The following is a 55,557-nucleotide window of genomic DNA, read 5'->3' on the forward strand; positions in this document are numbered from 1 at the left end:
CCGAAATGCGCGAGGCTATTGGCGAGCAGATGGGATTGGTGCTTGAAGGCATTGAACCCGACGACTACCTGAGCGAGTAAGGCGGAGGTGGACCATCTGGCCCCATTGATCACCAGAGCCGCCAGACGCCCAGTGAGCGTGGTCAGTTCATCTTTGTTGCCACCTGCTCTGTCTGAGGCCTGGACGGCGTTCTGTCGAGGGCCGGAAAAATTGTGCCATGCTAAAGCTCCATGTCACATATGCAATTGGTGCAGGAGCATGTCGGTTCAGGCCTGACGATCAGGGTACATGCCCTGACGCACGTCACACGTTTTTCGCGCACAGCAGACGGCGAACTCGGTGAAACGCGGGAGATGGATGGACGCTTTACTGTCGAGGCCGAGTTGAACGGCTCGGGTGTGCTGCTGGAACCCGGAGCTTTTCAGTATTCGGTGGGACAGATCGAAGCCAACGTGCAGCAGCAGCAGCAGGGCGGCTTCCTGCGCCGCGCCATCGCCACTGCTGGCACGGGCGAGAGCGCCTTTGCCACGCGCTTTACCGGACAGGGCAAGGTCTGGACAGAACCCAGCCGCAAGCACTTCATCATTGCCGAAATGTCGGGCGACCCCAGCGACGCCATGCTGCTGGACGACCGCGCCTTTTATCTGGCCCAGGACACCATGCAGCTCGGCACGCACACGCATTCCAGCATCTCCGGCATCCTGTCGGGCAACGGACTGCGCCAGCCCAAGCTGTCGGGCCGTGGCGTGTTTGCCGTAGAAAGCCCCGTGCCAGTCAGTGAAATAGAGGTCATAGAACTTGAAGGCCGCCAGACCCTGACCGTGGACGGCGATCTGGCCCTGATGTACAGCGCGTCTCTGAACGTGGAACTCCGCCCGCTGGTGCGCGGCCTCCGAAATGCCATGCGGACCGGAGAGGGCTTCGTCTATGTCTTTTCGGGCAGAGGCACGGTCTACCTGACGCCCACCCACCGGATGATCTCGGGCGCTTCTCTGTAAACGTTCCTCAGCAGAGTTTGGCCGACCCTTGATCTGGGCTTCTGACGGCCTTGAATCCCCTGTCACACTGAGTAAAGTCTTACAAAGTCTTTGCAGCTACGGCAGCAGCATAACGGCGGTGCGCCCTGTTCCATATGACGCCCTCAGCCTCTGGCGGAACCGCGCACCCTAACTCCACCTTTTCCAGCCTCCTCCCGATGGGCGAGGCTGTTTTTTTGTTGTCTCCAACTGAGCTATAGCAGCGCTTCTACCGTCACCACGTCGCGCCACACGCCGTCCAGTTGTGCGTGACGCTGGTGAACACCCACCTCGCGGAAGCCGCAGCGGGCATGCAGGCGGCGGCTGGCAATATTTTCGGTCAGGATGCGGCTGGTCAGCTTGTGCAGGCCTGAAAGCCTGGCGGCCACCATCAGGGCCGTGAGCACTGCCTCGCCGTGTCCCTGGCCGCGTGCCGCCCGCGCCACATACACCCCGTGATCGCCAATGCCCGCGTAAACCTCACGGGCGCTGTAGGGGGCACTCCAGGCGAACGCCAGCACTTCTCCCGCCTCCTCTATCACCAGAGTTGGATGCTGGGCCGTCTGCGGGCTGCTGAGGCGTTCGCGGATGTCATCTGGAGTTCGTAGACGCGTTTCAAAGGTAGCGATCCGGTCTTCTATGCCCTCATTGTAGATCTGAGCAATGGCGTGGGCATCTGCGGAGGTAGCGGGTCGGGCAGGCATACGTCAGTGTGAACCGTACCGCACCCTCTTGACCACAGAAAACGTCTTGACCACAAAAAACAGGGAAAACCAGCCCGAAGCGGATTTTCCCTGTATAAGATGTCGGTAAAAAAGCATTGCCGGTGAGCAACGGCACCCGCGAATCATCCCTTATGGCTGCTGCCTTCCGGCCCTGACCAGGTTCAGGCGTTCACGCTGCGCTGCGCCAGCAATGCGTTTGGGAGTGTAGCACAGGCCATTGCAGATGCAAGGGGACTTGCTGGAACCCGCAGAAGCCAGCCGCCGCAAAAGAACGCCGCCGGAACCCCCTGAAGGATTCCGGCAGTGCGTTGGTGCTGGAGATGGGACTTGAACCCACACGCCTCGCGGCGCTAGCACCTCAAGCTAGTGCGTCTACCAATTCCGCCACCCCAGCAGGTGATGAAGCGGTAGCAATGATAGGGGGGCACAGTGTGTATGTCAAGCACGGTGTGTAGGTCAGGTTGTGCTGTGTTTGCCGAAAACGGGGGCCTGTGCAGTCTGCCCGCGCCTGTGCTACCCTGACGTTTGCCGCCGCGAGCGGTGGGGCCGCAGAGAACCCATCTCTGTCTTTACCCCGACTGCTGCGTGCGGGACTCCACAACACGAGAGGTTCACTATGATCGACAAGAAACAGACCATTCAGGACAACGCCAAGAGCGACAAGGACACCGGCAGCACCACCGTGCAGATTGCCCTCCTGAGCGCCCGCATCAGCAACCTGAGCGCCCACCTGACCGCCAACAAGAAAGACAAGCACGGTCAGCGCGGCCTCCAGCTCATGAACGGCCAGCGCCGCCGCCTGCTGAAGTACCTCGAGCGTACCAACTACGACGAGTACATCACCCTGACCGACAAGCTCGGCATTCGCCGGGGCCAGCGCATCGTTCGCTGATCTCCAACAAAAAAGCGCCGCCTCGTTTGTAGGCGGCGCTTTTTTATGTATCAGGCCCGAATTTCGACTGTCTCAAAGATTCTCTGCGCGGCCACCACGTTCTTTTCACGCCTCATCCTCCACAGCCTGTTCACCTGTCGCTGGGGCGGGGCCGCATCCGGTCTGGAGCTTCTCGCCAGTCGCCGCTGGGAACGGGGTCTGCTCCGGGCTGGCTCAGGCGGTCGGCGCGGGCATACAGGTAGACCCACGCGGGCAGAGTCGCGCCGCCTTCCAGCAGCAATTGCACACGTTCGCGGGTGTAGAGGGGCGGCGTTTCTTCGGTGCCTTCGAGGTCGTCTAAAAAAGGTAGAGCCGCCTGCCAGTCGGCGGGTGCGTAGGTCAGGGCGTGGCCCAGCACCCGGTCTGAACTGTGGCCCTGCACCACTGCCGGGTACGCTTCCGGCGTCAGGTGCAGCAGGCGGTGGCCGTGCAACTGCGCAGGCTGAGCGGTAAAAGTGCCTCCCCGCGCTGCCACCCCTGCATTGCGTTCGCCGGGCATCAGGGTGCCGTAGACAAAAACGGTGGTCAGGAGGTCGGGCACGGAAGCAGTCATAGGCACATGCTAGCGGGGGAGACAGAGAGGGGGCTTTGTCCGTCTATGTCTCACTCATTTTAATCATGAAGAACAACGTTTGTTCTGTGCGGTCAGGAACGAAACCAACCCCACACACCCCACCCCGCTTGCCCGCCAGACTGAAGCATGAAGCTAAAGAACGCATCCGTCCGCCCTCTAGCTTTGGCCCTCTCTGCCGCGCTGGTCGGCGGTTCGATGTTGTTCTCCACCACCCTGGCCCTTCAGGCCGCCCCCAGCACGCCCAGGCCGAATGCCGCGCCTCCTGCCAGTGCAACCCCCAGTTCACCGGGAAGCAGCGCTGTAGATCGCCGCGCCACTGCTGCCAGGCCCACGCCCCTGAGCACCGCCGAAAAAACGGCGCTGAATGCCCTCTTTACCAAAACCCGGCCCGCCACTCTGCGGATAGAGCAGTGCGCCCCCACCAACTGTGCCGACCCTGACGGCATCGGTACGGCCTTTCTGATCAGCGCCGATGGATTGGCTCTGACGGCCTACCACGTGGTCTTTCAGGCCAAGAATCTGAGTGCCCAGACGCTGGACAAAAAGCGCTATGCCGTAGAAGTGATCGGCTATGACGATCAGGCGGATCTGGCCCTCTTGCGCGTCAAAGTGCCCAAGGGAACGCCCTTCTTGCCTCTGGCGACTGCACGTCCGGCAGTAGGCGACGCAGCTCTGGCGATTGGCAACGGCGGCGGCGATTTCCTGACATCCAAAACAGGCCGCCTGACCGCGCTGGACGCCGAAGCGGGCCGCGCCGACTTTCCGGCAGGTACGCTGGAACTGAACGCGCCGCTCATTCCTGGCGACAGCGGCGGCCCGATCCTGAACCCTAAAGGTGAAGTCACGGGCGTGGTCAGCTACATCAGCGTGCAGGGGCAGGGCAACAGCCGCCGGATTCAGTCTTATGCCGTGCCCGTGACCACCAACGATTCCAATCTGGCGGCCCTGAAACGCGGTGAAAAACGGGACGCCCCTATCATCGGGATCGGCATCGGCGGCAATCTGGCGGCCCTGACCGACCTCAGCGAGCGCGAATTTGCCGAGGCCAACCGCGTGCTGGAACTGGATCTGGGCAACACCCCCGGCGCATTCTTTACCAGCGTCTCGGCGGGCAGTCCGGCGGCCAAGGCGGGGCTGCAACCCCTCCAGTACAACGAAGAAGGCAACCGTATTCGCGGCGACATCGTGACCGCCGTGAACGGCAAGCGCATCGTCAACTTCCTGGAGTTTCAGTTTGCCGTGCGTTCTTACGCCCCCGGCGACACCGTGACCCTCAGCGTATTGCGAGGCGGCAAGACCATCGAGGTCAAATTGACCCTGATTCCCCGCGCTACCGTGTCCAACTGATTGGAAGTGGCGGGCTGTAGGCATTGAAAAAGCGCTGCTGGGCGGGTGTGCACACCAATCCAGCAGCGCTTTTGATTCCCTGAATTCTGCTGATTGCAGAAATATTAATCTATAATTAAGCTTGACAATTCTGTGCAGAACAGAATACTGTGACGCATGGACTCCGCACTTAAGAAAGCAGGCGCGATGCTGGCCCACCTCGACCTCTTTCACCACATGCTGCACCTGCGCGGGCTGCTGCAACTGGCTGCACATATGGAAGAGCGGGGCGACCGCGTCACCCTGATCAGCCCAGACACCATCACCCTGATCGGCACCGAGCAGAGCGCCGCGCCCACCGTGACCACCACCAAGGGGGCCACCATCGCTTCGGGCAATGCCTACGCCGTGCTGCGAACCCTCAAGGGCCACGACGCCCCCGAATACGCTGTGACCCGCGAGGAACTGGGCGCACTGAACGCCCGCGCTGTGGCCGATATAGAGGCCGGAGACGCTCTGCGTGCCTTTGCCGACACCCTGACCCGCATTACGGCTCCCGCGCCCGCCGCTGCTGCGCCTGCTGCCACCGATGCCGAGCGCTCTGGTGCCGCTACCCCTAACGCTGCCACCCCAAACCCCGCCACCCCGAACTCCGAACGGGCTGCCCGCCCGCGCCGGACCGCCGAAGCCGAAGCAGGCAGCGCCGACCAACCCGCCGCCTGAGCCTGTTCTGTACCTTGTTCTGTCCTGAGCCGTCCCGTGTGGGGCGGCTTTTTTGGCTATAAGTTCTGTACCACAGCATAGCCCTGGATTTACGGCCACCACGCTTTCCCCACTCCCCACGGACCACTGACACAAGGCCGTACTTAATTTCTCCCGCGTGCCTGCCAATAAGACGATGTTTCAGTGGCGGGCAGCAGGCGGAGGTGGTCGGCGTCGGCCCGCTCTGCATGGGCGCGGTCTGCCAGAGCCTGCGCTTCCTGTGCGGCGCGTTTCTGGCCCAGCCAGCCGTTCCAGTAGGTTTGCAGCGTTTGCGTGACCAGGGTCAGTGACACGGTATCCGATCCGTCCAGCGGCTGATACAGCAGATCCAGATCGGTGAGCGGGCCACCGTTGGGGCCACCTACAGGCTGCCAATACGGAATGTCCACGGTGCGGAGTCCCCAGGCATGCAGGGCGGCGCGGCGGGCGGTGGCGCTGCTGCCTGCTTCGGCTTCGGCTTTCCGGTCTGCCTCATCCTGCCGCCCCCCGAACACGCTGTCGGCAAAGATTCCTGCCAGCCCCGCCGCCCGCACCTCTTCCAGTTTGGCGGCGTGCAGCGCCCAGCCCACGCCCCGGCCCTGGGCCTGCCGCGCCACACCCGTAAACGACGTGAATCCGGCTCCTTCCATCAGATGAAAGACTGTGCCGCCCAACACCTGCCCGCCAGAGTCTTCGGCCACCAGCACGCGGTTGCGCGGCCCCGAGACGAGGCGCGGGAACATCTGCGGCGGCATCAGCGAGTCGGGATCGTAGTAACTCTCGTCCTGCACGCGCCCAAAGGCAGGCAGGGCCGGATCGGTGGGGTCGGTCACGCGGCGCACGGTCACGGGTAGGGGAGACGGCATAGGGGCAGGATAGACCTAGCGCCTGTGCCCAGCTTCCAGATCAGGACTGCGATACTGCGTCCATGACGGCTTCTTCAGTTCCTGACCCGTTGGCCTTTCCCATTGGCCCCATTCCCGATCTGCTGGGCCGCGATCAGGCCACCTTGGAGGCAGTGGCGGCGCGAATGCTGGCTACCGCGCAGGCATGGCGCACCCTGCTGAATGGCCTCACCGACACTGAACTGAAACGCACCTACCGCCCCGGCAGTTGGACGGTGCAGCAGTTGGCCCACCACACCGCCGACGCGCACCTGCACGGCCTAATGCGCCTGAGCTACGGCCTGGCCGAGCAGCCCTACACCATTCAACCCATGAATCAGGAGGCGTGGCTGGCCCTGCCCACCAACGCCGCGCCCGTGCAGCACGCCCTCACCTTTCTGGACGCCCTGAATTTGCGCTGGGACGCCCTGCTGCGCGGCACGGATCCGCGTGCTTTCGATGGGCAGATTTTGCACCCGGAAGAAGGCCCGCAAGACCTGTGGCGCTTGATCTCCAAGCATGACTGGCACCTGCGTCACCACCTCGCCCACGCACGACTTGCGCTGGGGCTGCCGGGAGAGCCATGAAGAGAACGCCGTGGATGGGCGTGGCCCTGATGGTGGTGGCAGGGCTGGTGTTGTCGGTGCTGCTGTCGGCGACCCGAGATATGCCGCTGGTGTACGCGGGCCTGAACACCGTGATTTACGGCGCTCTGGGCGTGTGGGCCTACACCCAGTGGCGGCGGGTGCGCCACGCCCGCACGGGTCAGATGGGTCAGGCCCGCTGGCTGTATCTGGGCCTGATGGGATTCAGCGCCCTGGTGATTCTGGTGCGTCTGATGGAAGCTTTTTCGGGAGCCGCCGCTTGAGCGCAGTTCTTTCTGAGTCGGGGGCGTTGTTGGGGCCGCTGCTGGCGCAAGACCCGCGCTTGCCCGCCGTCTGGGACTGGGTGCAGGCCACCATGAGTGTGGACGCCGCCCACGACGGAGCGCATCTGGCACGGGTCGCCCGTTGGACCCTAGCCTGTGCTCCTGCTCTGGCCCCCGGTCTCGCCATCGCCGCCGCCCTCACGCACGACATCATCAATCTGCCCAAAAACCACCCGCAGCGGGCGCAGGCCAGCACGCTGGCGGCAGAGGCGGTGCGGGCCAAGCTGCCCAGTCTCGGCTTTGACTCAGCAGAAGCCGGGGCCATCGCCGCCGCCGTGCGCGACCATTCCTACTCTCGGGGGGCCACGCCGGAAACGCTGCTGGGAGCCGCCCTGCAAGACGCAGACCGATTGGACGCGCTGGGCGCACTGGGTATCTTGCGGGCAGCGGCGGCAGGCGGCAGCATGGGCCGCGCCCTCCTGCACGCCACCGACCCCTTCTGCACGGCCCGCACCCCCGACGATACGGCCTACACCATCGACCACTTTTTTACCAAGCTGCTGCGGCTGGAAACCACTTTTCAGACCCCTGTGGGCCAGCAGGAGGCGGCGCGGCGCACGGCGGTCATGCGGGCATTTCTGGCGAATCTGGGAGAAGAGGTGGGGGTGGAGTTTGCTGGGTAGCTACTCCTCCAAATGTGCCGCGTCGTTGTAGCCCACCAGTGTCCAGCGGCCCTCCTTGCGGCTGAGGCGGGTCAGGCCGGTGTGCGCCAGCTGGTACGGAAAAGGCAGCACGTAGCCGGGTTGGGGCAGGGCAGGCCACCCGAACAGGCCAGACAGCAGCGCCCGAATAGCCGCTCCGTGTGAAAAGGCGATGACGCGCCCGCCCTCCAACCCGTCTGCCCAGTCCTGCATCCGGTCTGCCACGGCCCGCAGGCTTTCGCCGTTGCCGGGGGCGGGCAATGTCCACGGGTCGCGCTGCCAGTCGGCGTAATCGGGGTCGTGGGTCACGGCGTCGGTGGTCACGCCCTCGTATTGCCCGAAGTGCATTTCACGCAGGCGGACATCAAGGCGCAGTTCGCGTCCGGGCAAGCTCAGTTCGGCGGTACGGGCGGCGCGGCTCAGGTCGCTGCTGTACACAGCATCAAAGCTCTGGTTGCTCAGGCGGGGGGCGAGGCGGGCAGCCTGCGACTCTCCCAGCGTGCCCAATGGCGTATCCGTCCAGCCCTGCCAGCGGCCTATGCCGTTCCAGTCGGTGGCTCCGTGCCGCACCAACGTCAGATGCAGAGCCTCACCTGTCATGGCCGCTCCTCGAAGTCGGGGTTGTGCTGGGCGAGGTCTGCGCCGTCGTGTAGCGCGGGCACGGGGCGCGGTTTGCCCTGTTCGTCCAGCGCCACAAACACGAAATGCCCAGTGGTCGCCAACTGCACCTCACCGCTGGCCATTGTTTCGCGGTACACGTCCACCCGGATGGTCATGGAGGTGCGGCCCACGCGCACCACGCGGGCGTCCAGCGCCACCGCGTCGCCTACCCGGATCGGGACATGAAAATCCACGCCGTCCATGCGGGCGGTGACCACCGAGCCTCTGGCATGGCGCACGGCGGCCACACTTGCGGCCTTGTCCATCAGAGACAACACGAAACCGCCGAAGGCCGTGCCGTGATAGTTGCTGTCTTTGGGAAAGACCAGTTCCAGCATGCGGGCGCGGCTGCGCGGGGCGGGGGCAATCGGTGCGGGCTGATCGTTCATCGGTGTCCAGTATCGCGCCTACTGGGCCAAAACAACTCACTCAGATTCAAGATGAGTAAAACATGAGATTTGGAGGGTCAGTTCAAAGATCGGGGGCAAAGGGGCGGAATGAAACGGAATGAATTGACACCCTTATTTCTGCATGCCAGCATGAACATTACACACAACGTTTAACAGAAAGTCTGGAGCAGTCAGCACCACGGCGGTAGGTTTTCTCTGCCTCATGTCTGTCTGCGCCCGGCAGGAGGATTACCTATGAAGCAAATTTCAGGCAACAGCAGTCGTCAGCAGCGCATCAGCCTCAAACTCGCTTCCCTTGCCGTGGCGCTACTCGGTGCATCGGCATTGGCCGACAAAGTGGTGAATATCGGCTACAGCGGGCCTCTGTCGGGCGGCGCGGCTTTTTACGGCAAAGACGTGCAGTCGGGCCTCGATATGGCGATCAATGAAATGAATAAGGCGGGCGGCGTCACCGTGAAGGGAGAGAAAGTCACCTTCAAGTTGGTGGCCCTCGATGACCGCTACCTCCCCAACGAAACGGCCACCAACGTCAAGCGCCTGACCTCTCAGGGCATCGACATCATCTTTGTGCCGCACGCCGGGGGCATTCTGACGGTGCAGCCCCTGACCAACCGCGACCCCGAATTCCTGCTGGTGGCCTATTCCAGCGAACCCAAGATTCTGGAATCCAAGAACCCCCTGACCTTCATGTTGCCTCCCCGCTACGACAACTACCTGCAACCCTTCGTGTCTACCCAGATGAAGGCGTTCGGCAAGAAGCTGGGCATGGTGGGCACGACCAGCGCCTACGGCAAGCAGTGGGCCGAGGCCATCACGGGCGAGTGGACGAAACAGGGCGGCACGGTGGGCACCAACAACGGCGTCGATTACGCGACCACCGTGGACTATTCCTCTGCCGTAACCAAGGCGCTGGCCGAAAAACCCGACGTGCTGTTTATCGGCGGCCCCAGCCAGCCCACCGCGTTGGTGGTCAAGGCGGCCCGCGAGCAGGGCTTCAAGGGCGGCTTCATCGTGATGGATCAGGCCAAGTTCGAGCAGATGGATACCATCGTGCCGCGCGCTTACCTCGACGGGTCGGTTGGCGTGCTGCCCACCAAGGAATTTGCGGGCACACAGGTCTTCGTGGCGCAGTACCAGCGGGCCTACAAAAAGATTCCCACCAGTGAAGCCGCTCTGAACTACATGGGCATGAACGTGGTGGCCAAGGCGATGGAACTTGCCGGAACCACCGACGACGCGCAGGCCATCCGCGCCCAGCTGAACGCTGCGGCCAAGGCGCTGCCCCAGAGCAAGACGGTGTATAAGATGCTGGGTGTGTCGGCAGGCGGCCACGCCGACGCCGAATTCATCATCGCCAGCGTGAAAGGCGGCAAATACACCAAGCTGCGCGTCAACACGGTCTTCAAATAAGGCCCGGGCGCGGAGCAGCACGCGGGTCGTTGCCTCTGCCCCGGCCCGCCTGACCCGGCCTCCATTGCCCGCGCCCTGCATCCGTGTTGGGGCGCGGTTTCGTTTGCCCTTCTTTTCCCCTCAGGAGACCTGCCCTTGTCTACTTTTTTGCAACAACTGTTTAATGCCCTGGCGCTGGGCGGTGTCTACGCACTCGTGGCCCTCGGCCTCACCCTGGTCTACGGCGTGATGCGCGTGCCCAATTTTGCCCACGGCGGCCTGTACATGCTGGGCGCGTACCTCAGTTACGCGGTGCTGACCGGGCTGGGCTGGGGCTACGTGCCCGCGCTGATCATTTCGGCCATCGGCGTGGCGTTGCTGGCGGCCTTCATGGAACGCGTCATTTTTTACCCGATGAGAAACGCGCCGCATGTGCATCCCATGATCGCCGCCATCGGCGTGCTGTTTTTTCTGGAAGCCGCCGTGCAACTCGTCTGGGGGCCGGATTTCAAGCAGATCACCGAGCCAGTGCCCGGAATCGTGAACGTGGGCGGCGTCATCATCACCTGGCAGCGCCTGCTGGTCATCGGGGCGTCGGTGGTGGTCATGCTGGGCCTGAATTACTTCCTCAAGCGCACCATGACCGGGGCCACCATCGAGGCCATGAGCCAGAACCGCGAGGGTGCGCGGCTGGTGGGCGTGAATACCAACCGCGTCGGCATGATGACCTTCGCCATTTCGGGGGCGCTGGCAGCGGCGGCGGCCACCCTGATCGCGCCCATTATTTCGGTGTCTCCCAGCATGGGCGAGGTCATGAACCTCAAGGTTTTCGCCATCATCATTCTGGGCGGCATGGGCAGCGTTCCGGGGGCCATCGTGGGCGCATTTCTGCTGGCGCTGGCCGAAGTCTTCGGCGGCTATTACATCAGCCTCGATTTCTCGGATGTGATCGGATTTGCCATGCTGGTTCTCGTGCTGGCCCTCAAGCCGCAGGGCCTGTTTAAGAGGGGAACGTGATGCTGGGCAACGCAGGAACCAAAAGCGCAGGCGCGGGCCGCTTCAAGCTGGGAACGTGGGGCTGGGTGGCCGTGTTCGTGCTGGCCGCGCTGGTGCCGCTGTTCGGGCCTTCGGGCTACCTGCTGGATATCGGCGTGAACATCATGATCTACGCGATGCTGGCCTACGGCATGAACGTGTTGCTGGGCTACACCGGGCAGTTGCCGCTGGCCCATGCAGGCTTTTTTGGCATCGGGGCCTACACGGTGGGTATCCTGACCCTCAAGGCGGGCTGGAGTTTCTGGCTGGCGTGGCCTGCGGCGGTGGCGCTGTGCGCGGTGCTGGGGCTGCTGCTTGGTCTGGTGGCCTTCCGCACCAAGGGCGACGCGTTTTCTATCTTTACGCTCGGCGTCGGCGTGATCATCATGCTGGTCATCAACAAATGGGATGCACTCACAGGCGGCAACGAGGGCCTGAACGGCATCAATCCGCCCGCAGGTCTGGAAGTCCTGTCTAAAGGCGTGGGCCTCAAGCTGTCGGCGGGCTTTTATTATCTGGCCCTGATTGCCCTGATTCTGACCGTGCTGGCCGTGGCGCGGGCGCGGGGCAGCGTGTTCGGGCGCTCGCTGATCGCCATTCGCGGCGGCGAGGATTTAGCACGGAGTGCGGGCATCGACGTATTTACGCACAAGCTGCGGGCCATGATGCTCTCCACGGCCATCGCAGGCTTTGCGGGCGGCGTGTATGCCGTGTACGTGGGCTTTCTGGGGTCGGCGTCGGCTGGCCCGGCCATGACCTTTACGGTGCTGCTGTACCTGCTGGCGGGTGGGCTGGGCACGCTGGCTGGCCCCCTGATCGGCCCGGCGCTGCTGTACACCCTCACCCAGAGCCTCAAGGGGCTGCAAGATTACCAATACATCGTGTTCGGGCCGCTGCTGGTGCTGCTGATCATGTTTGCGCCGCAGGGACTGGCCGGACTGTGGATGAAGGCCCAGGCGCGGCGAGAGCTGGCCGCCGTGACGGGCAAAAAGGGAGCCGAGCGTGCCTGAGGTTGTCCAATCTGAAGTTTTGCATTCTGGCTCCGAGCTGCTGCGGGTCGAGGGGCTGGGCATCCGCTTCGGCGGCCTGCACGCTGTCAAGGACGTGACCGCCAGTATTCCGGCAGGCCAGATCACGGCCATCATCGGCCCCAACGGTGCGGGCAAAAGCACCTTCTTCAACCTGATTTCCGGGTTCTACAAGCCCACCTCGGGCCGAATCGTTTTTCAGGGTCAGGACATCACCCGCCTGAAAACGCATGAAGTGGTGGCAAGCGGCATGGCCCGCACCTTTCAGACCACCACCATCTACAAGGAACTGAGCGTGCTGGAAAACGCCATGATCGGTCACCGGGTGCGAACCCGCGCCGGACTGCTGGACGCCCTGCTGCGGACGGGCCGCGAGCGCCGTGACGAGCAGGAAAGCCGCGACGCGGCCATGACCGCCCTGACCCGCGTGGGCCTCGCTGCACACGCCGCCCGCCCCGCCGGAGCCATGACCCAGGAAGGCCAGAAGCGTGTGGGCATCGCGATGGCCCTTGCCAGCAACCCCAAATTGCTGCTGCTGGACGAACCCGCCGCCGGAATGAACCCCGAAGAGACCGTGAGCCTGATGACACTGATCCGCGAACTGGTGGCGGGCGGCCTGACCGTGACCCTTGTGGAACACAAGATGAGCCTCGTGATGAGCCTTGCCGACCATATTCTGGTGCTGCACCACGGCCAGAAGATCAGCGAGGGACTGCCTGCACAGGTCAGCCGTGATCCGGCGGTCATTGAGGCCTATCTGGGGTCGCACGCGCACGGCGGGCAGATGGGCCAGACGGCCACAGGAGCGGCTCCCCATGCTTGAGATTCGTGATCTGAGCGTCAATTACGGCCACTTTACGGCCCTGCATTCCCTGAACCTGACCGTCAGCCCCGGAGAAATCGTGGTGATGCTGGGGGCCAACGGCGCGGGCAAAAGCACCCTGTTTCGCACCCTGTCGGGATTGCAGCGGCCTTCCGGGGGCACGGCCACCTGGAACGGGGTTTCGCTGACGGGTGGCAGGCCAGAATTCAACGTTGCCAACGGGGTCGCGCAGTGCCCGGAAGGTCGCCTGCTGTTTCCCGAACTGAGTGTGGAAAAGAATCTGCGGTTGGGGGCCTTTGTGCACCGCAAAGACCCGGCAGGCACGGCCCGCGAACTGGAACGCGTCTACGAACTGTTTCCGGCTCTGGTCGAAAAGCGCAACGTTCCGGCAGGCAGTCTGTCGGGTGGGCAGCAACAGATGGTCGCCATCGCCCGCGCCCTGATGGCCCGTCCCAAGCTGCTGCTGCTGGATGAACCCAGTCTGGGCCTCGCGCCGCTGGTGGTCGAGCAGGTCTTCGAGGCCGTACAGCGCGTGAATTCAGCGGGCGTGGGCGTCCTGCTGGCCGAACAGAACGCCTACGCCGCCCTTGGCATCGCCCACCGGGGCTACGTGCTGGAGGGAGGCCGCGTGAGTTTGCAGGGCAGCCAGCAACAACTGATGACCGATGACCGGGTGCGGAGTGCGTATTTGGGGGTGTGAGACGGGCATAACCCCCAGTTGGCTTCGTCGCCAGCCCCCTTAAAGGGAGCGCAAGAGCAGTTGTCCTCCCCTTTAAGGGGGGGCATTGCGAAGCAACGGGGGGGTTAGCCCTCAAGCAAAGTGCCCTCAAGCGGAGTGTAAGTGCAGCCTTACACTCCGCTCCCTTTTTGCTTACCGACTGCCGCTACACTGGGTTCAGTCGCCCTCTGGTGGGGCTGAACTCCGGACGAGAGAACCGCCGTACCCGGTCAGGACAAGACGGCGCACCCCTGCGGAGGTGTTGGAAGATGGCATGGATGCTGCTGGTATTGGCTGGACTGTTGGAAGTGGGCTGGGCGATTGGCCTGAAATACACCGAGGGTTTTACGCGCCCGCTGCCCACGGCGCTGACGTTGATCAGCATGGTGGCAAGCATGGGCCTGTTGGGACTGGCGACCAAAACGCTCCCTATTGGTACGGCGTACGGCGTATGGGTGGGTATTGGCGCGGTGGGCGCGGCCATCTTGGGCATCGTGCTGTTTGGAGAATCGGCCAACGCTGCCCGCCTCGGCTTTATGGCGCTGATGGTGGTGGCGATTATTGGCTTGAAGGTGACGAGTGGGCATTGAGGGGGGTTTGTAGCGTTGTTGCGACGTTTTCCCCCACCCCCCAGCCCCCGCCCCCAAAGGGGTCAGGGGAGCGAAGCGCTGCGCTCGGCAGGAGTGATCTTGTCGCGTTCAGACTCGGCTGGATTGTTCATCTGAAGCGGAATTGCCCGTTCATTCTGAGTTGGAATTGGCCCGCGCGTTTCACGCACGACGGCCTCACATGGACTTGGGCGGGAACGATTTGGGGTGGAGGTGTGGTGGTCTTTGTTCCTCCCCTTGAGGGGGGGCATTGCGAAGCAATGGGGGGGTTGCCTTTGCCGCCCCAGACCCGGTTTTCTCGCTCACCTGAAGCAGAATCGCCCGTCGTCTTAACGTTGAAATTGACCCGCCCACGGCACGGTGTGGGGCGGGGTGAGGGCCATACTTCTCCCTTCCGCTTGAACCCGGTGCAATCCCCCTACCAAGTGGCGTCTAGAATGGGGGCAAGGAGTGTTCCCTGAATGGCGTTAGATCGTTTTTTTCGCAGACGCCGCCCGCAGCAGCAAGCGGGCAGCGACATGCCAGACCTGTGGACGCAGTGCCCTGCGTGCAAGGAAAGTGTCTATAACCGCGACCTGGAGGCCAACCTGTGGGTTTGCCCGAAATGCAACCACCACATCCGCCTGGAGGCAGGGCGGCGCGTGGAGGTGCTGCTGGACGAAGGCTCGTTCGTGCAGTTGTCGGGCCGCGTGCATCCCACCGACCCCCTGAACTTTCAGGATACCGAGGCCTACAGTGACCGTCTGGTGCGTGCCCAGAAGAAAACAGGCCGCCCAGACGCCATTCTGACGGGCACAGGCAGCATTCTGGGCCTGCCCGTGACGTTGGCGGTCATGGATTTCGCCTTCAGTGGCGGCAGCATGGGCAGCGTGGTGGGCGAGGAAATCAGCCGCGCCGCCGAACATGCCGCGCAAATCGGCACGCCCTTTGTGTTGGTGGCCGCCAGTGGGGGGGCCAGAATGCAGGAAAGTGCCCTCTCGCTGATGCAGATGGCAAAAACCACGGTGGCCCTCGAAGGTCTGACGGCGCGGGGCCTGCCCTACGTCAGCATTCTGACCGACCCGACCACCGGGGGCGTCACGGCCAGTTTTGCCACCATTGCCGATGTGATCATGGCTGAACCCGGAGCCTTGATCGGCTTCGCGGGGCCGCGAGTGATTCAGCAGACCATTCGCCAGAGCCTGCCCGAAGGCTTCCAGCGGGCCGAATTTCTGCTGGAACACGGCATGATCGACGATGTGGTAGACCGCCGCAACCACCGGAACTTTCTGGCCGGACTGCTGGGCGTCCTGACCCGCCGCGCCCCCGACGCCCTTCCCACCCAACAGTCTCCCGAACAGTCCAGCGAGCAATCCGCCGAGGCCCCTGCGTGATGACCACCCCCCCCACCGACCTCAAAGCCACCCTTCTGAAGCTGGAAGCCCGCGTACACGACCTCGAAGTGACGGCGCGTGAAACCGGGCAGAATCTGGACGCGGCCATTCATCCGTTGCGGGCCGAAGTGGAACGCCTCAGGACGGCCCCGGTCCCTGCCGCCAACGCCCCCATGACGCGCTGGGAGCGGGTACAACTGGCCCGCGCACCGGGTCGGCCCACCGCGCACGACTACACCGAGCGCCTCGTGACTGACTTCACGGAACTGCACGGAGACCGCAACTTTGCCGACGACCACGCCCTGATCGGCGGGCCGGGACGCTGGCAGGGCCGCCCCGTGATGCTTCTGATGCAGCAAAAAGGCCGCGACACCAAAAGCCGCGTGCGCCGCCGCTTTGGCATGAGCAACCCGGAAGGCTACCGCAAGGCCATGCGCCTGATGGATCTGGCCGATAAATTTGGCCTGCCGGTGGTGTGCCTGATCGATACCCCCGGCGCGTACCCCGGCATAGAGGCCGAGGAGCGCGGTCAGGCGTGGGCCATTGCCGAGAGCATTCAGCGGATGGTGCGTCTGCGGGTGCCCGCCGTGTGCGCCGTGATTGGCGAGGGCGGCAGCGGCGGGGCACTGGCAATTGGCGTGGGCAACCGCGTGCTGATTCAGGAAAATGCGTGGTACAGCGTCATCTCGCCCGAATCCTGCGCGGCGATCCTGTGGCGCGATTCGGCACAGGCCCCCAAAGCCGCCGAAGCCCTGAAACTCACGGCCCCCGATCTGCTGGAACTGGGCATTGTGGAAGAAGTGATTCCCGAACCCGTGGGCGGGGCACATCTGGATCTGGACGCCGCCGCCGCTGCACTGGGCGAGGCCGTGGGCCGCCATCTGGACGAACTGGGCAAGCTGAACGAGCAGGAACTGAAAGCGCAACGGGCCGCACGTTTCCGGGCGCTGGGAGCCTTTACGGAAAGCTGAAGCGCCTGACACAGCTGGAGCCGGGAGCTTGATGTTCCCGGTTTTCTTTTTGATACAGCTTCCGATTAAACACCGTGCTTTTTGGTGTTTAATCCGAGTGAAGCGAGTAGGACTTCAGTTGTGGTTTCAGTCGGCTCTTTCTCTCCCGTTCCGCCCTATCTTGTACCCAATACAAATCCGGGGCAAAACGGCTTCAGCCTGCGCTGGGGCCACCAAAGGGGTGAATGGGTTGAGACTTTTAGGACGGTTGGGAAGGGGTCTGCTGTGGCTGATTCTGGTCATTCTGGTGCTTGTTCTGGCGGCGGTGCTGTGGCTGCGGGGCACGTCCAGCCCGCGTGTTTCGGGCAGCCTGACGCTGCCGGGCGTGTCGGGCCAGGTCACCATTACGCGCGACAGCTGGGGCGTGCCGCATATCCGGGCCACCGCCAGCGATGAAGACGCGGTGTTTGCGCTGGGCTTCGTGCATGCTCAGGACCGCGCCTGGCAACTGGATTTTCAGCGGCGCGTGACTCAGGGCCGCCTGTCGGAAGTGTTGGGCGCACCCGCACTGGCACAGGATAAATTTCTGCGAACCTGGGGCTTTTACCGGGCGGCCCAGTCGGCCCTGCCTGCCCTCTCTGAGCGCAGTAAGCGCATGGTGGCGGCGTACACGGCGGGCGTGAATGCGGGCTTTGCACAGGGCAAAACCGCCCCCGAATTCCGCATTCTGGGCTATACCCCCGAACCGTGGACGGATGTAGACAGCATCGCCTGGAGCAAGTTGATGGCCTTCGATCTGGGCGGCAACTACGAAGACGAGGTGCTGGGCGCACGCACGGTCAAGCGTCTGGGCGAACGTGGGCTGGCCGAAATCATGCCGCCGTACCCCGAAGGCGGCCCCACCATCCTGAGTGCCGACGAACTGCCCGCCGGAACCACCGCGCGGGCCAGCGCCCCGGCTCTGGCTGCCCAACCCACCCTGCCCGACGCCACCATTGCCGCGCTGCGCTCTCACCTCCTAGCGGCGCGGGAACTGGGAATGCAGGCCGAACCGGGCAAAGGCAGCAACGACTGGGTGATGGCCGGAAGCCGCACCGCCAGCGGTAAACCCATTCTGGCCGACGACCCCCACCTGTCTCTGACCAGCCCGATGCTGTGGTATCTGGCCGACATTCAGGGTCCCACCCTCAAATCCATCGGGGCCAGCATTCCCGGCCTGCCCGCCATCGTGATCGGGCGAAATGAGCGCGTGGCATGGGGCGTGACCAACGTGAATCCCGATGTGCAGGATCTGTACATCGAGCCGGAGGGGGTCAGGCTGACCGAGCGCACCGAAATCATCAAGGTGAAAGGCGGCGCAGACGTGCAACTGGTGGTGCGTGAGAGCAGCCACGGCCCGATCATCAGCGATGCGGGGGCCGCCGACGTGGGGCCGCGTGTGGCGCTGAAATGGACGGCCCTGCAACCCGGCGATACCACCATGGACGCCTTTCTGGGCCTGAATTACGCGCAGAACTGGGCGCAGTTCACGGCCTCCCTCAAAAGCTACGTGGGACCAAGTCAGAACTTCGTGTACGCCGATACCGAGGGCAATACCGGCTACTACGCACCGGGCCGCGTACCGATCCGCAGCGGCTGGGACGGCTCCCTGCCTGTTTCGGGCGACGGCTCCCGCGAGTGGAAGGGCTACCTGTCTTTCGAGCAATTGCCGCACACCTACAACCCCGCCGATGGATTGGTCGTGACCGCCAACAACCGCGTGACCCCCGACGCCTACCGCTTTGCCCTCGCCAACAACCGCAACTGGGCCGAGCCGTACCGCGCCGAGCGCATCACCGAACTGTTGACCGCCAAAGCGCAGGGCTGGACGGTGGCCGATGTGCGGAAAGTGCAACTGGACACCCAGAGTCTGGTCTGGCGTGACCTGAAACCGCTGCTGCTGGCGGCCCGCCCCGACGGTGAGCTGAGTACGCGGGCGCTGGAGCAACTGCGCGGCTGGGACGGCAACCAGACCGTGTCCAGCGTACCCAGCCTGATTTTTGAAGCCTGGCTGATGAAGTTGCAGGGCATGGCCCGCGATGAACTGGGCAACGATACCCAGATCAACAGTCTGGCCGTGCTGAACCAACTGAAATCCGACGGCAACCTGTGCCAGAACGAGAGTGCTAATCAAGGAGCCAATCAAGTGAACAACTGCGCCGCTGCCCTGACGGTCACACTGAAGCAGGCTGTAGACGACCTCAGCGCCCGCCTCGGCTCTGATCCGGGCGGCTGGAGCGCGGGCAAGCTGCACACGGTAGCCAGCAATCACCGCGCCTTCGGCAACGTGTCGGCCCTGTCGTGGCTGTTCAACCACAGCGCCCCCACCCCCGGCGGCACCAATACCGTGAATGTGGCCCGTCCCGAAGTCGGTACCTTCCGCCAGACGCACGGCCCCAGCTACCGCCAGATCGTGGACCTCAGCGACCCCAACCGCAGCCTGTATGTGGGCAGCCTCGGCCAGAGCGGAAACCCGCTGGGCAACCACGTTTCCGACCAGCAAAAAATGTGGGTGGCGGGCGAATACCTGCCCATGAGCACCGACGCGAAGGATTGGGGGAAAACAGTGACGCTGACGTTGGAAGGCGGGAAGTAACGAGCTGTTATCCTCCCCTCTAAGGGGGGGCGTTGCGAAGCAACGGGGGGGGTTTGCCTTCCAGGTGAGATTTAGGTTGCGTGTAAACCCCCCAGTCGGCTTCGCCGCCAGCCCCCCTTGAAGGGGAGCGCAAAAGCAGTTGTCCCCACCTCTAAGGGGGGGCGTTGCAGAGCAACGGGGGGGTTCACCTTCCAACTCAACTCAACAAGCGCGGCCTCCGTCACTCCCGACAGGGGCCGCACTTCGTTGTGAGTGTCTCTTGCCTCTGCCCCTGCCCGGCGCACCTCGTCACCGCCTGGGGCGCTGCGTTACTTAACGCCGGAACGTCTCCTGACTGGCGTAGTTCTGGCGGCCACTGCCATCTATAAATTGCGTCAGGCTCTGCACGTTCAGGCGGCTCCCCTTCACATTCATGACCAGAGTGGTATTGGAAAACCCCTTGGCATACAGGGCGCTGGCCGTGAAATGGTTGGCGTCCGAAACGCCCGTGCCGTAGGTCAGCACGCCTGCCTTGCCCCAATCGCAGTCGGTGGGGCTGCACTTGCCGAACACCTGCACGGTCAGCGTGCCGTCGTTGTTGGGGTAGAACACTACGCGCGTGATGCCGCGTGTGTTGGCATTGGTGTTCGTCCAGGTCCCCACGAAGTCGGTAGGGGCAGCGTGGGCCGAAGAAGCGAGCGTCAGGGCGGCAAAGGCGGTCAGGGCCGTGCGGGTCAGGGTCATGCGGGTCAGGTTGGTCATGATGGAACTCCTTTGGCCTGTGGGTTCGTCAGGCCGGACGCTGGGCGGAACGAGGGAGTTTGAGACGTTCCAGCGGGCGCTTTTGCGTTGCTCTTGCTGGTGAATGAAGCGTACCGAGGCCCCCATGAGCGACCCATGATCGGGGTGGGCGGCGGGGTCAGGTTGAGATCAGCGGGAGGCCAGTGGAACCGTTCCCACCCGGCGCGTCGTATGCTGTGAGGCGTGCTAAAGACGGATTTGGCGGCGCGGCTGAAGCCCGCTTTTGATGATGACCGCGATGCGGAAACCTTCTTGCTGCGGCTGGAACGCTACGGCACTGACCTGGAGGGCAGTTTGCGGGCAGTGTACGGCGACGCCGCCGACGCGCTGATGACCGAGCTTCTGGAAGTGCTGATTCATGCCCACCATACCCGCGCCCCCGACCTCAAGCGGCTGGACGAGGCCCGTCTGCTGCGCCCCGACTGGCTGCAAGCGCCCGAAATGATCGGTTATGTGGCCTACACAGACCGCTTTGCCGGAAATCTGCGCGGCGTGGCGGGGCGGCTGGACTATCTGGAAGGTTTGGGCGTCAAATACCTGCACCTGATGCCCCTGCTTAAGCCCCGTGAGGGCGAGAACGACGGCGGCTACGCGGTGCAGGATTACCGCGCCGTGCGGCCCGATCTGGGCACGATGGACGACCTTTCGGCGCTGGCTTCTCAGTTGCGGGAACGCGGGATGAGCCTTGTTCTGGATCTGGTGCTGAACCATGTGGCCCGCGAACACGAGTGGGCCGAGAAAGCGCGGGCGGGCGATCCCGTCTACCGCGACTATTTTCATATCTACCCTGACCGTACCCAGCCCGACGCCTACGAGCGCACCCTGCCCGAAGTGTTTCCCGACTTTGCCCCCGGCAACTTTACGTGGGACACCGAGGCGGGCGAGGACGGTGCGGGCGGCTGGGTCTGGACGACCTTCAACTCTTATCAGTGGGACCTGAACTGGGGCAATCCGGCAGTGTTCCGCGAATTCGCAGACCTGATCCTGCACCTTGCCAACCGGGGTGTGGAGGTGTTCCGGCTGGACGCCATCGCCTTTATCTGGAAGCGCCTCGGCACGGCCAGCCAGAACCAGCCCGAAGTGCATCACCTGACGCGGGCGCTGCGGGCGGCCATTCGGATCGTGGCCCCGGCGGTGGCGTTCAAGGCCGAGGCCATCGTGGCTCCCAACGAACTGATTCATTACCTCGGCACGCGGGACCATCACGGCAAGGTCAGCGACATGGCCTACCAGAACAGCCTGATGGTACAGATCTGGAGCAGCCTCGCCAGCCGTGATACCCGCCTGTTCGAGACGGCGCTGCTGGCATTTCCGCCCAAGCCCACCAACACCACCTGGGGCATGTATGTGCGCTGCCACGACGATATCGGCTGGGCCATCAGCGATGAGGATGCGGGGCGGGCTGGCCTGAGCGGGCCGGGGCACCGCCACTTTCTCAGCGATTTTTACAGCGGCGAGCATCCCGGCAGTTTTGCGCGGGGGCTGGTCTTTCAGTACAACCCCGCCACCGGAGACCGGCGCATCAGCGGCAGCGCGGCAAGCTTGGCGGGCCTGGAAGCCGCACTGGACGCAGGTAACGCCGAATGGACAGACCACGCGGTGCGGCGCTTGCTGCTGGCCCACGCCGTCACCCTGGGCTTTGGCGGCGTGCCCCTGCTGTACATGGGCGATGAACTCGCGCTCCTCAACGACTACACCTTCGAGGCCGACCCCGCCCACGCCGCCGACAACCGCTGGGTTCACCGCCCCAAGATGGATTGGGCCTTGGCCGAAGGGGTGCAGGCCGACCCCACCACGCCAGCGGCACAGGTCAACGCCGGACTTCGCGCCCTGATTGCCGCCCGCCAGCGCACGCCGCACCTGCACGCCAGCATTGAGGCCCGCGCCATACCCAGCCCCGATTCCCGCGTGTTGCTGCTGCGCCGCGACCATCCGCTGGGCGTCATGCTGTGCGTCTATAACTTCAGTGAGCACGAGGTGGCCTTTCCCACCTACCTGCTGCGCGACCAGTTGGGCGAACACGCCACCGATGCCGTGGCAGGCACGCACTTTACCTTGCAGCGGGCCACCACCCGCCTGTCTCCCTTCCGCGCTCTGTGGCTGCTTCAGTCCGAGGCCCCACGGTGACTCCGCCCCCACCCGGCCCGTCTTCATCCGGCAAGGCCCGCATCAAAATTCCCACCGAAGCCCTGCTGAATGCCGCCCGGAGCGCCGCCGGAAAACTGGCTGATCTCAGCCGTGATCCACAGGTGAGGGACGAAGCCGCAAACGTGGCCCGCGCCATCGGCAGGCTGCTTCAGGCCGTGAAAAATGCGCCCGGCAACCGCAGCGGAACAGGGGAGAAGAAGGGCTGATACGGATTCCGATTAAACACTGTGCTTTTTGGTGTTTAGTCCGGCTTGCAAAGCTCTGCGGAGCAGCTCTACGAGTGCGAAGCAGAGCAGAGCGGGTAGGAAAAGAGACGGGCTACGCGATATGGAGGAGTGGCTTGCTCATGCGAGTCCGTCCACGACGATGGACGCGCAGCCAGTAGGGTTCCGGGTGTGCGGGAATCAAGCGGAGTCCGTCTGATACGGATACCGATGAACTCTGGGCGGAGTGAGACCCGGAACAGCCAGGGCAGAGGGGCAGACGCGGAATGGTCTGCCCCTCTGCTGTCGTTTCCTTGCCCCGCTATTTCACACTGGCCCGGAAGCAGACGGTCCCCGTTTCGCCGCCCGCTGCCGTGCCCACGAGGTAGGTCAGAACGGTATCGAGCGTGCCTGCATCGTCTCCCGCCGCGTTGCTGGGGTTGACCGGGTCAGGCGTGGGCGTCTGTGCGGGCGTCCTCACGAATCTGATGTTGCTGCCCGGCACGTAGGCGGCGCTGAGCAAGACCTGTGTGTTGGTAGGCAGCGCGTCGGTGAGGGTCAGGTTGGGCAAAGGAGCGCTGCCGAGGTTGGTATAGGTAATGCAGTATTCCAGCGTCTCGCCGGGTTTGCCCGTGCTGACCGTACTTGGCCCTTCGCCCGTGGTGATGTTCTGTACGCTTTTGCTGAGCATCAGGTTGACGGTGTCGGTGGTGGCGGCAGCAGTGTTGTTGGGCGTGCTGGGGTCGGTGCGCGTGGTGGGCACGCTGGCTGTGGCCGTATTCACGATCTTGCCGCCGCTTGCCGCCGTGCCGCTCAGGGTCAGCGACAGTTTACCCAGTGCCGGAAACACAGGAATGGTCGTTCCGGCCTGCAGGCTGCCGACCGTCAGGCCCACCGGACAGGCCGCGTTCCCGCTGGCTGTACAGGTGATGGCGCTGGCCGTAAATCCGGGGATGGCCGGATCTTGCAGGACTGCGCCGTCGGCACCGGCTGGGCCAGCATTCGTCACGGTGATGGTGTAGCTGAGGGCCTGACCGCCGCGTACCACCGCTGGCGCAGTTTTGGTGATCTGCACGTCGGCGCTGACATTCACGGTGGTCGTGACCTGCGATTCGGGATTGGTGCCGTCGTTGTTGGTGGGGTCAGGATCGTTGACCGGGCTGCTGGCGCGGGCACCGTTGACCAGCGTGGCCGCCGTATCGGGCACCCGCAGAACCACGGTATAGGTCTGGGCCGCGCCACTGAGCAGCGTGGGCAGTGTCCACACGATGGTATTGCCCGCCAGTATGCCGCCCCCCGTGTTCTGCACTGTGCCGACGCTGGGCAACAGGTCGGTGATGGTCACGGCAGTTGCCGGACTTGGCCCCGCGTTCATGACCTTGATGGTGTAGGTGATGTCGCCGCTCGGCAGCACGGTAGCAGCCCCAATTTTGCTGACTTGAAGGTCGGCCACGGGCGTAATGGTGGTGCTGACAGTACTGGAATTGTTGCTGGCGGTGGGATCGTTAGTCACGCTGCTGACTGTGGCGGTGTTGCTGAGGGTACCGCTGGCAGGCGTCAGCACCGTCACGGTATAGATCAGGTTGCTGTTTGGCCCGGTCACGTCCAGGCCCGCCGCAGTCCAGGTGACGGTGCGGGTTCCTGCGTTGTACACGCCGCCCCCCGTATTGCTGACATAGGTGGTGCCCACCGGCAGAGGATCGCTGACACTGATGGCTCCGGCGGTACTGGGGCCAAAATTGGCGACATTGAGGGTGTAGGTCAGGTTGGTCAGGGGGCCAGAATCGCTGGGAGCCGTCTTCCGCAGTTCCAGATTGGCAACCGGAGTGACCGTGATGGTCGAGACCGCGCTGTTGTTGGCCGCGTTGCTGTCGGGTGTGCTGGTGCCCACGCTGGCTGGGTTGACCACCGTGCCTTCCAGGGGCAGGATCACCGTGACGGTACGGTTTACATTGGCTCCGCTGTTCAGGGCAAAGGCAGGCCAGCTGACCGTGCGGGTAGCCGCGTCATATACGCCGCTGTCGCTGGAGCTGACATAGGTCAGGTTGGTGGGCAGCGGGTCGCTGAGGGCAATGTTGGCGGCGTTGGTGGGGCCGTTGTTCTTGACATTCAGGGTGTAGATCAGGTTGCTTCCGGCGATCCTGTTGGCGGCAGGTGTTTTGGTCAGTTGAACGTCGGCCAGACTGCTGACCGGCAAGGTCACGCTGCTGGTGTTGTTGGCCGCCGCCGAATCGCCACCGCCCGAAATGGTGGCGGTATTGGTCAGAGAATCGGGGGCGTCCTGTGCAGTGCGTGCCGTGACCAGAATACTGGGGGCAGTGGTGTTGCTGGCGATGGGGATTGTGCGGGTGCAACTGACGCTCTGGCTGCCCACTGTGCCTGCACACGTCCAACCTGTGCCCGTAGCAGAGACGTAGGTCAGCCCCGTGGGCAGGGTATCCAGCACCGTCACGTTTCCGCTGGTCGTCTGCAACCCGATATTCCGGGGAACCAGGGTAAAGACGCTGTCCTGTCCGCGAATCAGAGCTGAGCCGGTCTTTTGCACCACCACATCTGGGCCGCTCGTGGGCTGCACGCTGGTCGTGACGGTGCTGGTGTTGTTGCCCGCGACCAGATCGGTCTTGTTGCTGGTCAAACTGGCCGTATTCGCACTGTTGCCTGCACTGCCGCTCACCTTCAGAACCACGGTACGGGTCACGCTCTGGCCGCTGGCGAGGGTCACGGCGGGCCAGGTCACGACGTTGCCGCTGGCCGTTCCCCCGTCGCTGGCACTGACGAACGTGGAGTTGCTGAAGGTGTCGCGGGGCGTGATGGTGGCACTGGCCGGGCCGCTATTGGTGAAGACCAGCGTATAGGTCACGTTCGACAGGGGTGCGGCAGCCGTAAAGCCCGTTTTGACCACGCCCACATCGGCCACGTCTAGGGGCGCAAGATCGGTGGCCGTGTTGTTGCTCAGGTTGGGGTCGAGAGTATCGTTGCCGCGTGTGGCGTTTGCGGTGTTGCTGAGGGTACTGCTGGCATAGGCACTGCTGAGGGTGCCTGAAACGGTCAGGGTAGCGCTGGTGCTGGGCGGCAGATTCACGGTGGTACTGATGCTGTTGCCGCTGCCTGTGGCTGCCGTGCACAGCGCCGCGCCCGTGCCCGTACATGTCCAGGTGACGCCAGTCAGGGCGGCAGGTACGCTGTCGGTGATGCGGACACCGTTGGCACGCGCCAGCACCGAACCGTTGGTCACGGTGATGGTGTAGGTCATGGGCTGCCCCAGCACCAGCACGGCGGGACTGTGCGTTTTGGAGATAGATACGTCGACCACGCCGGGAGTGGCCAAATCCTGATAGAGGGGTCGCCCGGACGGATACAGCGCCCAGGTATCGATGCCCCGGTTGTCGCCGTAATTCGCGGGGTACCGGTGTGCCCCGGCCACGCTGCTGGTGCCCTGCGTCGCCAGAGTGGGCGTGCTGCTGCCCGCAGCAACGGCGGCCAGCGGGGTATCGTCCCAGTACACGGTGTATTTGTTGGCATCCGGAAAGGTCAGACGTTCGATGATCAATCCCGGCGTATTGGTCTCGCCGTCCAGATACGGAAAATGCACGTCGCCCGCTGCCAGTTCGGCCCTGACGCGGATGGCGGCGGTACTGGTCGCCGGAAGGTTCTGTCCATCTTTGCCATCCCAGATCAGGGTATTGGTTCCCACCTCCGCCGTACCGAAGAGCACCCGGTCGTTGGCATTGCCGTAAATGCCGTCATTGTTGAGGTCGAGCGAAAACTGCACGGTGCCCGCGCCGAGGGCGTCGTAGGTAAAAGTTCCCCCGGTGCCGGGTGCATATTGGCCGGAGGTGCCGTCCTGTCCGGTGAAAGTCACGTTGGTGATATCGCTGGGGAGGGCGGTGGCAGGACGCAGCCAGATGCTGCCGCCCGGTGCCGCCGCCGCCGCAGGCAGACTGGGATTGGGCGGATTGAAATAAATCTTGTGAAAGGAATTCAGATCGTTAACATCTTCGTTGCCTACCGTGTAACCCGCTGGAATATTGGTGCCGTTGTTTGAAAGTTGCAGCGACTGAAAGGTGGGTCTGTTGTTCAGGGCAAAACCGGTGCGGTTGGCGACCAGAATAAAGCCGTAGGGATCCACGCCGTTAAAATCCACCCGGTACTGGTAACCGTCGCGCGTCTGGACATACACGTTGCTGCTGAGCGACTGTCCGGTGCCGCCCATATTGACGGCCAGGTAGGGGGTAAATACCCGCCCAGTAAAGGGAACGGTCCCGTTGCGAACGGTGACGTCCCACGCTGCCACGCTCGCCCCCTGATTGACCCCGGTAATCTCTGCATTGGCCGACTGCACGGCAGGGTCGCCAGTACCGCCGCTATGAAACTCAACCGTGTACACGCCTGTTTCAGTGGCCGTAACGGTGCAGGGGGTATATCCGCCCGCGTTGGGCAGCGGCCCGGCACGTTCTTTGGCCAATGTATTGATCAGCCCGGAGCCGTTGGCCAGAACGTCACAGATGCCCGCCTGCGCTCCCGATGGACTGCTGTACACGATGTCTTTGCTGTCTGTGCTGCTGCTGACGCTGGAGCCGAGGTTGATGGTTTCGCCCGCCTGAACGTAGACCAGAATCCGGGTGCGCCGTGCCAGATTGCCGCCCAGAAACCCTGTCGGATTCCATTCCAGATAGACACGGCTTCCGCCGCTGCCATTGAGTTCCTTGCTTCCCTCGGCGCGGGCACCGGAGAAAGCGAACAACGCACCGCACAGGACCAAGACACAGCAGCAGTGGCGCACCAAAAAGGAGAGCGGGGTCAAATTACACTCCAGAATGTCAACATTGAGAAGCTATATTTAGGGGCTAAATGGGAGTAAAGACATCTAGACGTCGCTCGGTATGCGCCAGAGAGAAAGGAAAATCCGCGAGGTCAGTAGGGCGTGCAAGGTATCAGACAAAAAGTGTATTTTAATACCTTCACAGTGATATGGCACTTGCTTACAATGACTATCGACTTCTAACACCTGATTGGGGGATAGACAGAGCGACATAATGTCAAGTAAGTGGGGTTATATGGGTTGAGACAAACTCTATACAGCAGCAGGCGGGCCAGTCACAGAGCCAGCTTCCATTTCTGGTTTCTGTTCGCCGGGTCTGATCGGTATCAGCGGAAAATCAGGCCCAGTCTGATCTAAGTACGTCGTAGTAGGAATGGAGCTTTATCCGGCCGTTTGGGATATGGGATAAAGCGGCTGGGTTAACTGCGACGTACCTTCTTCGATACTTGCTTCGTTCGCTCAATCTATAGATTGACTTCGATCTAAACAGCAGCTCTGCCATGTGGAATAAGGAGTCTGGCTATTTCCCTCAGTTCTGGGAACCCCGCCACTGCTCCTCCACATAGAGTTGTTCCGTAGAGTTTTGCAAGCTGCATTGAATCTCGTCGTTTTTGGGATTCAACCGAAATCCGTATGGGTTGTCACAGCACACTGACAGGCAAGGAAAATAACCTACCGGCCAACAAGGCACTGAGCCACCAGCGGCACAGAGAATGGCCGCTGGAGTAGATTCCCCGGCGGCCACCTTCTGTTACAAACTTCTGTACAGATTAAAAAAGCGCTCTAGCCTCTGCGCCGCCCGAAGATAAACCAGCCCGCAGCGGCAGCCAGGAAGCCGACGCCCACGTAAGCCCAGATATTCGGCCCAGCGGGGCGCGTGACAGTGCTGGTCGTATCGTAGTTGAGGCCACTCAATTCACCGCCTGTCTGAACGTTGTTCACGATGACGTTGGGTGTGGCGGCGTTGGCGATGCTGCTGACTGCCGTATAGATCAGCGCGTATTTGAGGATGTCCGAGCCGATGCCCCGGCTGCGGTAATAGCTCTGCGGGTACGGGTAATAGCGCCCATTCTGCAACTGGTACTGATACTGGCTGCCCTTGACCGTGCTGTACGTCAGGGCGGTGCGGGGCACGCCTGCCGGAAGCTTCACGCTTTTCCAGCCGTTCAGTTGCGAAGCGGTGACGCTTGGTACGGCGGCGGTGTTGCGTGTGGGCGTGGTACGCGTGGTGCTGCGCTGTGTGGGGGCGGGCGTGCGTGTGGCAGGAGCCGGGGCACGGTACTGGGGCGCTGTGTTCTGAGGAGCGCGGTATTGCGGCGTGGGTGCCCGGTACTGCGGCGTGGGGGCGCGGTAGGTACTGCCGCTGCTCCGGCTGCCGCCAAAGCCGCCCCCAGACCGGCGGGCAGCGTCGGCCACGCCAGAACCCAGCGCCAACGTCACGAGGAGGGCAGACAGAACCAAACGCGGAGACTTCATCTCCACAAGGTACGGGGTGTGGCCTCTGTCCGTTCCCGGATCAGGGCCGCTTCTGGGCCAGATCAAGCTCTGTGGAGGCGAGATGAAGGCCCGGTCCGGTCCCGACTAGACCACCCCGGCCCACACACACGGGGCGCGGCGTACACTGCCCGGCATGAAGTTTGGTCCTGGCAATGCACCGTTTTTTTATTGGTTCGGAAGTCTCCGGGCCTAGCATTGCGTTGAAGTGTTCTCCAGACCGCCCGGTCAAGCCAAGAGCTTCCGGGCGGCTTTTCTTTCCCCCTCTGTCGCCGCTTCCCCCATACGCTCTAGGAGACTCCATGACCCCCACCGATCACGCCCAGAACAGCCCGGCCCCGCAGCCCACCATTGAGGCGGGGCGCACCGAAAACCTGAACGTCACGGGTTTTACGCCGCTGGTGACGCCGCGTGCGCTGAAGGCGGCCCTGCCCCTCAGCGCCGCCGCTGAACGTGTGGTGCTGGCGGGCCGCCGCGCCTCGCAGGACATTTTGCATGGCCGCGATGACCGCCTGCTGGTGGTGGTCGGCCCCTGTTCTATTCACGATTTTGACGAGGCGCTGGAGTACGCCCACAGATTGGGTGCCCTGCGCGAGCGCGTCAAAGACCGCCTGGAAGTGCAGATGCGCGTGTACGTGGATAAGCCCCGGACGACTGTGGGCTGGCGCGGCTACCTGATGGACCCCGATATGACGGGCGCAAACGACATCAACCGGGGGCTTCACCTGACCCGCGACCTGATGATCCGCGTCTCGGAACTGGGCCTGCCCGTCGCCACCGAACTGCTCGACCCCTTTGCGCCGCAGTACCTGTTCGATGCGGTGGCGTGGGCCTGCCTGGGTGCACGCACCACCGAATCCCAGACGCACCGGGTCATGGCGAGCGCCGTCAGCGCTCCGATGGGCTTCAAGAACGGCACGGGCGGCGGCCTGAAACTGGCTGTCGATGCCATCGTTGCCGCGCAGAATCCACATGCCTTTTTTACGGTCGACGACGATGGTCAGGCCTGCATCGTGCATACGCGGGGCAACCCTGACGGCCACGTGATTCTGCGCGGCGGGCGCGGCGGCCCCAATTACGCGCCGCAATTTGTCAAGGAAGCCGCCGAATTGATGCGGGCCGCTGGGCTGCAACCCGCCGTCATGGTGGACTGCTCTCATGCCAACAGCGGCTCGGATCACACCCGCCAGAGTCTGGTCTGGCGCGACGTGATGCAGCAACGTTTGGCCGGACAGACGGCCATTCGCGGCCTGATGATCGAGAGCAACATCAACCCCGGCAAGCAGACGATTCCCGCCGACCTGTCTGACCTGAAGCCCGGCGTCAGCGTCACCGATGCCTGTATCGGCTGGGGGGAAACCGAGGCCCTGCTGCAAGAAGCGCACGCCCAGATGGAGCGCGGCGGAGTGGGGGTGTAGGTTCACCCAGACCTACCCCGCTCAGCTCCTGATCTATCCAGTTCCTTCATTCGGGCAGCATTCCCACCTTCCCGCGCCGCACCAGCCTGCATATTGGCCGGATGGCAAGGCGTACGGACGGACAAAAAACAATGGGCGGGGGCCGCAAACCCAGCGAACGGGCTTCTAAAATCTGTGTGGCCTGCGGTCTGCCGTTCAGCTGGCGCAAAAAGTGGGAGCGTGACTGGGACAACGTCAAATACTGTTCGGATCGCTGCCGGATGTCGGGCAAAACCGCAGAGGGCCGGGGCGCAGGGGCCAGAGCATGAGTCTTCCTGATCCGGCCTACGGTTTGGTCTGTATGACGGTAGGGCCGGAAGTCCGTTTCCGGACCATCACCCTCACACGCTACCGGATGCTGAAGCCCGAGGAACGGGAAGCCACGCTGCTGAATCTGTACGCCGACAACATTCTGCGGGTGCGGGCGGCGGCGGCCTTCTGTGCGGCGCGGGGCATCCGGCTGTACCGCCTGAGTTCCAGCCTCTTTCCCATGTCCGACCTTGTAGAAGACGGGACGGGCGCGGCGGTTCTGGACCACCTGAAGCCCCAACTGCTGGAAGTGGGCCACGCCTTTGAAGACGCCGGAATTCGCGTGCTGATGCATCCCGAACAGTTCATTGTCCTGAACAGTGACCGCCCCGAAGTGCGGGTGTCGAGCCTGCGGGCGATAGAGGCCCATGCAGGTGTGATGGACCGGATGGGCCTGGCCCGTAGCACCTGGAATCTGCTGCTGCTGCACGGCGGCAAGGGCGGGCGCGGCGCAGAACTGGCGGCCCTGATCCCCGACCTGCCCGATGGTGTGCGGCTGCGTCTGGCCCTCGAAAATGACGAACGCGCCTACGGAGTGGACGACCTCTGGCCCGTGTGTCAGGCCACAGGCGTGCCGTTGGTGTTTGATGCCCACCATCACGTCGTCCACGACAGTCTGCCCGACCTCGATCATCCCAGCGTGCGCCAGTGGACGTTGGCCGCGCGGGACACCTGGACCCCCCCCGAATGGCAGGTGGTTCACCTCAGCAACGGTATAGACGGCCCGCAGGATCGCCGCCACAGTCACCTGATTTCGCATCTGCCCACGGCCTACGCCGATGTGCCCTGGATAGAAGTGGAGGCCAAGGGCAAAGAAGAGGCGGTCGCGGCGTTGATGAGGGGCGAGTTGGCGGGCGTGGTTCAGCCTGTGGTGGGTTCTGGCGAAGCTGCGGCACAGACTGACCCCATCAGGAAACAGCCCACGAAACGGGCCAGGAAGAGTGCGGCAGCGTCCGAGACTGCGGAGCCGGAACCGCTGAACAAGTGAAGTGAGAGCTGACGGCCCAGAGCTGCTGATTCACTCCTCATCCGGCAAGGATTTCGCTGCACTGGCCGTCCTTCCCGCTCCCCATCTTGCCCCCAGCCACGCGCCCGCCGTATCGAACAGCCAGTCGGTGATGCCTGCCTCGCGGCCCGGTACGAAGGCCTGATGCACTTCATCGGTGGCCCCGAACCAGGCCGCGACGACCCACGCCACCTGCCAGCGCCCGGTGGCCCGGCCCAGCGCAAAAGCCAGCGCCAGATACGCCAGAAAATGAATGATCCAGTCCACTGGATGATGCAGCGGCGGCCCCGGCGTATCGCTTCCGGCACTCAGTTTCCAGATCACGGCCATGATCAGCAGGGCAATGGCCCACCACAGGCCGCGCCGCACCGGGGGGACGCTGTGCGTCATTCGGTGGCGGGGGGTGTGGGGTGCTCCACCAGTTCGATCAGCGTGCCCGCGCCCCATCTGGGGTGAAGGAACGCCACCCGTGTGCCTGCCCGTCCGGGCGTGGGGGCATCCTGCAAGAAGCGTGCGCCCAGGCGGGTCAGGCGCTGCATCTCCTGATCCAGATCGGCCACGCGGTAGGCGGTGTGATGCAGCCCCGGCCCCCGCCGCGCAAGGAAGGCGGCAATCGGGCTGTCCTCACGGGTGGGGGCCAGCAGTTCGATCAGCGTCTGCCCCGCCACAAAAGCCCGCACCCGTACCCCCTGAGACCCCACTTCCTCATCCGGCCCTTCCGGGACAAGGCCCAGCGCCAGATAGGGCAGGCTCCCCTCTTCCAGGTCGGGCGTTGCAATGGCGACGTGATCCAGCGTCAGTTCGGTGGAGGTTGGCAACTGGGCAGGATGTATCTGGGCAGGGTGCGGCGCGTCCATAGGCCCGCAGACTAGAGCAGCGGCCCGGGCGGGCGTGGTTAAGCCGGTCTTTATGGCCGGGGTGCCTCAAAAAAGAATGGCTTCTCTTTCCTGATTTGCCTTGCGTTCGCGTTTGTCGGCGTACATGCGTTGATCGGCGGTTCTCAGGGCAGAGGTCGCATCGGGCGCGTCGTGGGGCACACTCGCAATCCCGAGGCTGGCACTGGCCGGATACCCCGCACTGCGGACATGGGCCGAGGCCCTCTCCACCACGCTCAGCAGCGTCTCGGCCCCCAGCTCGGCCCCCTGAAGGTGCAGCAGGGCGTATTCGTCACCGCCCAGACGGTAGGCACTGACAGCAGGCGAGTGTAGCTGGTGGGCAAATTCGCGCAGCAGCATGTCGCCGCTGGCGTGTCCCAGCGTGTCATTGACGCGTTTCATGCCGTCCAGATCAATAATCGCCACCGTGTAGGGCTGCCCGGACTGCGTGGCCTCATCCAGCGCCACATCCAGGGCGCGGCGGTTGCCCAATCCGGTCAGCGAGTCGGTCAGGGCGGCCCGCTCCAGCGTCTGCATGTGTCCGGTGCGCTCCAGCACTGCATGAACGCTGTGTGCGGCGGCTTCCAGAAGGGTGCGCTCCTCGGGCGTCCAGGCGCCCTGTTCCTCAAAACGCACCAGGCTCAATACGAACGCCTGCTGGTTGGAGGCGTGAAACAGATGTAGCCACGCCGCCTGCCGCACGCCTGCCTCGATCAGTTCTTTCGAGGCGTGCTCGTAGGCCGAGTAGTCGTCGATAAAGCAGTGGTGGTGCGTCAGTACCGTTTCTCGGGCCAGCGGTTGCAGATTCACGAACCTGCCGTGTAGCAGTTCCAGGTGGGCCTGACCCCGGCTGCTGGTCAGTTCCTGCAGGCTCGTGCTTCCGGTGGGTGTCAGGCACATCAGAGCGAACCAGTCGAAGGCCAGACGGTCTTTCAGGATCAGCATGGCCTGACGCGCGGTTTCCTCGGGCGTCAGGCCATGCTGCATCAACTGGGCCAGGTCGCGCAGGGTGGACGCCTGATCGCGGGCCAACGTGAGGTTGCGGGTGCTGGAGCGCAGCGCGAGTTCGTCCATGACCACTTCGGCCAGCGCCGCCATCACGTCCAGTTCTTTGGCACCAAACTCACGTATCTGGTGATCGAAAACGCAGAGCGTGCCGAGGCTCAGGCCCTCTTCTGTTTTCAGGGGCACGCCTGCATAAGCGTGCAGGCCCGGCCCTTTGGGGGGTGCGGCGGCCATCGTTCCGGCGAACCGGGCATCCTGGGTCATATCGGGGATGATCAGCGCCTCGCCCTCCGCCACCACCCAGGTGCAGGGGGCAAAGCCGCGTGGGGCGCTCCCGGTGGGCATTCCGTGGCAGGCTTTGGCCCATTGCCGGGTGCCGTCTATAAAGTTGACGGCGGCGTAGGGTACGTCCAGCACCCGTGCGGCCAGCGCCGTAATCCGGTCGAAGCCCGCTTCTGGAGGAGTATCCATGATCTGCTGCTGGGCAAGCGCCCTCAGTCGTTCAGATTCTGAAGCGGGAATGGGAGAAGACACCCCAAAAGTGTAGCGGCTCCCTCCAACGTTCCTCTGACGGCGCGGCGTAAAGGCATGGATGAAGACCTGGCTGGATCAATCTCCCTGTGCCCTTCAATATTTACTTTGTCCGCTCAGCGACAGTGTAAATTCATGTTCTTAGGCCTCGTCCCAGCCGTCTTCATCCACAGGCTTCAGCTTGGGCAACGTGGTGTAGATGCCGGGATCACTGGGAGTACTGGCCGCGATCAGGCGGCCCACCTCTTCGGCGTCCGGTTCGGCCAGCACGCGCACGAAATCCGAGGGATTGAGCACCGTTTCGCGCACAGGCCAGTTGCGTTCCTGCGTCCAGTTCACCAGTTCGGCCAGAGCCTCCGCACCGGGGCGGCCATAACGCGGGCCGAAGGCGGGGGCGGCGATCACGGCCTGCGTGCCCTGCACGAGCAGCGCCGCGTACGCCGCGTTCAGGCGGTCTCCCTGGCGGTCTGTGACCAGAATCAGGCGGCCACCCGCCCGCACCGAGCCTTCCAGGTGGGCCTGCACTGCTCCCCACGTTTCCTGCGGCGCACCGGCCACACCCAGCGGATCGGAGACTTGCAGGTATGTCGGCGGGCGGTGGGTGGGCAACATGGAAACAGTGTAGCGGTGCATGGGCCAGCATGCTTACTGGGCGCACTGGGCCAGCAGCGTGCTGGGGCGCTATCTTGCCTCCATGAAGCAGAAACTTGGCACATTGGTCGCGCAGGCGCGGGGCGGGCGCGTGGTCCGTACGCCATTCGTAGACGGCGACGAGATAGACCGCCGCCTGCTGCAAGACGACGAGGTGCGCCACAAGATCGCGGGCGGCTTTCCCGATGCGCGGCGCGTGATCCTGACCATCTATCCGGCCCATATTCCAGAAGTAGACAGCGGCGTGACCGTGCTGCGCGTGATGCCTGAAGAGGCCGCGCCCGTGTGGGACGTACAAGACCTGACTGTGCAACTGCGGAAGCTGGAGCTGAAAGAAGAGCAGATCGGAGACGTGCGCGAAGACCGGGGCGCTTTTCTGATCGCCGCTACGGGCAAGGCCGCGCAGACCCTGGCCGCCCTGACCGAACTGGGCGGGCGCGGCCTGGACGTGGAGGACGTGGGCGAAAGCGCAGGCAAGAGCAGCCGCGTGCGTGAAGTGGTGGTGCCCTCCATGCGTGTGGATGTGGTGGGGGCCAAGGGCTTCGGCGTGAGCCGCGCCTATTTTCAGCAGGGGATCGAGGGCGGCAAGGTGCGCCTGAACGGTCAGCCTGCCCGCGCCAGCAGCGACATCCGCGAGGGAGACAGCCTCAGCGCCGAGGGACTGGGCCGCATCGACTTCAAGCGTGTGGTTAACGAAACGCGGCGCGGCAATTACAAGGTGGAGCTGGATGTTCACCGGTGAGGTGGGTGGAGCGTGGAGTGTAGATCGGAGGCACCGCCCTATCGGTTTGGGCCTCGTTCAGATCAGCGGCGTCACGGGTTCTGGCTTGGTCCACAGTTCAGCTTCTCCAGCCAGTACGTCTTTTCCACTCACCACTGACCACTCACCACTGACCAAACGCGGTGCGTTACCGCAGCTCCCATGATTGATCTGCTGGCCCGCAATCCCAGCCTGTCGCCCGAAGAACTGACGGCGGGCCTGACGCCCAATGCCCGGTTTAAGAACGTGCGGTTCGACAATTACCGGCCCAACCCCGATTTTTCCAGTCAGGCGGAGGCGCGGGCCAGTTTGCAGGCTTTTTTGCAGGGGGCACAGGTGCGGCCCGGCGGCTTTCGGCTGTTTCGCAAAACGCGCTCGGAGGGGCGGGGGCTGTATCTGGACGGCGGCTTCGGCGTGGGCAAAACGCACCTGCTTGCCAGCACCTACCACGCGGCTCAGGGGGTCCGTGCCCTCATGAGCTTTCAGGACCTGATGTACATCATCGGGTCGCTGGGCATGGTGCGGGCGGTGGAGGCCTTCCGGGGCCACCAACTGCTTCTGATCGACGAATTCGAGCTGGACGATCCCGGCAATACCCACATGGCAAACACCTTTCTAGGCCAACTGATGCCCGCCGGAACCAGCGTGGTGGCGACCAGCAACACCGAACCCGGCGCACTGGGTCAGGGCCGCTTCAACGCCTCCGACTTTCAGCGCCAGATTCAGGGCATTGCCAGCCGTTTTGAGACCCACCGGGTAGACGGCCCCGATTACCGCCAGCGCGGTACCGCCCCGGAAGGCCCGCTGCTTCCCGCAGAATGGGCCGTGTGGCAGGCCAGGCAAGACCGGGCCACCCTGGCGCTCACCTCTCACCGCGATCTGAACCGGCACCTGCTGGACGTGCATCCCAGCCGTTTTGCCAAGATGCTGGCGGGCGTGGGGGCGGTGGGTATCCACGATCTGGCCCCGATGTCCGATCAGAATGTGGCCCTGCGGTTCGTGCACTTCATAGACAAGCTGTACGACCTCGGCCTGCCCGCCGCCATGACCGGAGCGCCCCTGAACACCCTGTTCGACGAAACCTACCGGCACGGCGCCTATGCCAAAAAGTACAGCCGCTGCCTGAGCCGGATCAGCGAGTTGTTGCGGGAAGCCATGGCGGGCTAGGGAACGTGGATCGTAGATCGTGGAAAATCTTTAACCACGATCCACGTTCTACCCTCCACCATCAAATCACTTCAGTGCCTTGGCCTGAGCCTCGTCCAGCGCCGCTTTCGCTGTCATTTTGCCCGTCGTGGCCTTGATGATCGCGTCTTCGAGGTAACTGGCCCACTGTCCTGCATCGGGCGTATTCAGGCGGGGCACGGCGCGGCCCAGTTGCTCGTGGGCGGCCCGGAGCTGAGGGTTTTTGGCGTACCAGTCGGCCAGCAGCGGAGTCGCGGCGCGGCGGGGCGGGGCATAGGCGGTGGTTTTGACCCAATCGGCCAACCTGGGGGCTTCCATCAGGAAACCCCAGAAAGCCAGCGCTCCGGCCTGCTCGTTTGCGGGCGTGCCGCGCGGCACCGCCAGGTTTGCGCCGCCCAGCGGCACCGTGCAGTTGCCCACCTTCTCACACGGAAAGGGTGCAATACCCAGGTTGAAAAAGGGCAGTTTTTTGGCGTCCACCCAGTTGGCGACGCTTGCCAGCACGAAGGTATTCTGCCCGCGTGCAAAGTCGAAGGCGGCGCGGGTGGCCTCGTTCAGCGTGCGGGGTTGGGCCAGTCCGGTGGTGCTCATGCGGGCCAGTTGGGTCAGGGCTTCCAGGGCGTCGGGACTGTTGAGCGTGGGCTGCGTGCCGCTGCTGAGGCTGCCGCCGCGTGCCAGTACGTTGGCCTCGAAGGTCCAGGCGTCGGCGGCCACCACCAGAGGCCGTTTGCTGCCGCCCGCCAGTTTGCGACTGGCACTTTCCAGCTGTGTCCAGGTATCGGGGGCCGTAATTTTGGCGCGGTTCAGGGCGCCCGCGTTGTACATCAGCACGGGTACACTCACGTTCCAGGGCAGGCCCACACGCCGCCCGCCGGACTCTCCAGCCTTCCAGACGGCGGGCGAAAAATCGCGGGTGAAGGCGTCAGGCAGCGCGTCCACGGCTTTGGTCAGGTCGGCCAGTTGCCCATCTGCGGCCACCTGAGAAAACTGGGTGTATTCCAACTGCACCAACGCCGGAGCCTTGCCCGTCTTCAGCGCCATTTGCAGGCGGGGCAACAGCTCGCGGTAATTGCCCAGCGAGGTCGGAACCACCTCGTATTCTGTCTGAGAGCGGTTGAATTCGCGGGCATAGTCGCTGACTTTGCTCTGTACGCCGTCCATGGCGTGCCAGAACTCCACCCGGACGGGCGCGGCATGGGCAGAGGCGGCAAGCAACACGGACAGAGGAAGGGCAACACGCAGCATGGGCCGAGTCTAGCGGGGCAACGTGACGGGGGATTGATGGCAGGGCATTCAGTAGCGCAGGTCTGCTTTACCCGTGCGAATGCAGCAGCGCCACACTGCCCAGAATCAGGGCCAGGCCTGCCCAAGCGGTTGGGGTCAGGCGGGTTCCGTCCAGGCGGCGACTGAGCAGGGCGGTGGTCACGATGCCCAACCCGCCCCACGCGGCGTAGGCCACGGCCACCGGCACCTCACGAACCGCCACACCCAGCAGCGTAAAGGCCAGCAGCACCAGCGCCACCGCCGCCACCCCCAGCCCCTTATGCCGGAATCCGTCCGACCGCTTGAGAAGCACGTTTGCCAGCACGTCCAGCGTCACTGCGCCCACGATCAGCAACAGGGCAAATGGGGTCATGCTGCTTCTCCGGTCAGAGGGGTCATGAGGCTAGACTGGCGTTCTACCGGGTGGCCTTCCACCGTGCCCCGGTGCAGCAGGGCCGCGCCCACCAGCAACCCCACCAGCGCCAGCCCATGCGTCGGCGTCAGGTGTTCGCCCAGCAGCAGCACGCCCAGGCCTGTGATCAGCACCAGACCCACCGCCTCCCACACGGCAAACGCCACCGCCACCGGAATCTGCCGGAAGGCTTTGGAGAGCAGCACATACGACGCGGCAAGGAAGGCATACGTGATCAGCAGTTCCAGCCCCGGCGTCTGCATAGAGAAGAGTTTTAACGACAGTGTGCCCGTCACTTCAAATGTGATGGCCGTAAACAGCGCGATCCAAGACCGCATAACTACACCAATCCTTTGCCCGAATCCTCGGTTAGTGGGATTCTGGGCGACTTGCAAAAAAATTTAATAGGTTTTCGTTCTGCTCGCCGAAGATGGTTCCGGCAGGCCTGACGGCAGGGCCGAGAAGCCCGCTAGGTCCAGGAACGGACGTAGAGCCAGTCGATCAGTGCAGCGGGAAGCAAAGGAACCCGTTTGTTCTGCCCAGAAAAAATTGTTGCCGACACGTACTTTCACGCTTCCTTGTAGGCCGCACCCGCAAACAGGGGCTTGGGCTGGAGGGGAGAGCAGACTGCACAGTCTCGCCGCACGGACTTCGTGCAGGAACGGTCACGGGGCTGGGCGCATTTGAAGCGCGTGGCCCGCGTGCAGCAGTCCGACGCCTTCAGTTTATCCGTCTGCTGTCAGGGCGCGGTGAGCCGAAGCTGATTTGGGGTACATGTTGGGAGCCGCAACGCAGGTCAGATGGACATTCGCTCTGGTAGCCCGCCGCCCCGTATCCTGATCTGATGGCCGCGTTGCTAGAAGGCTTCCGTACGATTTTTGCCGGAGAGTATCCGCGCCTGTTGTTGTCGGGGCTGGGGGTCACGCTGGCCGTCAGTCTGTGTGCGCTGGGCGTGTCGGTGGTGGTGGGCACGCTGCTGGGCGTGGTGCGCGTGTTCCGGGTTCCGGTGTTGGGCGTGCTGGGCAACGTGTACGTCGAGGTGGTGCGCGGCATTCCCTTGATCGTGCTGCTGTCAGTGGTGTATTACGGCCTGCCCGCGCTGGGCCTGACCCTGGACGGATTTCCGGCGGCAGTGATTGCGCTGGGGCTGTACTCGGCGGCCTATACCTCCGAAATCGTGCGCGGCGGCCTGAACAGTGTGCCGCTGGGCCAGATTGAAGCCGCCCGCAGTCTGGGGCTGTCGCGGGGGCTATCGCTGCGCTTCGTGGTGCTGCCGCAGGCGTGGCGCGTGGCGCTGCCCGCCCTCGGCAACGAATTCATCAGCCTGATTCTGGGCAGCAGCCTTGCCAGCGCCGTGACCCTGCAAGAGCTGTTTGCACAGGGCAAATACATCACGGGCGTCACCTACCGCCAATTCGAGGTCTATGCGGTGCTGGCGGTGGTGTATTTCCTGCTGACCTTTATCCTCACGCGCCTGATCCGGGTGCTGGAACGCCGCGTCAGCCGGGGAGAAGCGCTGGTATCGCGCCGGGTGATTTAAAGGCAGTGAGTGGGTAGTGGTCAGTGGACAAGGCAAAAGCAGGGCCGCAACTTGATTTCTGTTGCGGCCCTGCTTTTGCCACCACCACTCACTACTGATCACTTACAGTTCTTTGGCCCATGCCTGCACCGCCCGCGCCTGATAAGCCGCCAGTCCCGCCCGTGCCTTGTCGATATTTTGGGTGAATCTGGGATCGTTCACCCACATCTCGCTGACGTTGGCAAACATGCTGGGCGAGGAATCGTAATACCAGCGGCACTGGTGCGCGTGATGCTGGGCCACCACTGCCCCGGCTTCGGGCGACTCGGGCGGTGTGCCTGCGTCCATCAGGGCAAGGTAGGCCGCAGTGATGGCCCCCATTTCTGTCTTGATGCCTTCCCAATCCTGTTGGGTGTAGCGTTTCACGCGCTCGGCGCTCTGCCTGTAGGCGTCGGTTTCGCCCCAGCGGTCTTTGGCTTCCTGTTCGTACTCGGCGGGGTCGAAGCCGTCAAACAATTTGCTCAGGTCTTCTCTGGTCATGGTTTTCTCTCCTTCGGCGGCGGCCAGTAAGGTTTCAAGGGCGTCCAGCATGGCCTGATTGCGTCTGGCCTGCTCCTGCAAGAGGCGGCGCTGAAGTTTCAGGGTTTCCAGTTCGTCGGCGTCGGGGTCGTCCAGCACGGCGCGGATACGGTGCAGGCTCAGGCCCAGTTCTCTGAACATCAGAATCCGGTGCAGGCGTTGTACGTCATCCACTCCATACAGGCGGTAATTGCCTTCCGTGCGGGCGGATGGTTTCAGCAACCCCAGTTCGTCGTAATGGTGCAGCGTGCGAATGCTGACGCGGGCCAGCCTGGACAGTTCGCCCACCGTCCAACTTGAATCCGTTTCTGCTGGATGTTGCGTGCTGATGCTCTGTCTTATGCTCTTTCACCTCCTCTTGCCCACAGCGTAGGGGCTGACGCGGCGGGAGGGTCAAGGGGGTGGGGAAGTGGGCAGGGTGGCCCTCACCAGACATGTCAGGGCGTACCCTTTGGGGCGTGTCTCTTCCCATTGCGGCCCCGCCCTCCGCCTTCTGGCCCCCCTTCTGGCGGGGGTTCCGTGCGCTGATGCCGCTGTGGTTGGGCATGGTTCCTTTTGCGGTGGCCTACGCGGTCACGGCGCGGGCAGCGGGCCTCGGCGTGCTGGAAACGCAACTGATGAGCGTCACCGTGTTCGCGGGCGCGTCGCAATTCGCGGCGGCGGGGCTGTTTGCCAGCGGAGCCAATGCGCTGGGTATCGTCGCCACCACCGCCCTCCTGAATGCGCGGCATGTGCTGTACGGCCTCAGCCTCTCGCGCACGCTGCCGCTGACCCGGCCTCAGCGGGTGCTGGCTGCCCAATTCCTGACCGATGAAGCCTACGGGGTGGCGGTGGTGCGCGGGCCGCAGGAAGCCGGGGGCCTCAGCTTCGCTTTCCTCTTGGGCGCGGAACTGAGCCTGTATTTCATCTGGAATCTGTCTACGTTGGTGGGCGCACTGGCAGGCGCGGTGCTGCCCGATCCGGCGGCGCTGGGCGTGGCCGTCGTGTTTCCGCTGGCCTTTCTGGGTTTGCTGGTGCCGCTGCTGAAGAGCCGCGTGACCGTGCTGGTGGCGCTGGCGTCGGGGCTGGGGGCGTGGGGCCTGTCGCGCTTTTTGCCGGGCGGTCTGGTGATTTTGCTGGCTGGAATTGGTGGGGCGTTGCTGGGGGCGCTGCTCTCTTCCCGTAACCAACCGCAGGAGGCCCAGGCATGAGCGTGCTGCTGGTCATCTTTCTGATGTGGGCCGTGACCTACCCGGTGCGCTGGCTGGGTCTGAGTTTGGGCCGCCTGCATCTGCCTCCCTTCTGGCTGTCGTTTCTGCAATTCGTACCGGTCAGCGTGTTTGCCGCCCTTGTGGTGCCCGAAGTGCTGGGTAGCCCCGAATGGCCCCGCCGCCTGGTGGCCTGCATGGTAGGCGGCCTGCTGATGTGGCGCACGGGCAGCCTTGCTCCCGGCATTCTGGGCGGATTCGCGGCGTATTGGGTGGTCAGGGGAGTGGGGTTTTAGGGGTGGATCGTAAAGATGTGAAATGAATCTCTAGGGTTTGCCCACAGCCCACACCCAACAACCTACAGCCCTCATTCCCACCTGCGCCGTTCCCACGCTCGACGATCCACCCACTACGATCCTACTCACCACAACCCACTTACCACTTCCCCCTCCCCGCGCTATGCTATTCCCCGCATGACTGGCCCAGAACCACGCTCACAACAAAACCTCGGAGCGCTGCCGCCTCCGGCAGTCATTGACGGCAAATACGAGGTCGTGCGCGAGGTTTCGCGGGAAGGCAACGTCACGGTCAGCGAGGTACGGGCAGGCGAGGGCGTGACGCGGCGGGTGGCGTGGTTCGATGTGAGTACGCCCGCCGATCGTCAGAGTTTTCATGCGTACCGCACGGCCCTCAGAGCTGTGCAGCCTGCGGGCCTGACTGATGTGGTGGCGCGGCCCGGAGCGTACTACGCGGTGTGGCAACCGGTGGCGGGGCTGCCGCTGGCCGATCTGCTGGCCCAGCCCAAAAAGCAGGAAGAAACCGTGGAGGCCCTGCGCGAACTCACCGCGAATCTGGCCGAAAACGGCTTTGCCCTGAATGACGCCGATGTGGTGCTGGACGGCCTGGAGCCGCGTGTGGCCTACCTGCGCCCCGCTCCGCCCAACCGCACTCCCGAAGAGGTGGCCTCGCTCAATCAGGCGGCGCTGGTTCCGCTGCTGGGCGGTAAAATCAGGCGCAAGCGGCAGCCGGGTGCGTGGCTCACCTTTATTCCGGGGCTGCTGTTTCTGGGCGGCGCAGCCTACCTTGGGGCGCAGGCCGCGCAGGTGTACCTGAATCCCCCAGTGCGGGAGGTCGCATCTGTGACGGGCCAGAATGCCCAGACGGCGGCTGGTGCACTTGCCAAGGACGGCTTTCTGGTGGAATACACCGATGGAGAGAGTGCGGGCCTGCCCGTGGGCGCAGTGATTCGCCAGGATCCGGTGGCCGGAACCAACCTGCCTGTGGGCCGTCAGGTCGTGCTGACCGTCAACAATCCGCCCCCGCTGACCGTGCCGAGGCTGGAAGAACTGACGCCCACGCAGGCCCGCGCCGCCCTGCGTGACCTGTCGTTGGCGCTGGGCAAGGTGGTCAAGGTGGACGGCAGCCTGACCAATACTCCGGAGGGCCGCATCATCGCGCAGTTGCCCGAACCCGGCGCGACCATGCAGCGCGGTCAATCGGTGCAGATCATGGTGTCTACGGGAGTGCAGGGCAAGGAAACCTGGATTGCCGACCTGACGGGCATGACCTACGCGCAGGCCCGCGAGCACGCCCGCGCCGCCGGACTGGTGGTGACCAAGGTGGCGCAGCAGGCCAGCGACCGCACCGAAAACACCGTGCTGGAGCAGACGCCTGCGCCGTACGTGCGCGTGGCGGTGGGTAGCCCAGTGACGCTGACCGTCGCCACAGCCCGCTATACCGCTCCCAGCCTGCCTGCCGGAAGTCTGCCCCTGCCGCCGCCCTATGTACCGTCGGTGCAGCAGCCTGAAACCCCCGTGCAGCAACCTGCCCAACCTGATCCCACGCCCGAATCCGTGCCCGAGCCGGTGCCTGAGACGACGCCCGATCCGGTGGTGCCTGACGCCCAACCCGTCACGCCCGACACCATCCCGGCCACCCCGCCCGCCAGCGAGGCGACCCCAGATGCCAATACCCCGGCTTCCCGCAGTATCAATTTCCAGTACACCTTTCCCACCGATCTGCCTGCCGGAAGTTACACCATCGTGGTGCGCGATCTGGACGGAGAGCGCGAGGTGTTGTCGGCCACCGATAGCGGTCAACTGGCTGGAGCCACCGCCAGCAAGAGTGCCCTAGCTGTGCGCGGCGATACCGTATTCCTGATCCGCCGAGACGGGCAGGATTACGCCACCGTGACGCCCTGACGTTTGGCGCAGACTCAACTGGCGCACACTGAAGCTCAGATGATCTATCTCGATTACGCGGCCACCCATCCCATGACCCCGGAGGCTCTGGCGGCCTATGCACAGGCGGCGGCGCTTCCGGGCAATCCGGCCAGCGTGCACGGCGCGGGGCAGGCGGCCCGCGAGCGGCTGGAAGAAGGGCGGGCGCGGGTGGCCGCTGCCCTGAACACCGATCCCCGCAACCTGATCGCCAACAGTGGCGGTACCGAGGGCGACAACCATGTCGTGCTGGGCATGGCGCGGGCGTGGCAGGAAAAACACGGCACACCCGGCCACCTGATCACCACGCCCACCGAGCATTCGGCGGTGCTGGCCCCCGCCCGCTGGCTGGCCGCGCAGGGCTGGGCCGTCACGTTTCTGGCCCCCGACCCGCATGGCCGTTATCATCCCGACCAGTTGGCCGAGGCTCTGCGCCCCGATACCGCCCTGATCAGTATTCACCACGCCAACAACGAAATCGGCACCGTACAGGACACGCCCGCGCTGGCTGCGGTGGCTGCTGCGGGGGGCGTGCCCTACCACTCCGACGCGGTGCAGGCTCCCGGCGTGCTGAAGATGGATGTGGCCGCGTGGGGCGTGACCTTTGCCACCATCAGCGCCCACAAATGGGGCGGACCGCGTGGCGTGGGCTTCCTGTACGTGCGGCGCGGCACGGTGCTGCCTGCCATCACGTTGGGTGGCGGGCAGGAAGGCGGCCTGCGCCCCGGCACACAGGACACGGCGGGCGTGTACGCGGCGGGTGTGGCCCTCACCCACGCCGAGGAGCAGCGGGAAGCCACTTTTGCCCACCTGTCGGCGTCGCGAGCGCGTTTTCTGGAACGTATCTCGGGCATTCCCGACCTGCGCGTCAACCATCCACCGGAAGGCAGCCCCAAAGTCGTGTCGGTCACGCTGCCGGGGGCCGACGGAGAAGCCCTGCTGATGAATCTGGACATGCTGGGCATCGCCGCGAGTGCCGGGAGTGCCTGTGCCGCCGGAACCATGCAGCCCAGCCATGTGCTGACCGCCATCGGTTTATCTGAATCCGACGCCCGCGCCAGTCTGCGCTTTTCTTTTGGGCGGGCCACCACTGAGGCCGAGATAGACCGCGCCGCAGAAGCTCTGGCACAGGCCGCCGCATGGAGCCGGAGTTGACCGTTCCCGCCCGCGAGGTGGCCGAGCAGCTCTTGCTGGAGGCCGAAGCCCTGAACCCCGGCGCTTGGGTGCCGCACTCGCGCCATGTGGCGATGGCCGCCCAGTACATTGCAGAGCAGCATCCCGCCCTCGACCCGGAGCGGATGCATACGCTGGGGCTGCTGCACGACATCGGGCGGCGCACCGGGCCAAACCGTGACCGGCACATTCTGGACGGCTACGACTTTTTAACGGCGCTGGGCTACGAAGATGCGGCCCGAATCGCCCTGACCCATTCCTTCGCCATTCCCGATCTGGCAACCCTGCAAGGCCCCTGGGACGGCACCCCCGATGAACTGGCCCGCCTGGGGCTATTGCTGGCACCCGTCACCCTGTCGGAAGAAGATCGCCTGCTGCAACTGTGCGACATGCTGGCCCTCCCAGACGGCTTTTGCACCATCCATGAGCGGCTGCTGGATGTGGCCCTGCGCTACACCGTCAACGGGCGCACCCCGGAAAAATGGCGGGCGCAACTGGCTCTCAAAGCCCACTTCGATGAGGTCTGCGGCGTCAATATCTACCGCCTGCTACCGGGATTGGTCGAGCGGCTGCTGAGGTAAGACAAAAACTGGATGGCAAGCCCCAGAGTGTTGGGTTGCCATCCAGTTTTGGTACAAGAATCAACGGAGTGTTTTCGTTCAGTCGCCCAAGAAGTTCTGGCGGATGGCTGCGCGGAAGGTTTCGTCTCCCACTTGCAAGCGCTGGGCATACACGGCCTGAGCATCTGCGCCCGCCACATACCGCAGTTTTTCTTTGCCGTCGGTCACGGCTTCCCAGACCACGGCGGCGATCTGTTCGGCGGTAGACCTTCCGAGTTCGCGGGTGGGATCGGAGAACACGGCCCACACTTTCTGCATGTCCTCGGCGTAGGCTTCGTGCGCCGCCATATCCAGCGAGCGGTTGGCAAAATCGGTGCTGATGCCGCCGGGAGACACAGTTTTCACGGCAATCCCGAAGCGTTTCAGTTCAAAGGCGAGGCTTTCGCTCCAGCCTTCCAGCGCCCATTTGGTGGCGTGGTAGGCCGAGTTCATGGGGAAAGTGACCAGCCCGCCGATAGAGGTGGTCGTGACGATGACCCCTGATCCCCTGACGCGCAGGTGCGGCAAAAACGCCTGCGTGACCCGCATGACGCCCAGCAGGTTGGTGTCGATCTGGCGCACCATCTGGGCATCGGTCATGCCTTCAAGGGGGCCAGCTAGGCCGTAGCCCGCATTGTTAAACACCACGTCCACATCGGCCTGTGCAAGAGCCTGCGCCACAGTGCTTTTGATCTGCTCGGGGTTGGTCACGTCAAGGGGCAGCACGGTGATGTTGCTGTGTGCGGCGAGGTCTGCGCCGTTTTCGGGGGTCCGCATGGTGGCAATGACGTTCCAGCCCTGCTCGGCAAAGAGGAGGGCGGTGGCGCGGCCCAGGCCAGTGGAAGCTCCGGTAATAAAGATGGTTTTGGGCATGGGAATTCTCCTGAAGGAAAGGGGGTAAAGGATGGGGCTTTAAATCGCTTTGACACTTTTTATCAATTTGTCAGACTTGCCTGGTGGTTAGTATTGACGTCATGACAGAATTTGTCAATAGTGTGCTCTACTGGTACGGAGAGCGCCCGATCACGGCCAACATCCCCCATGACCCAAGACCTCAAACGCCAATTTGTAATCCAGCAAGCCTACGAGGTTTTTGCCCGCTACGGCTATGGCCGCACGACCATGGGCGATCTCGCGCAGGCGGCGGGGATGTCGCGCCCCGCGTTGTATCTGGTCTTTTCCAACAAGCAGGACCTGTTTAAAGCGGTGATCTGCTGGATGAGCGAGCAGGGCCTCCAGCAACTCGCCGCCGAGGTGGACGCCCTCCCTGATCTGGAAAGCCAACTGAACCACGCCTGCCTGCAGTGGATTTTAAGAGGCAGGCAGCTTGCCAGCACGTACCCGGACGCCGCCGACCTGTTCGATACCAGATTTGGCGCAGTGACCCAGTTGTACGCCGATTTTCGCCACTTCCTGAGCGGCCTCCTGATCAGGCACGGGCGTGACGCCGCAGAGGATCTGGCATTTTTGCTGATGACCTCGCTCAAAGCATTCAAGTCAGAGATTCAGGATGAAGCCGAACTCCGCAAGATTATCGCGCTGCAGGTCAGCCTGATTGCCAGAGCTGGATGACGTTTTGGGCTGGATGACGTTTGGCAAGGGGTTGGGTGGCAATCGGAGCACGCCTGAACCAACCACCCCCGACACCTTCCGGCACGGGGGCGATCTGGTCAAGCTCAGGGCTTAGGCGAACTGCGCCAGCACCTGCTCCAGTCGTTCTTTCTGAAGGCCGAAGTCCTGCACGCGGCGTTTTTCTTCCTCGATCACTTCGGCGGGGGCGCGGGCCACGAATCCGGCGTTGTCCAGCTTGCCCTGCGCCTGCCCAATCTGCTTGCTGAGTTCCGTCAGGCGTTTGCGCTGCTTGCCCAGCCAGTCCTGCACGTCCACGGTGCCTTCCAGCGGGGCGCGGATGATCACACCCTGCTCCACGGCGCTGAGGGTGCGGCCTTCCAGCGTGGGCACCAGCGTCACGCGGGCGATGGTTTCCACGACCCTTGCATTCTGAGTCACCAGCGCGGCCTGCTCGCCTTCCACGGCCATGCCGAGGCGGTCTTGCGGGGCGAGGCCCAGCTCAGCTTTCAGGCTACGGGCGGCGCTCACGGCTCCGCGCAGGGCGGCAAAGGCGCGGGTGGCTGCTTCGTCGTGCAGCACGGGGTTTTCCTGCGGCCAGGAGTGCAGCGCCAGTTGGCGGCGGTGGCCGAGGGCCGCGTACACCTCCGAGGTGACAAAGGGCATGAAGGGATGCAGCAGCTTCAGAATATGCTCCAGCACGGCCTTCAGCGTTGCCAGCGTGCCGAGGTTGCCGCTGCTGAGCGTGGGCTTGGCCGCCTCGATGTACCAATCGCAGAACTCATCCCAAGTAAAGGCGTACAGCGTGCGAATGGCCGCGCCGATGTCGAAGGCGTGCAGGTGGGCCGTCGCTTCCGCCGTCACCGCGTTCAGGCGGCTGATGATCCAGCGGTCTGCCAGCGTGAGGTCGGCGCGGGCCTTCAGGGTGGTCAGGGCGTCGCCGGAACGCAGCGGATCAGAGCCGTGGAGGTCGGCCTGCTCGGTGGCGCTCCGCACGTAGCGGGTCAGGCTGTCGTCTCCGGTCAGTGTGGGCGCGGCTTCCCCGATTCGCATCAGCGCAAAGCGGGAGGCGTTCCAGAGCTTGTTGGCAAAGTTGCGCCCCTGCTCGAAGCGGCGCGGATCGTGGCGAATATCCTGCCCGCCCGTGCTGAGGCTGGCAAAGGCGAAGCGGCAGGCGTCCACGCCGTACTGGTCGAACAGAGCCACCGGGTCGATGCCGTTGCCCTTGCTCTTGGACATCTTCTGGCCCTTGCTGTCGAGGTACAACCCGTGCAGCATCACCGTGCCGAAGGGAGCCTGCCCGGTCATGTGGTATCCGGCCATTTCCATGCGCGTCACCCAGAAAAACAGGATGTCGTAGCCCGTGACCAGTACCTGAGTCGGGTAGAACTTGCGGAAATCCTCGCTGTCGGTGTCGGGCCAGCCCAGCGTGGAAAAGGGCCACAGGTTGGAAGAAAACCAGGTGTCGAACACGTCGGGGTCACGGCGCAGGGTCAGGTGGGCGTAGCGCGGGTCTTGGTCGCAGTCCAGTTCCGGGTTCTCGGGGTCGGGCACGTACACGTTGCCTTCCTCGTCGTACCACGCGGGAATCTGGTGGCCCCACCACAGTTGGCGGCTGATGTTCCAGTCACGGATATTTTCCAGCCAGTCGCGGTTCACCTTGGCGTAGCGCTCCGGCGTCAGCGTGATTTCGCCCCGGTCCAGCCCCTCCAGCACCTTGGCGGCCATCGGTTTCACGTTCACGTACCACTGCGTACTGATGATCGGCTCCACCGGAACCTTGGTGCGCTCGCTCAGGCCGATGGCGGTGATGTGGTCGCGCTCCTCGATCAGGTCGCCACTTTCGACCAGTGCGGCGGTCACGGCCTTGCGTGCGGCAAAGCGTTCCATGCCCCGGAAGGCGTCCGGCACGAGGTCGGAAGTCAGGTTGCCGTACAGGTCGATGACGCTGGGGCGGGCCAGTCCATGCCGCTCGCCCACCTCGAAGTCGGTGGCGTCGTGGGCAGGCGTGATTTTCAGTGCGCCCACGCCAAAGCCCATTTCTACGGCTTCGTCGGCAATGATCGGAATCAGGCGGCCCGTGAGAGGAATCCGCGCCTGCTGGCCCACCAGGTGCTTAAAGCGGTCGTCTTCGGGATGTACGGCGATGGCCTGATCGGCAAAAATCGTTTCCGGGCGCACGGTGGCAATTCGGATTTCCCCTATTTCACCGTTGCTGGCGGGCTGGGTGGGGTCTTCCAGTTTGTAGGCCAGCGTGGTCATCTTGCCCTTGCGTTCCTCGCGGTCTACTTCCAGTTCGCTGAGGGTGGTCTGGGCCGCCGGGTCCCAGTTCACGATCCGTTCTCCCCGGTAGGCCAGCCCCTCGTGATACAGCCGCACAAACTGGGCACGCACAGCGCGGCTCAGGCCCTCGTCCATCGTAAAGCGCTCGCGGGTCCAGTCCACGCTCACGCCGAGGCGGGTCAGTTGGCTCAGAATCACGCCGCCCGACTGCCCTTTCCAGTCCCACACGCGTTTCAGGAATTCCTCGCGCCCCAGATCAAAGCGTGACTGGCCCCCTTCCCGAAGCTGCTTTTCGACGACTCCCTGCGTGGCGATGCCCGCATGATCCATCCCCGGCAGATACAGCGCCTCGAAGCCCTGCATGCGCTTGAAGCGGATCAGCGTATCGATCAGGGTGTTGTCCAGCGCGTGCCCGAGGTGCAGGTTTCCGGTCACGTTGGGCGGCGGAATCACGATGGTAAAGGGAGGCTTGCCGCTGTTGGCATCGGCCCGGAAGGGTTCGCTGCGCCAGCGTCCGGCCCAAGCGGGTTCGATGGCGGCGGGGTCGAATTGCTTGGCAAGGGCCGACGTGTTTTCGGTGAGGTCGGGCGCAGTATCGGGGGAGATGGGGTCGGTCAGGCTGGTGTCGGCGGGGGTGGGGTCAGTCATGGGCAAGGCTCCTGTTTGGATCGTGCTGATTCAGGGCGTGTGATTCGGCAAGGTAAGAATGCAGGTGGGGCAGCGCGGCGTCCATTTCCCAGCCCAGTTCGGGTTGTCTCAGGTCGGCCCAGCGGAAGGCGAAACGGTGGTCGTCTGCATGCTGAATCCAAGTTTGGGGCAAGTCGTCGGGTGCGGCAAAAGCGAAGGCGTAGCAAACTTGGCGGGTGAACCGTTCCGGAAGTTGCAGTTCCCAGCGGTAGGCGGCCAGAAAGTGCGAGGTGCTGAGCGTCAGGCCGGATTCTTCCCACAGTTCGCGCCGTGCGGCTTCGGCTGGAGTTTCACCCGCTTCCACGCCGCCCGCGGGAACCTGCACGCCCGCATCAGGCACATCGGCATGATCGAACACCAGCACCGATTGTCCGTGATAGACGAAGCAAAGTACCTTTTCGCGCAGGCCCAGAGCCTGGGCGTCGGCCCCTGCCTCAGCTTCGGAATTGTAGAATGTGACCACCAATTCACCTCCAGCTTTCTGTTCCACGTTGCATAAATACAAAAAACGCCTCGTCCGCCGAAATTGCTTTCGGACGCGGACGAGACGTGAGGCTCTGTATCCCGTGGTACCACCGCACTTCCCTGCTGAATGCAGGGCGCTCTTGCTGCGCTGTAGCGGGCGCACCCGGACGGCTCTACTGTTCTCCGCACCAGCTCATGCGGAAAAGTTCTGCCATCGTGCTCGCGGGCGACGTTCTCTGGTGGCCTGACCGCCCCGGCTCTCAGTCTCGGCGGGGCTTCCTGTGGGGGCCGAACATTCTGATACGAACATTCCAGATACTCTTCCCGGTCACTGCTCCATCAGTATACGGCGTGGGGCGGGCCAGAGAAGCGCCGTCACTCTGCGGCAGGCGCAGTGGGCAGATCAGCGATTTCAAAGCGGTACAGCAACGGTTTTTTTAAGAATCCACGTGGCACGGCCACCGTCACCGAGCGGTAGGGCACCCCCGTCACGCTGACTCCCACCGGAAAGGTCAGCACCTCGCTTCCCACGCGGGCGCTCCGGTCACCGATGTCCAGCAGGCCTTAGGCGCGGCTCAGGACATCGTAAGGGTGCTGAATCATGACCGTCAGTTTGACCTGCTGACCGACCAGGCTCCGCAGTGGGTTGGCCTCCTGTTCAAAAGAGGTGCGGATCTCATCGGGCAGGCGCTCGCGCGTTACCTTCACGGCCAGCGCATATTCGCCCACCGGGAAGACCACCTCGCGGATGAGGGTCACGCCGTCGCCCTCAGCCTCGCGGAAGGCTTCAAGCAGGGCTGTGCGGCGGTTTTTCATCAGGGTAACGGGCGCGGTGGTGCCTCCGGTGCTGCGCTGCCCCATCGGAAAATCACCACGCCGAATAAAACGTTCGGCCTGTAACAGGGTTTCTTCGCGGGTGCGGAAGGCCCGCTGCAATACGGGTTCGTGCGGTTGCCAGTGGCCGCCCGGCCCGCGCTGCATCCAGTCCACCCACAGCTCGAAACGGTCCTGGTATTGCCAACTGGGATGCGCTCCGGCGGCAGGCGGTGCAGCTCGCCCCACAGTACCCTCTTGATTCTGCGGGCCGGGTCTAGACGTGATCGCGCTCATGCGTATCCTCCACTGCCCCTATCATGCCTGAGCTGGCGGGTGCCTGGGCAAGAGCGTCTGCATGGCAGTCTCATCTCGGCTGCGGAATCTGGCCCAGCCGTCAACCTCTGGCAGAGGGGCGGCTCCTGCATCAAACGTTGGTGACTCGGCCACCACGCACTTTTCCTCGCTACCAGTCTTCTCAACGGCTGTCTCTAGCCGACTTCAATCAGGCCCGCCGTCAGGAAGGGTTTGAGCGTATCGAGCACCTGACGGGGGGGAAGGCCGCTGCGGTCAAGCAGAGTACGCAGGGCGACGCCGTCGGGGATCAGGCTCAGGGCGCGGTATTGGTTGCGTGTCACAGGTTGGGTATCGTTCCAGCGGGCTGTAAAACGTACAGGTCTGTCCCAGTCCGGGAAGGAGCGCAGAAGTACGATCCAGGCTTCGTTGTCGTCCAACATGCGGCGCAGGGTCGAGTCTCGCCGCAGGGCCAGCGTGCGGGTCGGCGGAATCAGGTTCGGCTCGAATTGAAACTGGCCGCCGTCCAGACTCGCCAGCATTTGCAGGGCCGCCTCGCCGCTGAGATTGCCCGATTGGGCATGAATGACTTCGCCGGGATCGAGCCACAGTGTCCCGCCGCGTGGGTGCTCGACGCTAAAACGGCCTGCCCGCCCGCTAGACAGCAGCATCTGCATCACCGACAACAGAGGAAAAACAGCCAGATCGCCACGTACCATGAGTAAACGCATTCTAAGGGCTAGGAACTTGAAAGGGCAGGGGTCAGCTTGAGCCGCTGGTGGGGTGGGGGGGTGGGGCGGCAAAATCCACCTTCGCGGCATCCCCTCCGGTCAGTTGTGCAGATTCTTCTTTGCCTCATCACAATGCCATGTCATCCATACCCGCCCTACGAATTTCGGTCATGAAGGCCAAAAAAAGGGCCAAGCAAGGCAGAATGCCCGCTTGACCCTCTGGTGCTCTTTGCTCAGCTTCAGTCGATGCTGGCTCGCCAACGCCATTCGCTGGCCCGCTTCATCACGTGGGCGAGACCGCCCGTGATCGCCAGTTTCTGGTTCCAGGGAAGCTTCATCCAGCCCACGGCCATCAGGCCGCCGAGGCTGACGAACTCGCCCAGAGTGGTGGGTTCGTAGGCTTCGACCTCTTCACCTTTGGCAAGGCGCATCAGGTTCTTGCCCGTCAGGCGGCCCTGCTGTCCGGCGTGCTGCGCGGTGGTCGGCACCGGCTTGCCTTCCTGGTTCAGCGCCAGGCCCATGTCACCGATAATAAAGACATCGGGGTAGCCCTTGGCCCGCAGTTCTGCGTCTACAGCGATGCGTCCGCCGGGGCCTTTTTCCAGCTTCTCGCCCTTGACCACGTCGCGGGCCTGAATGCCGCCCGTCCAGATGATCTTGCCTGCGGGAATGACTTTCTGCTCGCCTTCCGCGGTCTGCACGGTTACGCTGTCGGCGGTGGCCTGCATCAGTCGGTGGCCGACCAGAATGTTGATGCCGTACTCTTCCAGCGTCTTCTGGGCCTTCATGCGCAGGGCTTCATCCAGAATGGGCAGGATTTTGGGGCCAGCTTCCACCAGATGAATCTTGAAGGGGGGGAGGCCGCGCTCCTTGCTCAGCAGTTCGGCCCGCTGCGCGAGTTCGGTCACGAGTTCCACACCCGTCAGGCCCGCACCGCCCACCACGATGTCGCGGTTGCCGTGGTAATCGTTGGCAAATACGCGGTTCACGTAGTTAAAGATTTCGTCGGCGTCGCTGAGTTGCTTCAGCTCGCTGGCGTTTTCGGCAAGGCCGGGAATGCGGTAGAAGTTGGTCACGCTGCCCAGGCCCACGACCAGGGTGTCGTAAGTCAGGACGCGCCCGTCTTTCAGGGTGACTTCCTTATCGTCCAGGTTCACGCCTTCCACCTGCGCCTGCTCCAGATGCACGCCGGTGCCTTTCAGCAGGGGCGCGAGGGGCATGGTCACGCGGGTGTTGTGCGCGGCAGCTTCGTGCAGGCGCGTTTCAAAGGTATGAAAGGCGTTTTGCTCGACCAGCAGCGTTTCCAGGTCGGGAAGGGGTTTCATTTTGGTGGCAACTGCAAGGCCTGCGTAACCAGCGCCGAGGATCAGGGTCTTCATATACTTGCTCCTGTGGGGGAACCGCTGGGGCAACCCCCAAGATTCCTGTGAATTGATTCACGAGGTGGGTTTCAGGCAGACTCCCGCCTGTCTAACGTTCCACAGTGTACACCCTACACCAACTCACCGCGCCTCTTTGAGGCGGAACTTTTGGTTGTATCAAGGCGTTGCTGGATTGAACACTAAGAATGAAAACATCGTCTGGGTCGGCGTTCTTTGTGCACGCATTCCCCTGAACCCAGTCTAGATGCTGTTACGGGCCGCGTTGCAACTTTTGATGCAGTTCGGCCACGGCGGCGGGGGTTGTTTAGCCAACCAATCCGGCCACAGCATTGATCGTGACCGCAATAATCACGGTCACGAACACATACGACAAGACGGCGTGCCCCAACAGCAGGCGGCGCATGGCTCTGGAGGTCAGGTTGGTATCGCTGACCTGAAAAGTCATGCCGATGGTGAACGACAGGTAGGCAAAGTCCCGGTAATCGGGGTCTTGCAGCAGGCCGTCTTCTCCTTCCAGAAAATTGACGCCGCGTGCTCCGTCGTCGTAGTAGCGGTGGGCGTAGTGCAGCGTGTACTGGGTGTGCACCAAGAGCCAGGACAGCACCACCGTCAGAACCGCCAGTGCGGTCATGCCGGTCTTGTCCAGCCCTTCTTTCGGGCCAGCCTCATGCAGCGCAAAGCCCACGCCGACCAGGCTGACCAGGGCCGTCAGCGTGGTCAAAAAGGCAGCAACGGCGCGGGTATCGTCTTCGCGGGTGGCAATCCGGCGGGTGCGCTCGCCGTCAGCCCGCAGCATGATGATCCACAGGCGGCTGAGGTGGACCGCGCAGAACACGGCCCAACCCAGCAGGGCGCGACCTTCCCAGGGCAACCCACGCGGCACGAAGACGGTGAGCAGGAACCAGACCAGCGCCCCTGCCCCCGCTGCAACCGCCAGATGCAGGCCAGCGGTTCTGGATTCATGGAGCATGGAGCAAGGATAGTGCGTGGAGGGAAGGAGGGCAGGAAGGGCAACCGTTGTGCTCACCGCGCCTTCCCACTCCCCACCACCCACCTCCTACACCCGGTTTCTCAGTACTGACGTCCGAAAATCACCCGTTTGCCATACGCCGCAGGCTTTCCGGTATGCACGCATACGCCTTCTTCGGCATCTGCAAAAAACTCGGCGTCGTCCAGTGGGATGTTGCGGGCGGTGGCCTTGGTGTCTTCCTTGATCTGGCGCTCGCTTTCGGGGTCGCCGCAGTGGAAGGCCCGAACCCATTTGCCCGCTTCGATGGCGGCCTTAAATTCTTCGTAGGTGTCCACGCTCACCGTGTTTTCCAGCATGAAATCGGTGGCGCGGGTCAGCAGCCAGCTCTGGATTCCGGCCAGACGGTCCACCATGCCGCCCACCGCATCGGCGCGGGCCAGGGTTTCCTTGTCGCTGCTGTTGCGGTTCTTGACGACTACCACGCCCGATTCGAGGTCGCGGGGGCCAAGTTCCACGCGCACGGGCACGCCCTTCAGTTCCCAGTCGTTGTACTTGAAGCCGTTACTGACACCGTCGCGTTTGTCCACCTTCACGCGCAGGCCCGTTGCCCGTAATTCGGCGGCCAGTTTCTCGCCCTCGGCCACCATTTCGTCAAAATTGTCCTTGCGGCCCACCGGAATCACGACCACCTGAATGGGGGCAATGTTGGGCGGCATGATCAGGCCCTGATCGTCGCCGTGGGTCATGATCAGCGCACCGATAATCCGGCTGGAAATGGCCCAACTGGTGGT

At 63.6% G+C, this 55,557-nt stretch carries 56 protein-coding genes, 1 tRNA gene, 1 other RNA gene and 1 riboswitch (2 of these 59 only partly in view); of the genes, 31 read left to right on the plus strand and 27 right to left on the minus strand.

Translation table 11 applies throughout. From position 1 onward, the window contains the following. Together F561_RS0114420 and F561_RS0114425 are read left to right on the plus strand one after the other, a co-directional pair. A protein-coding gene (locus F561_RS0114420) for a hypothetical protein (protein ID WP_019010668.1) crosses the window boundary here: on the plus strand, window positions 1–80 show its 3' end. Its footprint begins 244 nt before the window's first position; 80 of the gene's 324 nt are visible here — the last part of the coding sequence; the start codon falls outside the window, past its left edge; its stop codon occupies window positions 78–80. A gap of 150 nt (window positions 81–230) precedes the next feature. Continuing rightward, a complete protein-coding gene (locus F561_RS0114425; protein ID WP_026298924.1) occupies window positions 231–998 on the plus strand; it encodes an AIM24 family protein in 768 nt (255 codons plus the stop codon). A 233-nt stretch (window positions 999–1,231) separates the two neighbouring features. Here F561_RS0114425 and F561_RS0114430 read toward each other — a convergent pair whose 3' ends face one another. From F561_RS0114430 to F561_RS0114435, 3 genes are all read right to left on the minus strand, one after another. Beyond that, on the minus strand, window positions 1,232–1,720 hold the full coding sequence (locus F561_RS0114430; protein WP_019010670.1) for an arsinothricin resistance N-acetyltransferase ArsN1 family A: 489 nt from the start codon (window positions 1,718–1,720) through the stop codon (window positions 1,232–1,234). Between the two features lie 113 nt (window positions 1,721–1,833). Continuing rightward, an RNA gene (gene ffs, locus F561_RS27900) (signal recognition particle sRNA small type) lies at window positions 1,834–1,932 on the minus strand. Window positions 1,933–2,050: 118 nt separating this feature from the next. Next, window positions 2,051–2,135, minus strand: a tRNA-Leu gene (locus F561_RS0114435). 222 nt (window positions 2,136–2,357) lie between these two features. On the opposite strand from F561_RS0114435, the gene rpsO reads away from it, so the two are divergent. After that, window positions 2,358–2,633 carry a 30S ribosomal protein S15 gene (gene rpsO / locus F561_RS0114440; protein ID WP_019010671.1) on the plus strand — a complete coding sequence of 92 codons (276 nt, stop codon included), beginning with the start codon at window positions 2,358–2,360 and terminating at the stop codon, window positions 2,631–2,633. A 130-nt stretch (window positions 2,634–2,763) separates the two neighbouring features. Here the strand turns inward: rpsO and F561_RS0114445 are convergent, their stop codons facing one another. Further along, window positions 2,764–3,225 carry a gamma-glutamylcyclotransferase family protein gene (locus F561_RS0114445; protein ID WP_019010672.1) on the minus strand — a complete coding sequence of 154 codons (462 nt, stop codon included), beginning with the start codon at window positions 3,223–3,225 and terminating at the stop codon, window positions 2,764–2,766. A gap of 147 nt (window positions 3,226–3,372) precedes the next feature. On the opposite strand from F561_RS0114445, the gene F561_RS0114450 reads away from it, so the two are divergent. Both F561_RS0114450 and F561_RS0114455 read left to right on the plus strand, forming a co-directional pair. Then, entirely contained in the window at window positions 3,373–4,593 is a 1,221-nt protein-coding gene (locus F561_RS0114450) for a S1C family serine protease (RefSeq protein ID WP_026298925.1), read from the plus strand. Window positions 4,594–4,749: 156 nt separating this feature from the next. After that, window positions 4,750–5,295, plus strand: a complete 546-nt coding sequence (locus F561_RS0114455; RefSeq protein ID WP_026298926.1) for a hypothetical protein — start codon at window positions 4,750–4,752, stop codon at window positions 5,293–5,295. A gap of 143 nt (window positions 5,296–5,438) precedes the next feature. On the opposite strand, the gene F561_RS0114460 is transcribed toward F561_RS0114455, so the two are convergent. Further along, window positions 5,439–6,179 (minus strand): GNAT family N-acetyltransferase, encoded by a 741-nt coding sequence (locus F561_RS0114460; protein ID WP_019010675.1) that lies wholly within the window; start codon window positions 6,177–6,179, stop codon window positions 5,439–5,441. Between the two features lie 62 nt (window positions 6,180–6,241). Between F561_RS0114460 and F561_RS0114465 the strand changes: the two genes are divergently transcribed. From F561_RS0114465 to F561_RS27905, 3 genes are read left to right on the plus strand one after another with little or no spacing between them, the layout of a single operon-like run. Further along, the gene (locus F561_RS0114465; protein ID WP_019010676.1) at window positions 6,242–6,784 is read left to right on the plus strand and encodes a DinB family protein; all 543 of its coding nucleotides are present in this window, start codon (window positions 6,242–6,244) and stop codon (window positions 6,782–6,784) included. Then, entirely contained in the window at window positions 6,781–7,065 is a 285-nt protein-coding gene (locus F561_RS28905; protein WP_157451886.1) for a hypothetical protein, read from the plus strand. The genes F561_RS0114465 and F561_RS28905 overlap by 4 nt, the downstream gene beginning before the upstream one ends. Continuing rightward, complete coding sequence (locus tag F561_RS27905; protein WP_157451887.1) at window positions 7,062–7,748, plus strand: HD domain-containing protein; 687 nt, start codon at window positions 7,062–7,064, stop codon at window positions 7,746–7,748. Before F561_RS28905 ends, F561_RS27905 begins: the two co-directional genes overlap by 4 nt. Here F561_RS27905 and F561_RS0114480 read toward each other — a convergent pair whose 3' ends face one another. Then, a complete protein-coding gene (locus F561_RS0114480) occupies window positions 7,749–8,366 on the minus strand; it encodes a histidine phosphatase family protein (protein ID WP_019010679.1) in 618 nt (205 codons plus the stop codon). Then, window positions 8,363–8,815, minus strand: coding sequence for an acyl-CoA thioesterase (locus F561_RS0114485; RefSeq protein ID WP_019010680.1), 453 nt, complete (start codon window positions 8,813–8,815; stop codon window positions 8,363–8,365). Before F561_RS0114485 ends, F561_RS0114480 begins: the two co-directional genes overlap by 4 nt. A 255-nt stretch (window positions 8,816–9,070) precedes the next feature. On the opposite strand from F561_RS0114485, the gene F561_RS0114490 reads away from it, so the two are divergent. The 9 genes from F561_RS0114490 (at window position 9,071) to F561_RS0114530 (ending at window position 19,395) form a co-directional block, all read left to right on the plus strand. Continuing rightward, a complete protein-coding gene (locus F561_RS0114490; protein ID WP_019010681.1) occupies window positions 9,071–10,246 on the plus strand; it encodes an ABC transporter substrate-binding protein in 1,176 nt (391 codons plus the stop codon). A 135-nt stretch (window positions 10,247–10,381) separates the two neighbouring features. Next, on the plus strand, window positions 10,382–11,242 hold the full coding sequence (locus F561_RS0114495; RefSeq protein WP_019010682.1) for a branched-chain amino acid ABC transporter permease: 861 nt from the start codon (window positions 10,382–10,384) through the stop codon (window positions 11,240–11,242). Next, window positions 11,242–12,270, plus strand: a complete 1,029-nt coding sequence (locus F561_RS0114500) for a branched-chain amino acid ABC transporter permease (protein WP_019010683.1) — start codon at window positions 11,242–11,244, stop codon at window positions 12,268–12,270. Before F561_RS0114495 ends, F561_RS0114500 begins: the two co-directional genes overlap by 1 nt. Window positions 12,271–12,289: 19 nt before the next feature. After that, window positions 12,290–13,111: an ABC transporter ATP-binding protein gene (locus F561_RS0114505; protein ID WP_019010684.1), complete on the plus strand. Its 822-nt coding sequence runs from the start codon at window positions 12,290–12,292 to the stop codon at window positions 13,109–13,111. Beyond that, window positions 13,104–13,811: an ABC transporter ATP-binding protein gene (locus F561_RS0114510; protein WP_019010685.1), complete on the plus strand. Its 708-nt coding sequence runs from the start codon at window positions 13,104–13,106 to the stop codon at window positions 13,809–13,811. Before F561_RS0114505 ends, F561_RS0114510 begins: the two co-directional genes overlap by 8 nt. Before the next feature lie 196 nt (window positions 13,812–14,007). Beyond that, window positions 14,008–14,079: riboswitch (guanidine-III (ykkC-III) riboswitch) on the plus strand. Window positions 14,080–14,098: 19 nt separating this feature from the next. Beyond that, window positions 14,099–14,419, plus strand: a complete 321-nt coding sequence (sugE, locus tag F561_RS0114515) for a quaternary ammonium compound efflux SMR transporter SugE (RefSeq protein ID WP_019010686.1) — start codon at window positions 14,099–14,101, stop codon at window positions 14,417–14,419. Between the two features lie 479 nt (window positions 14,420–14,898). After that, window positions 14,899–15,810 carry an acetyl-CoA carboxylase, carboxyltransferase subunit beta gene (accD, locus tag F561_RS0114520; protein ID WP_019010687.1) on the plus strand — a complete coding sequence of 304 codons (912 nt, stop codon included), beginning with the start codon at window positions 14,899–14,901 and terminating at the stop codon, window positions 15,808–15,810. Next, complete coding sequence (locus F561_RS0114525) at window positions 15,810–16,781, plus strand: acetyl-CoA carboxylase carboxyltransferase subunit alpha (protein WP_019010688.1); 972 nt, start codon at window positions 15,810–15,812, stop codon at window positions 16,779–16,781. Before accD ends, F561_RS0114525 begins: the two co-directional genes overlap by 1 nt. 247 nt (window positions 16,782–17,028) lie before the next feature. Next, window positions 17,029–19,395, plus strand: a complete 2,367-nt coding sequence (locus F561_RS0114530) for a penicillin acylase family protein (protein WP_019010689.1) — start codon at window positions 17,029–17,031, stop codon at window positions 19,393–19,395. A gap of 312 nt (window positions 19,396–19,707) precedes the next feature. Here the strand turns inward: F561_RS0114530 and F561_RS0114535 are convergent, their stop codons facing one another. Then, window positions 19,708–20,136 (minus strand): hypothetical protein, encoded by a 429-nt coding sequence (locus F561_RS0114535; protein WP_019010690.1) that lies wholly within the window; start codon window positions 20,134–20,136, stop codon window positions 19,708–19,710. Window positions 20,137–20,358: 222 nt separating this feature from the next. Here F561_RS0114535 and F561_RS0114540 point away from each other — a divergent pair, with 222 nt between their 5' ends. Both F561_RS0114540 and F561_RS0114545 read left to right on the plus strand, forming a co-directional pair. Beyond that, window positions 20,359–22,302 carry an alpha-amylase family protein gene (locus F561_RS0114540; protein WP_026298930.1) on the plus strand — a complete coding sequence of 648 codons (1,944 nt, stop codon included), beginning with the start codon at window positions 20,359–20,361 and terminating at the stop codon, window positions 22,300–22,302. Further along, window positions 22,299–22,529 carry a hypothetical protein gene (locus tag F561_RS0114545; RefSeq protein WP_019010692.1) on the plus strand — a complete coding sequence of 77 codons (231 nt, stop codon included), beginning with the start codon at window positions 22,299–22,301 and terminating at the stop codon, window positions 22,527–22,529. The genes F561_RS0114540 and F561_RS0114545 overlap by 4 nt, the downstream gene beginning before the upstream one ends. Before the next feature lie 319 nt (window positions 22,530–22,848). Here the strand turns inward: F561_RS0114545 and F561_RS27255 are convergent, their stop codons facing one another. Together F561_RS27255 and F561_RS0114555 are read right to left on the minus strand one after the other, a co-directional pair. Next, on the minus strand, window positions 22,849–27,270 hold the full coding sequence (locus F561_RS27255) for a beta strand repeat-containing protein (protein ID WP_157451888.1): 4,422 nt from the start codon (window positions 27,268–27,270) through the stop codon (window positions 22,849–22,851). A gap of 861 nt (window positions 27,271–28,131) precedes the next feature. After that, the gene (locus tag F561_RS0114555) at window positions 28,132–28,824 is read right to left on the minus strand and encodes a hypothetical protein (RefSeq protein ID WP_019010694.1); all 693 of its coding nucleotides are present in this window, start codon (window positions 28,822–28,824) and stop codon (window positions 28,132–28,134) included. 320 nt (window positions 28,825–29,144) lie between these two features. Between F561_RS0114555 and F561_RS0114560 the strand changes: the two genes are divergently transcribed. The 3 genes from F561_RS0114560 to uvsE all read left to right on the plus strand — a co-directional run bounded on the left by F561_RS0114560 (window position 29,145) and on the right by uvsE (window position 31,596). After that, window positions 29,145–30,260, plus strand: a complete 1,116-nt coding sequence (locus F561_RS0114560) for a 3-deoxy-7-phosphoheptulonate synthase (protein WP_019010695.1) — start codon at window positions 29,145–29,147, stop codon at window positions 30,258–30,260. 131 nt (window positions 30,261–30,391) lie between these two features. Then, complete coding sequence (locus tag F561_RS27910; protein ID WP_083922458.1) at window positions 30,392–30,568, plus strand: DUF2256 domain-containing protein; 177 nt, start codon at window positions 30,392–30,394, stop codon at window positions 30,566–30,568. Further along, entirely contained in the window at window positions 30,565–31,596 is a 1,032-nt protein-coding gene (uvsE, locus tag F561_RS0114565) for a UV DNA damage repair endonuclease UvsE (RefSeq protein WP_019010696.1), read from the plus strand. Before F561_RS27910 ends, uvsE begins: the two co-directional genes overlap by 4 nt. A 30-nt stretch (window positions 31,597–31,626) precedes the next feature. Here the strand turns inward: uvsE and F561_RS0114570 are convergent, their stop codons facing one another. From F561_RS0114570 to F561_RS0114585, 4 genes are all read right to left on the minus strand, one after another. After that, on the minus strand, window positions 31,627–32,004 hold the full coding sequence (locus F561_RS0114570) for a VanZ family protein (protein WP_019010697.1): 378 nt from the start codon (window positions 32,002–32,004) through the stop codon (window positions 31,627–31,629). Then, complete coding sequence (locus F561_RS0114575; RefSeq protein ID WP_019010698.1) at window positions 32,001–32,471, minus strand: VOC family protein; 471 nt, start codon at window positions 32,469–32,471, stop codon at window positions 32,001–32,003. Before F561_RS0114575 ends, F561_RS0114570 begins: the two co-directional genes overlap by 4 nt. Before the next feature lie 66 nt (window positions 32,472–32,537). Next, complete coding sequence (locus F561_RS0114580) at window positions 32,538–34,028, minus strand: sensor domain-containing diguanylate cyclase (RefSeq protein WP_157451889.1); 1,491 nt, start codon at window positions 34,026–34,028, stop codon at window positions 32,538–32,540. 138 nt (window positions 34,029–34,166) lie between these two features. Further along, window positions 34,167–34,637, minus strand: coding sequence for a DUF3197 domain-containing protein (locus F561_RS0114585; protein ID WP_026298931.1), 471 nt, complete (start codon window positions 34,635–34,637; stop codon window positions 34,167–34,169). Window positions 34,638–34,719: 82 nt separating this feature from the next. On the opposite strand from F561_RS0114585, the gene F561_RS0114590 reads away from it, so the two are divergent. Together F561_RS0114590 and zapE are read left to right on the plus strand one after the other, a co-directional pair. Continuing rightward, window positions 34,720–35,418, plus strand: coding sequence for a S4 domain-containing protein (locus F561_RS0114590; protein WP_026298932.1), 699 nt, complete (start codon window positions 34,720–34,722; stop codon window positions 35,416–35,418). 180 nt (window positions 35,419–35,598) lie between these two features. Then, a complete protein-coding gene (zapE, locus tag F561_RS0114600) occupies window positions 35,599–36,603 on the plus strand; it encodes a cell division protein ZapE (protein WP_019010703.1) in 1,005 nt (334 codons plus the stop codon). A gap of 66 nt (window positions 36,604–36,669) precedes the next feature. Here zapE and F561_RS0114605 read toward each other — a convergent pair whose 3' ends face one another. The 3 genes from F561_RS0114605 to F561_RS0114615 all read right to left on the minus strand — a co-directional run bounded on the left by F561_RS0114605 (window position 36,670) and on the right by F561_RS0114615 (window position 38,634). Beyond that, window positions 36,670–37,866, minus strand: coding sequence for an ABC transporter substrate-binding protein (locus F561_RS0114605; RefSeq protein ID WP_019010704.1), 1,197 nt, complete (start codon window positions 37,864–37,866; stop codon window positions 36,670–36,672). 67 nt (window positions 37,867–37,933) lie between these two features. Beyond that, on the minus strand, window positions 37,934–38,257 hold the full coding sequence (locus F561_RS0114610) for an SMR family transporter (RefSeq protein ID WP_019010705.1): 324 nt from the start codon (window positions 38,255–38,257) through the stop codon (window positions 37,934–37,936). Next, the gene (locus F561_RS0114615) at window positions 38,254–38,634 is read right to left on the minus strand and encodes a DMT family transporter (RefSeq protein ID WP_019010706.1); all 381 of its coding nucleotides are present in this window, start codon (window positions 38,632–38,634) and stop codon (window positions 38,254–38,256) included. Before F561_RS0114615 ends, F561_RS0114610 begins: the two co-directional genes overlap by 4 nt. A gap of 506 nt (window positions 38,635–39,140) precedes the next feature. Between F561_RS0114615 and F561_RS0114620 the strand changes: the two genes are divergently transcribed. Continuing rightward, window positions 39,141–39,836 carry an amino acid ABC transporter permease gene (locus F561_RS0114620; RefSeq protein WP_019010707.1) on the plus strand — a complete coding sequence of 232 codons (696 nt, stop codon included), beginning with the start codon at window positions 39,141–39,143 and terminating at the stop codon, window positions 39,834–39,836. 102 nt (window positions 39,837–39,938) lie between these two features. Here F561_RS0114620 and F561_RS0114625 read toward each other — a convergent pair whose 3' ends face one another. Then, entirely contained in the window at window positions 39,939–40,682 is a 744-nt protein-coding gene (locus F561_RS0114625) for a MerR family transcriptional regulator (protein ID WP_019010708.1), read from the minus strand. A 239-nt stretch (window positions 40,683–40,921) separates the two neighbouring features. Here F561_RS0114625 and F561_RS0114630 point away from each other — a divergent pair, with 239 nt between their 5' ends. From F561_RS0114630 to F561_RS0114650, 5 genes are all read left to right on the plus strand, one after another. Further along, the gene (locus F561_RS0114630) at window positions 40,922–41,584 is read left to right on the plus strand and encodes an AzlC family ABC transporter permease (protein ID WP_019010709.1); all 663 of its coding nucleotides are present in this window, start codon (window positions 40,922–40,924) and stop codon (window positions 41,582–41,584) included. Next, entirely contained in the window at window positions 41,581–41,877 is a 297-nt protein-coding gene (locus tag F561_RS0114635; protein WP_019010710.1) for an AzlD domain-containing protein, read from the plus strand. The genes F561_RS0114630 and F561_RS0114635 overlap by 4 nt, the downstream gene beginning before the upstream one ends. A gap of 177 nt (window positions 41,878–42,054) precedes the next feature. After that, window positions 42,055–43,782 carry a PASTA domain-containing protein gene (locus F561_RS0114640; protein ID WP_019010711.1) on the plus strand — a complete coding sequence of 576 codons (1,728 nt, stop codon included), beginning with the start codon at window positions 42,055–42,057 and terminating at the stop codon, window positions 43,780–43,782. A gap of 39 nt (window positions 43,783–43,821) precedes the next feature. Further along, window positions 43,822–44,955 carry a cysteine desulfurase family protein gene (locus tag F561_RS0114645; RefSeq protein ID WP_026298935.1) on the plus strand — a complete coding sequence of 378 codons (1,134 nt, stop codon included), beginning with the start codon at window positions 43,822–43,824 and terminating at the stop codon, window positions 44,953–44,955. Beyond that, the gene (locus tag F561_RS0114650; RefSeq protein ID WP_245556530.1) at window positions 44,952–45,554 is read left to right on the plus strand and encodes an HD domain-containing protein; all 603 of its coding nucleotides are present in this window, start codon (window positions 44,952–44,954) and stop codon (window positions 45,552–45,554) included. Before F561_RS0114645 ends, F561_RS0114650 begins: the two co-directional genes overlap by 4 nt. 78 nt (window positions 45,555–45,632) lie before the next feature. Here the strand turns inward: F561_RS0114650 and F561_RS0114655 are convergent, their stop codons facing one another. Beyond that, a complete protein-coding gene (locus F561_RS0114655) occupies window positions 45,633–46,445 on the minus strand; it encodes an SDR family oxidoreductase (protein WP_019010714.1) in 813 nt (270 codons plus the stop codon). Window positions 46,446–46,613: 168 nt separating this feature from the next. Here F561_RS0114655 and F561_RS0114660 point away from each other — a divergent pair, with 168 nt between their 5' ends. Next, a complete protein-coding gene (locus tag F561_RS0114660; protein WP_019010715.1) occupies window positions 46,614–47,144 on the plus strand; it encodes a TetR/AcrR family transcriptional regulator in 531 nt (176 codons plus the stop codon). Window positions 47,145–47,255: 111 nt separating this feature from the next. Here the strand turns inward: F561_RS0114660 and F561_RS0114665 are convergent, their stop codons facing one another. The 8 genes from F561_RS0114665 to proS form a co-directional block, all read right to left on the minus strand. Then, window positions 47,256–50,072 carry a valine--tRNA ligase gene (locus F561_RS0114665; RefSeq protein WP_019010716.1) on the minus strand — a complete coding sequence of 939 codons (2,817 nt, stop codon included), beginning with the start codon at window positions 50,070–50,072 and terminating at the stop codon, window positions 47,256–47,258. Continuing rightward, a complete protein-coding gene (locus F561_RS0114670) occupies window positions 50,065–50,574 on the minus strand; it encodes an NUDIX hydrolase (protein ID WP_051096937.1) in 510 nt (169 codons plus the stop codon). The genes F561_RS0114665 and F561_RS0114670 overlap by 8 nt, the downstream gene beginning before the upstream one ends. Window positions 50,575–50,951: 377 nt before the next feature. Continuing rightward, window positions 50,952–51,107, minus strand: coding sequence for a hypothetical protein (locus tag F561_RS28910; protein ID WP_019010718.1), 156 nt, complete (start codon window positions 51,105–51,107; stop codon window positions 50,952–50,954). A 33-nt stretch (window positions 51,108–51,140) separates the two neighbouring features. Then, window positions 51,141–51,686, minus strand: a complete 546-nt coding sequence (locus tag F561_RS0114680; RefSeq protein ID WP_157451892.1) for a hypothetical protein — start codon at window positions 51,684–51,686, stop codon at window positions 51,141–51,143. A gap of 194 nt (window positions 51,687–51,880) precedes the next feature. Beyond that, entirely contained in the window at window positions 51,881–52,402 is a 522-nt protein-coding gene (locus F561_RS0114685; protein ID WP_019010720.1) for a DUF4388 domain-containing protein, read from the minus strand. A gap of 251 nt (window positions 52,403–52,653) precedes the next feature. Further along, a complete protein-coding gene (locus F561_RS0114690) occupies window positions 52,654–53,793 on the minus strand; it encodes an NAD(P)/FAD-dependent oxidoreductase (protein WP_019010721.1) in 1,140 nt (379 codons plus the stop codon). Between the two features lie 307 nt (window positions 53,794–54,100). After that, a complete protein-coding gene (locus tag F561_RS0114695; RefSeq protein WP_019010722.1) occupies window positions 54,101–54,766 on the minus strand; it encodes a DUF1345 domain-containing protein in 666 nt (221 codons plus the stop codon). Window positions 54,767–54,867: 101 nt separating this feature from the next. After that, window positions 54,868–55,557 carry the final stretch of a proline--tRNA ligase gene (proS, locus tag F561_RS0114700; protein ID WP_019010723.1) on the minus strand. 810 nt of this gene lie beyond the right edge of the window, so the window shows 690 of its 1,500 coding nt (coding positions 811–1,500); its start codon lies off the right edge, out of view; the stop codon is at window positions 54,868–54,870.

It is taken from the genome of Deinococcus aquatilis DSM 23025 (assembly GCF_000378445.1).
GTDB classification, from domain to species: domain Bacteria; phylum Deinococcota; class Deinococci; order Deinococcales; family Deinococcaceae; genus Deinococcus; species Deinococcus aquatilis.

Excerpts from the sequence above, each read along its gene's own strand:
- F561_RS0114425 (WP_026298924.1), top strand. The coding sequence starts at position 231 with ATGTCACATATGCAATTGGTGCAGGAGCATGTCGGTTCAGGCCTGACG.
- F561_RS0114635 (WP_019010710.1), top strand. The coding sequence starts at position 41,581 with ATGAGCGTGCTGCTGGTCATCTTTCTGATGTGGGCCGTGACCTACCCG.
- uvsE (WP_019010696.1), top strand. The coding sequence starts at position 30,565 with ATGAGTCTTCCTGATCCGGCCTACGGTTTGGTCTGTATGACGGTAGGG.
- F561_RS0114485 (WP_019010680.1), bottom strand. The coding sequence starts at position 8,815 with ATGAACGATCAGCCCGCACCGATTGCCCCCGCCCCGCGCAGCCGCGCC.
- F561_RS0114575 (WP_019010698.1), bottom strand. The coding sequence starts at position 32,471 with ATGGACGCGCCGCACCCTGCCCAGATACATCCTGCCCAGTTGCCAACC.
- F561_RS0114615 (WP_019010706.1), bottom strand. The coding sequence starts at position 38,634 with ATGCGGTCTTGGATCGCGCTGTTTACGGCCATCACATTTGAAGTGACG.
- F561_RS0114510 (WP_019010685.1), top strand. The coding sequence starts at position 13,104 with ATGCTTGAGATTCGTGATCTGAGCGTCAATTACGGCCACTTTACGGCC.
- F561_RS0114455 (WP_026298926.1), top strand. The coding sequence starts at position 4,750 with ATGGACTCCGCACTTAAGAAAGCAGGCGCGATGCTGGCCCACCTCGAC.
- F561_RS0114560 (WP_019010695.1), top strand. The coding sequence starts at position 29,145 with ATGACCCCCACCGATCACGCCCAGAACAGCCCGGCCCCGCAGCCCACC.
- F561_RS0114630 (WP_019010709.1), top strand. The coding sequence starts at position 40,922 with ATGCCGCTGTGGTTGGGCATGGTTCCTTTTGCGGTGGCCTACGCGGTC.
- zapE (WP_019010703.1), top strand. The coding sequence starts at position 35,599 with ATGATTGATCTGCTGGCCCGCAATCCCAGCCTGTCGCCCGAAGAACTG.
- F561_RS28905 (WP_157451886.1), top strand. The coding sequence starts at position 6,781 with ATGAAGAGAACGCCGTGGATGGGCGTGGCCCTGATGGTGGTGGCAGGG.
- F561_RS0114660 (WP_019010715.1), top strand. The coding sequence starts at position 46,614 with ATGACCCAAGACCTCAAACGCCAATTTGTAATCCAGCAAGCCTACGAG.
- F561_RS0114640 (WP_019010711.1), top strand. The coding sequence starts at position 42,055 with ATGACTGGCCCAGAACCACGCTCACAACAAAACCTCGGAGCGCTGCCG.
- F561_RS0114570 (WP_019010697.1), bottom strand. The coding sequence starts at position 32,004 with ATGACGCACAGCGTCCCCCCGGTGCGGCGCGGCCTGTGGTGGGCCATT.
- F561_RS0114445 (WP_019010672.1), bottom strand. The coding sequence starts at position 3,225 with ATGACTGCTTCCGTGCCCGACCTCCTGACCACCGTTTTTGTCTACGGC.
- F561_RS0114695 (WP_019010722.1), bottom strand. The coding sequence starts at position 54,766 with ATGCTCCATGAATCCAGAACCGCTGGCCTGCATCTGGCGGTTGCAGCG.
- F561_RS0114465 (WP_019010676.1), top strand. The coding sequence starts at position 6,242 with ATGACGGCTTCTTCAGTTCCTGACCCGTTGGCCTTTCCCATTGGCCCC.
- F561_RS0114590 (WP_026298932.1), top strand. The coding sequence starts at position 34,720 with ATGAAGCAGAAACTTGGCACATTGGTCGCGCAGGCGCGGGGCGGGCGC.
- F561_RS0114610 (WP_019010705.1), bottom strand. The coding sequence starts at position 38,257 with ATGACCCCATTTGCCCTGTTGCTGATCGTGGGCGCAGTGACGCTGGAC.
- rpsO (WP_019010671.1), top strand. The coding sequence starts at position 2,358 with ATGATCGACAAGAAACAGACCATTCAGGACAACGCCAAGAGCGACAAG.
- F561_RS0114490 (WP_019010681.1), top strand. The coding sequence starts at position 9,071 with ATGAAGCAAATTTCAGGCAACAGCAGTCGTCAGCAGCGCATCAGCCTC.
- F561_RS0114500 (WP_019010683.1), top strand. The coding sequence starts at position 11,242 with ATGCTGGGCAACGCAGGAACCAAAAGCGCAGGCGCGGGCCGCTTCAAG.
- F561_RS0114430 (WP_019010670.1), bottom strand. The coding sequence starts at position 1,720 with ATGCCTGCCCGACCCGCTACCTCCGCAGATGCCCACGCCATTGCTCAG.
- F561_RS0114450 (WP_026298925.1), top strand. The coding sequence starts at position 3,373 with ATGAAGCTAAAGAACGCATCCGTCCGCCCTCTAGCTTTGGCCCTCTCT.
- F561_RS0114585 (WP_026298931.1), bottom strand. The coding sequence starts at position 34,637 with ATGTTGCCCACCCACCGCCCGCCGACATACCTGCAAGTCTCCGATCCG.
- sugE (WP_019010686.1), top strand. The coding sequence starts at position 14,099 with ATGGCATGGATGCTGCTGGTATTGGCTGGACTGTTGGAAGTGGGCTGG.
- F561_RS0114605 (WP_019010704.1), bottom strand. The coding sequence starts at position 37,866 with ATGCTGCGTGTTGCCCTTCCTCTGTCCGTGTTGCTTGCCGCCTCTGCC.
- F561_RS0114480 (WP_019010679.1), bottom strand. The coding sequence starts at position 8,366 with ATGACAGGTGAGGCTCTGCATCTGACGTTGGTGCGGCACGGAGCCACC.
- F561_RS0114460 (WP_019010675.1), bottom strand. The coding sequence starts at position 6,179 with ATGCCGTCTCCCCTACCCGTGACCGTGCGCCGCGTGACCGACCCCACC.
- F561_RS0114690 (WP_019010721.1), bottom strand. The coding sequence starts at position 53,793 with ATGAAGACCCTGATCCTCGGCGCTGGTTACGCAGGCCTTGCAGTTGCC.
- F561_RS0114555 (WP_019010694.1), bottom strand. The coding sequence starts at position 28,824 with ATGAAGTCTCCGCGTTTGGTTCTGTCTGCCCTCCTCGTGACGTTGGCG.
- F561_RS0114680 (WP_157451892.1), bottom strand. The coding sequence starts at position 51,686 with ATGAGCGCGATCACGTCTAGACCCGGCCCGCAGAATCAAGAGGGTACT.
- F561_RS0114685 (WP_019010720.1), bottom strand. The coding sequence starts at position 52,402 with ATGGTACGTGGCGATCTGGCTGTTTTTCCTCTGTTGTCGGTGATGCAG.
- F561_RS0114535 (WP_019010690.1), bottom strand. The coding sequence starts at position 20,136 with ATGACCAACCTGACCCGCATGACCCTGACCCGCACGGCCCTGACCGCC.
- F561_RS0114665 (WP_019010716.1), bottom strand. The coding sequence starts at position 50,072 with ATGACTGACCCCACCCCCGCCGACACCAGCCTGACCGACCCCATCTCC.
- F561_RS0114620 (WP_019010707.1), top strand. The coding sequence starts at position 39,141 with ATGGCCGCGTTGCTAGAAGGCTTCCGTACGATTTTTGCCGGAGAGTAT.
- accD (WP_019010687.1), top strand. The coding sequence starts at position 14,899 with ATGGCGTTAGATCGTTTTTTTCGCAGACGCCGCCCGCAGCAGCAAGCG.
- F561_RS0114525 (WP_019010688.1), top strand. The coding sequence starts at position 15,810 with ATGACCACCCCCCCCACCGACCTCAAAGCCACCCTTCTGAAGCTGGAA.
- F561_RS27910 (WP_083922458.1), top strand. The coding sequence starts at position 30,392 with ATGGGCGGGGGCCGCAAACCCAGCGAACGGGCTTCTAAAATCTGTGTG.
- F561_RS0114655 (WP_019010714.1), bottom strand. The coding sequence starts at position 46,445 with ATGCCCAAAACCATCTTTATTACCGGAGCTTCCACTGGCCTGGGCCGC.
- F561_RS0114645 (WP_026298935.1), top strand. The coding sequence starts at position 43,822 with ATGATCTATCTCGATTACGCGGCCACCCATCCCATGACCCCGGAGGCT.